62 protein-coding genes, 3 pseudogenes and 1 riboswitch (2 of these 66 running past the window's edge) are annotated in these 56029 nt (G+C 45.2%); of the genes and pseudogenes, 35 read left to right on the top strand and 30 right to left on the bottom strand.

Going from position 1 to position 56029, the window contains the following annotated elements; genetic code table 11:
* Positions 1 to 1881, top strand: partial view of an exonuclease subunit SbcC gene (gene sbcC, locus BTW01_RS05450; protein ID WP_162102012.1) — the 3' portion only. Its footprint begins 1512 nt before the window's first position; only the last 1881 of its 3393 coding nucleotides appear in the window; its start codon lies beyond the left edge, outside the window; its stop codon occupies positions 1879 to 1881.
* Between the two features lie 13 nt (positions 1882 to 1894).
* Positions 1895 to 2197, top strand: coding sequence for an HNH nuclease-like protein HlpB (gene hlpB / locus BTW01_RS05445; protein WP_162102011.1), 303 nt, complete (start codon positions 1895 to 1897; stop codon positions 2195 to 2197).
* 36 nt (positions 2198 to 2233) lie between these two features.
* Here hlpB and BTW01_RS05440 read toward each other — a convergent pair whose 3' ends face one another.
* The 8 genes from BTW01_RS05440 to BTW01_RS05405 all read right to left on the bottom strand — a co-directional run bounded on the left by BTW01_RS05440 (position 2234) and on the right by BTW01_RS05405 (position 5749).
* The gene (locus BTW01_RS05440) at positions 2234 to 2452 is read right to left on the bottom strand and encodes a spore germination protein (RefSeq protein ID WP_010333667.1); all 219 of its coding nucleotides are present in this window, start codon (positions 2450 to 2452) and stop codon (positions 2234 to 2236) included.
* Positions 2453 to 2483: 31 nt separating this feature from the next.
* Positions 2484 to 2888 (bottom strand): spore germination protein GerPE, encoded by a 405-nt coding sequence (locus BTW01_RS05435; protein ID WP_162102010.1) that lies wholly within the window; start codon positions 2886 to 2888, stop codon positions 2484 to 2486.
* Positions 2888 to 3064 (bottom strand): spore gernimation protein GerPD, encoded by a 177-nt coding sequence (locus BTW01_RS05430; protein ID WP_162102009.1) that lies wholly within the window; start codon positions 3062 to 3064, stop codon positions 2888 to 2890. The genes BTW01_RS05435 and BTW01_RS05430 overlap by 1 nt, the downstream gene beginning before the upstream one ends.
* Positions 3061 to 3678: a spore germination protein GerPC gene (locus BTW01_RS05425; protein ID WP_162102008.1), complete on the bottom strand. Its 618-nt coding sequence runs from the start codon at positions 3676 to 3678 to the stop codon at positions 3061 to 3063. Before BTW01_RS05425 ends, BTW01_RS05430 begins: the two co-directional genes overlap by 4 nt.
* A gap of 22 nt (positions 3679 to 3700) precedes the next feature.
* Complete coding sequence (locus tag BTW01_RS05420; protein ID WP_162102007.1) at positions 3701 to 3934, bottom strand: spore germination protein GerPB; 234 nt, start codon at positions 3932 to 3934, stop codon at positions 3701 to 3703.
* Between the two features lie 15 nt (positions 3935 to 3949).
* Entirely contained in the window at positions 3950 to 4171 is a 222-nt protein-coding gene (locus tag BTW01_RS05415; protein ID WP_162102006.1) for a spore germination protein, read from the bottom strand.
* Positions 4172 to 4511: 340 nt separating this feature from the next.
* The gene (locus BTW01_RS05410; RefSeq protein WP_162102005.1) at positions 4512 to 4682 is read right to left on the bottom strand and encodes an aspartyl-phosphate phosphatase Spo0E family protein; all 171 of its coding nucleotides are present in this window, start codon (positions 4680 to 4682) and stop codon (positions 4512 to 4514) included.
* A gap of 143 nt (positions 4683 to 4825) precedes the next feature.
* The gene (locus BTW01_RS05405) at positions 4826 to 5749 is read right to left on the bottom strand and encodes a CotH kinase family protein (protein WP_162102004.1); all 924 of its coding nucleotides are present in this window, start codon (positions 5747 to 5749) and stop codon (positions 4826 to 4828) included.
* A 152-nt stretch (positions 5750 to 5901) separates the two neighbouring features.
* Here BTW01_RS05405 and BTW01_RS05400 point away from each other — a divergent pair, with 152 nt between their 5' ends.
* The 3 genes from BTW01_RS05400 (at position 5902) to BTW01_RS05390 (ending at position 10137) form a co-directional block, all read left to right on the top strand.
* Positions 5902 to 6807 (top strand): fumarylacetoacetate hydrolase family protein, encoded by a 906-nt coding sequence (locus BTW01_RS05400; protein ID WP_162102003.1) that lies wholly within the window; start codon positions 5902 to 5904, stop codon positions 6805 to 6807.
* A gap of 115 nt (positions 6808 to 6922) precedes the next feature.
* Complete coding sequence (locus BTW01_RS05395; protein ID WP_162102002.1) at positions 6923 to 7279, top strand: YisL family protein; 357 nt, start codon at positions 6923 to 6925, stop codon at positions 7277 to 7279.
* Between the two features lie 173 nt (positions 7280 to 7452).
* Positions 7453 to 10137, top strand: a complete 2685-nt coding sequence (locus tag BTW01_RS05390) for a S8 family peptidase (protein ID WP_162102001.1) — start codon at positions 7453 to 7455, stop codon at positions 10135 to 10137.
* Positions 10138 to 10168: 31 nt separating this feature from the next.
* Here the strand turns inward: BTW01_RS05390 and BTW01_RS05385 are convergent, their stop codons facing one another.
* Entirely contained in the window at positions 10169 to 10750 is a 582-nt protein-coding gene (locus BTW01_RS05385; RefSeq protein WP_162102182.1) for a DUF2777 domain-containing protein, read from the bottom strand.
* 145 nt (positions 10751 to 10895) lie between these two features.
* Here BTW01_RS05385 and asnB point away from each other — a divergent pair, with 145 nt between their 5' ends.
* Entirely contained in the window at positions 10896 to 12740 is a 1845-nt protein-coding gene (gene asnB / locus BTW01_RS05380) for an asparagine synthase (glutamine-hydrolyzing) (protein ID WP_162102000.1), read from the top strand.
* 136 nt (positions 12741 to 12876) lie between these two features.
* Here the strand turns inward: asnB and BTW01_RS05375 are convergent, their stop codons facing one another.
* Positions 12877 to 13335: a DinB family protein gene (locus tag BTW01_RS05375; protein WP_162101999.1), complete on the bottom strand. Its 459-nt coding sequence runs from the start codon at positions 13333 to 13335 to the stop codon at positions 12877 to 12879.
* A gap of 258 nt (positions 13336 to 13593) precedes the next feature.
* On the opposite strand from BTW01_RS05375, the pseudogene BTW01_RS05370 reads away from it, so the two are divergent.
* Positions 13594 to 14420: pseudogene (locus tag BTW01_RS05370) on the top strand (phytoene/squalene synthase family protein).
* Between the two features lie 26 nt (positions 14421 to 14446).
* Here BTW01_RS05370 and BTW01_RS05365 read toward each other — a convergent pair.
* Positions 14447 to 15814, bottom strand: a complete 1368-nt coding sequence (locus tag BTW01_RS05365) for an MATE family efflux transporter (protein WP_162101997.1) — start codon at positions 15812 to 15814, stop codon at positions 14447 to 14449.
* Between the two features lie 123 nt (positions 15815 to 15937).
* Here BTW01_RS05365 and BTW01_RS05360 point away from each other — a divergent pair, with 123 nt between their 5' ends.
* Positions 15938 to 16801: an AraC family transcriptional regulator gene (locus BTW01_RS05360; protein WP_162101996.1), complete on the top strand. Its 864-nt coding sequence runs from the start codon at positions 15938 to 15940 to the stop codon at positions 16799 to 16801.
* A 241-nt stretch (positions 16802 to 17042) separates the two neighbouring features.
* Entirely contained in the window at positions 17043 to 17588 is a 546-nt protein-coding gene (locus BTW01_RS05355) for a GNAT family N-acetyltransferase (protein WP_162101995.1), read from the top strand.
* A gap of 99 nt (positions 17589 to 17687) precedes the next feature.
* On the opposite strand, the gene BTW01_RS05350 is transcribed toward BTW01_RS05355, so the two are convergent.
* Positions 17688 to 18197 (bottom strand): DinB family protein, encoded by a 510-nt coding sequence (locus BTW01_RS05350; protein ID WP_162101994.1) that lies wholly within the window; start codon positions 18195 to 18197, stop codon positions 17688 to 17690.
* Positions 18198 to 18246: 49 nt separating this feature from the next.
* Positions 18247 to 18896 (bottom strand): annotated as a pseudogene (locus BTW01_RS05345) (LysE family transporter).
* Positions 18897 to 18975: 79 nt separating this feature from the next.
* Here BTW01_RS05345 and BTW01_RS05340 point away from each other — a divergent pair.
* Positions 18976 to 20427 (top strand): PLP-dependent aminotransferase family protein, encoded by a 1452-nt coding sequence (locus tag BTW01_RS05340; protein WP_162101992.1) that lies wholly within the window; start codon positions 18976 to 18978, stop codon positions 20425 to 20427.
* 7 nt (positions 20428 to 20434) lie between these two features.
* Here the strand turns inward: BTW01_RS05340 and BTW01_RS05335 are convergent, their stop codons facing one another.
* Positions 20435 to 21073 (bottom strand): pentapeptide repeat-containing protein, encoded by a 639-nt coding sequence (locus BTW01_RS05335; RefSeq protein WP_162101991.1) that lies wholly within the window; start codon positions 21071 to 21073, stop codon positions 20435 to 20437.
* 204 nt (positions 21074 to 21277) lie between these two features.
* Between BTW01_RS05335 and BTW01_RS05330 the strand changes: the two genes are divergently transcribed.
* Positions 21278 to 22084 (top strand): alpha/beta fold hydrolase, encoded by an 807-nt coding sequence (locus tag BTW01_RS05330; protein ID WP_162101990.1) that lies wholly within the window; start codon positions 21278 to 21280, stop codon positions 22082 to 22084.
* A 26-nt stretch (positions 22085 to 22110) separates the two neighbouring features.
* On the opposite strand, the gene cysC is transcribed toward BTW01_RS05330, so the two are convergent.
* The 3 genes from cysC to BTW01_RS05315 all read right to left on the bottom strand — a co-directional run bounded on the left by cysC (position 22111) and on the right by BTW01_RS05315 (position 24655).
* Entirely contained in the window at positions 22111 to 22710 is a 600-nt protein-coding gene (cysC, locus tag BTW01_RS05325) for an adenylyl-sulfate kinase (RefSeq protein WP_162101989.1), read from the bottom strand.
* Positions 22707 to 23876, bottom strand: coding sequence for a sulfate adenylyltransferase (gene sat / locus BTW01_RS05320; protein WP_162101988.1), 1170 nt, complete (start codon positions 23874 to 23876; stop codon positions 22707 to 22709). The genes cysC and sat overlap by 4 nt, the downstream gene beginning before the upstream one ends.
* 65 nt (positions 23877 to 23941) lie before the next feature.
* Positions 23942 to 24655 (bottom strand): phosphoadenylyl-sulfate reductase, encoded by a 714-nt coding sequence (locus BTW01_RS05315; protein ID WP_162101987.1) that lies wholly within the window; start codon positions 24653 to 24655, stop codon positions 23942 to 23944.
* 188 nt (positions 24656 to 24843) lie between these two features.
* Between BTW01_RS05315 and BTW01_RS05310 the strand changes: the two genes are divergently transcribed.
* Together BTW01_RS05310 and BTW01_RS05305 are read left to right on the top strand one after the other, a co-directional pair.
* Positions 24844 to 25530: a 2-phosphosulfolactate phosphatase gene (locus BTW01_RS05310; protein WP_162101986.1), complete on the top strand. Its 687-nt coding sequence runs from the start codon at positions 24844 to 24846 to the stop codon at positions 25528 to 25530.
* Positions 25527 to 26285, top strand: coding sequence for a phosphosulfolactate synthase (locus tag BTW01_RS05305; RefSeq protein WP_162101985.1), 759 nt, complete (start codon positions 25527 to 25529; stop codon positions 26283 to 26285). Before BTW01_RS05310 ends, BTW01_RS05305 begins: the two co-directional genes overlap by 4 nt.
* Before the next feature lie 44 nt (positions 26286 to 26329).
* On the opposite strand, the gene BTW01_RS05300 is transcribed toward BTW01_RS05305, so the two are convergent.
* From BTW01_RS05300 to BTW01_RS05270, 7 genes are all read right to left on the bottom strand, one after another.
* The gene (locus BTW01_RS05300) at positions 26330 to 26959 is read right to left on the bottom strand and encodes a YitT family protein (protein WP_162101984.1); all 630 of its coding nucleotides are present in this window, start codon (positions 26957 to 26959) and stop codon (positions 26330 to 26332) included.
* Positions 26960 to 27054: 95 nt separating this feature from the next.
* Positions 27055 to 28170 carry a mandelate racemase/muconate lactonizing enzyme family protein gene (locus tag BTW01_RS05295; protein ID WP_162101983.1) on the bottom strand — a complete coding sequence of 372 codons (1116 nt, stop codon included), beginning with the start codon at positions 28168 to 28170 and terminating at the stop codon, positions 27055 to 27057.
* A gap of 8 nt (positions 28171 to 28178) precedes the next feature.
* Positions 28179 to 29447 (bottom strand): MFS transporter, encoded by a 1269-nt coding sequence (locus tag BTW01_RS05290; RefSeq protein WP_162101982.1) that lies wholly within the window; start codon positions 29445 to 29447, stop codon positions 28179 to 28181.
* An 89-nt stretch (positions 29448 to 29536) separates the two neighbouring features.
* Positions 29537 to 30388: a GNAT family N-acetyltransferase gene (locus BTW01_RS05285; protein WP_162101981.1), complete on the bottom strand. Its 852-nt coding sequence runs from the start codon at positions 30386 to 30388 to the stop codon at positions 29537 to 29539.
* Positions 30389 to 30393: 5 nt separating this feature from the next.
* A complete protein-coding gene (locus tag BTW01_RS05280) occupies positions 30394 to 30843 on the bottom strand; it encodes a GNAT family N-acetyltransferase (protein WP_162101980.1) in 450 nt (149 codons plus the stop codon).
* A 90-nt stretch (positions 30844 to 30933) separates the two neighbouring features.
* Positions 30934 to 32772, bottom strand: coding sequence for a bifunctional homocysteine S-methyltransferase/methylenetetrahydrofolate reductase (locus BTW01_RS05275; RefSeq protein WP_162101979.1), 1839 nt, complete (start codon positions 32770 to 32772; stop codon positions 30934 to 30936).
* 90 nt (positions 32773 to 32862) lie between these two features.
* Positions 32863 to 32981, bottom strand: a riboswitch (SAM riboswitch).
* A gap of 98 nt (positions 32982 to 33079) precedes the next feature.
* A complete protein-coding gene (locus BTW01_RS05270; RefSeq protein ID WP_162101978.1) occupies positions 33080 to 33571 on the bottom strand; it encodes a YajQ family cyclic di-GMP-binding protein in 492 nt (163 codons plus the stop codon).
* Positions 33572 to 33718: 147 nt separating this feature from the next.
* On the opposite strand from BTW01_RS05270, the gene BTW01_RS05265 reads away from it, so the two are divergent.
* Both BTW01_RS05265 and BTW01_RS05260 read left to right on the top strand, forming a co-directional pair.
* Positions 33719 to 34567, top strand: coding sequence for a S1 RNA-binding domain-containing protein (locus tag BTW01_RS05265; RefSeq protein WP_162101977.1), 849 nt, complete (start codon positions 33719 to 33721; stop codon positions 34565 to 34567).
* 112 nt (positions 34568 to 34679) lie between these two features.
* On the top strand, positions 34680 to 34970 hold the full coding sequence (locus BTW01_RS05260; protein WP_162101976.1) for a DUF3784 domain-containing protein: 291 nt from the start codon (positions 34680 to 34682) through the stop codon (positions 34968 to 34970).
* A gap of 40 nt (positions 34971 to 35010) precedes the next feature.
* On the opposite strand, the gene BTW01_RS05255 is transcribed toward BTW01_RS05260, so the two are convergent.
* Positions 35011 to 35862 (bottom strand): DegV family protein, encoded by an 852-nt coding sequence (locus BTW01_RS05255; protein WP_162101975.1) that lies wholly within the window; start codon positions 35860 to 35862, stop codon positions 35011 to 35013.
* Positions 35863 to 35998: 136 nt separating this feature from the next.
* Here BTW01_RS05255 and BTW01_RS05250 point away from each other — a divergent pair, with 136 nt between their 5' ends.
* Both BTW01_RS05250 and BTW01_RS05245 read left to right on the top strand, forming a co-directional pair.
* The gene (locus BTW01_RS05250) at positions 35999 to 36841 is read left to right on the top strand and encodes a YitT family protein (RefSeq protein WP_162101974.1); all 843 of its coding nucleotides are present in this window, start codon (positions 35999 to 36001) and stop codon (positions 36839 to 36841) included.
* An 18-nt stretch (positions 36842 to 36859) separates the two neighbouring features.
* Positions 36860 to 37315, top strand: coding sequence for a BsuPI-related putative proteinase inhibitor (locus BTW01_RS05245; protein WP_419724061.1), 456 nt, complete (start codon positions 36860 to 36862; stop codon positions 37313 to 37315).
* Positions 37316 to 37346: 31 nt separating this feature from the next.
* Here BTW01_RS05245 and BTW01_RS05240 read toward each other — a convergent pair whose 3' ends face one another.
* The 3 genes from BTW01_RS05240 to yitU form a co-directional block, all read right to left on the bottom strand.
* Positions 37347 to 37544 (bottom strand): DUF3813 domain-containing protein, encoded by a 198-nt coding sequence (locus BTW01_RS05240; RefSeq protein WP_162101973.1) that lies wholly within the window; start codon positions 37542 to 37544, stop codon positions 37347 to 37349.
* Complete coding sequence (locus tag BTW01_RS18260) at positions 37544 to 37696, bottom strand: hypothetical protein (protein WP_202923590.1); 153 nt, start codon at positions 37694 to 37696, stop codon at positions 37544 to 37546. The genes BTW01_RS05240 and BTW01_RS18260 overlap by 1 nt, the downstream gene beginning before the upstream one ends.
* Positions 37697 to 37800: 104 nt before the next feature.
* On the bottom strand, positions 37801 to 38613 hold the full coding sequence (yitU, locus tag BTW01_RS05235; protein ID WP_162101972.1) for a 5-amino-6-(5-phospho-D-ribitylamino)uracil phosphatase YitU: 813 nt from the start codon (positions 38611 to 38613) through the stop codon (positions 37801 to 37803).
* A 120-nt stretch (positions 38614 to 38733) separates the two neighbouring features.
* Between yitU and BTW01_RS05230 the strand changes: the two genes are divergently transcribed.
* The 13 genes and pseudogenes from BTW01_RS05230 to BTW01_RS05170 all read left to right on the top strand — a co-directional run bounded on the left by BTW01_RS05230 (position 38734) and on the right by BTW01_RS05170 (position 51984).
* On the top strand, positions 38734 to 39501 hold the full coding sequence (locus tag BTW01_RS05230; protein WP_162101971.1) for a prolyl oligopeptidase family serine peptidase: 768 nt from the start codon (positions 38734 to 38736) through the stop codon (positions 39499 to 39501).
* A gap of 63 nt (positions 39502 to 39564) precedes the next feature.
* A complete protein-coding gene (locus BTW01_RS05225; RefSeq protein ID WP_003224525.1) occupies positions 39565 to 39873 on the top strand; it encodes a metal-sulfur cluster assembly factor in 309 nt (102 codons plus the stop codon).
* 65 nt (positions 39874 to 39938) lie between these two features.
* Entirely contained in the window at positions 39939 to 40109 is a 171-nt protein-coding gene (locus BTW01_RS05220; protein ID WP_162101970.1) for a YqaE/Pmp3 family membrane protein, read from the top strand.
* A gap of 48 nt (positions 40110 to 40157) precedes the next feature.
* A complete protein-coding gene (locus tag BTW01_RS05215) occupies positions 40158 to 41591 on the top strand; it encodes an FAD-binding oxidoreductase (RefSeq protein ID WP_162101969.1) in 1434 nt (477 codons plus the stop codon).
* A gap of 44 nt (positions 41592 to 41635) precedes the next feature.
* Positions 41636 to 42131 (top strand): annotated as a pseudogene (locus tag BTW01_RS05210) (MFS transporter).
* A 202-nt stretch (positions 42132 to 42333) separates the two neighbouring features.
* The gene (gene argC / locus BTW01_RS05205; RefSeq protein WP_162101968.1) at positions 42334 to 43371 is read left to right on the top strand and encodes an N-acetyl-gamma-glutamyl-phosphate reductase; all 1038 of its coding nucleotides are present in this window, start codon (positions 42334 to 42336) and stop codon (positions 43369 to 43371) included.
* Between the two features lie 19 nt (positions 43372 to 43390).
* Entirely contained in the window at positions 43391 to 44611 is a 1221-nt protein-coding gene (argJ, locus tag BTW01_RS05200) for a bifunctional ornithine acetyltransferase/N-acetylglutamate synthase (protein WP_162101967.1), read from the top strand.
* Between the two features lie 14 nt (positions 44612 to 44625).
* Positions 44626 to 45402, top strand: a complete 777-nt coding sequence (argB, locus tag BTW01_RS05195; protein ID WP_162101966.1) for an acetylglutamate kinase — start codon at positions 44626 to 44628, stop codon at positions 45400 to 45402.
* On the top strand, positions 45399 to 46556 hold the full coding sequence (locus BTW01_RS05190; protein WP_162101965.1) for an acetylornithine transaminase: 1158 nt from the start codon (positions 45399 to 45401) through the stop codon (positions 46554 to 46556). Before argB ends, BTW01_RS05190 begins: the two co-directional genes overlap by 4 nt.
* 70 nt (positions 46557 to 46626) lie before the next feature.
* On the top strand, positions 46627 to 47688 hold the full coding sequence (locus BTW01_RS05185) for a carbamoyl phosphate synthase small subunit (RefSeq protein ID WP_162101964.1): 1062 nt from the start codon (positions 46627 to 46629) through the stop codon (positions 47686 to 47688).
* A complete protein-coding gene (locus BTW01_RS05180) occupies positions 47681 to 50773 on the top strand; it encodes a carbamoyl phosphate synthase large subunit (protein WP_162101963.1) in 3093 nt (1030 codons plus the stop codon). Before BTW01_RS05185 ends, BTW01_RS05180 begins: the two co-directional genes overlap by 8 nt.
* On the top strand, positions 50761 to 51705 hold the full coding sequence (gene argF, locus BTW01_RS05175) for an ornithine carbamoyltransferase (RefSeq protein ID WP_162101962.1): 945 nt from the start codon (positions 50761 to 50763) through the stop codon (positions 51703 to 51705). Before BTW01_RS05180 ends, argF begins: the two co-directional genes overlap by 13 nt.
* 99 nt (positions 51706 to 51804) lie before the next feature.
* The gene (locus tag BTW01_RS05170) at positions 51805 to 51984 is read left to right on the top strand and encodes a YjzC family protein (RefSeq protein ID WP_162101961.1); all 180 of its coding nucleotides are present in this window, start codon (positions 51805 to 51807) and stop codon (positions 51982 to 51984) included.
* 45 nt (positions 51985 to 52029) lie between these two features.
* On the opposite strand, the gene BTW01_RS05165 is transcribed toward BTW01_RS05170, so the two are convergent.
* Positions 52030 to 52215, bottom strand: a complete 186-nt coding sequence (locus tag BTW01_RS05165; protein WP_162101960.1) for a YjzD family protein — start codon at positions 52213 to 52215, stop codon at positions 52030 to 52032.
* Positions 52216 to 52462: 247 nt separating this feature from the next.
* Here BTW01_RS05165 and BTW01_RS05160 point away from each other — a divergent pair, with 247 nt between their 5' ends.
* The 4 genes from BTW01_RS05160 (at position 52463) to comZ (ending at position 55089) form a co-directional block, all read left to right on the top strand.
* A complete protein-coding gene (locus tag BTW01_RS05160; protein WP_162101959.1) occupies positions 52463 to 53197 on the top strand; it encodes a hypothetical protein in 735 nt (244 codons plus the stop codon).
* Between the two features lie 84 nt (positions 53198 to 53281).
* Positions 53282 to 53839, top strand: a complete 558-nt coding sequence (locus BTW01_RS05155; protein ID WP_162102180.1) for a hypothetical protein — start codon at positions 53282 to 53284, stop codon at positions 53837 to 53839.
* 90 nt (positions 53840 to 53929) lie between these two features.
* Positions 53930 to 54883 (top strand): transcriptional regulator Med, encoded by a 954-nt coding sequence (med, locus tag BTW01_RS05150; protein WP_162101958.1) that lies wholly within the window; start codon positions 53930 to 53932, stop codon positions 54881 to 54883.
* A 14-nt stretch (positions 54884 to 54897) separates the two neighbouring features.
* Positions 54898 to 55089 carry a ComG operon transcriptional repressor ComZ gene (gene comZ / locus BTW01_RS05145; RefSeq protein WP_162101957.1) on the top strand — a complete coding sequence of 64 codons (192 nt, stop codon included), beginning with the start codon at positions 54898 to 54900 and terminating at the stop codon, positions 55087 to 55089.
* A 30-nt stretch (positions 55090 to 55119) separates the two neighbouring features.
* Here the strand turns inward: comZ and BTW01_RS05140 are convergent, their stop codons facing one another.
* Positions 55120 to 55323 (bottom strand): hypothetical protein, encoded by a 204-nt coding sequence (locus BTW01_RS05140; RefSeq protein ID WP_162102179.1) that lies wholly within the window; start codon positions 55321 to 55323, stop codon positions 55120 to 55122.
* Positions 55324 to 55519: 196 nt separating this feature from the next.
* Here BTW01_RS05140 and fabH point away from each other — a divergent pair, with 196 nt between their 5' ends.
* Positions 55520 to 56029: the 5' portion of a beta-ketoacyl-ACP synthase III gene (gene fabH / locus BTW01_RS05135; RefSeq protein ID WP_162101956.1), read on the top strand. The gene runs 429 nt beyond the window's last position; 510 of the gene's 939 nt are visible here — the first part of the coding sequence; its start codon is at positions 55520 to 55522; its stop codon lies off the right edge, out of view.

The raw sequence follows: 56029 nt of genomic DNA, 5'->3' as shown, positions 1-56029 counted from the left end.
AAAAAGAGACAGCAAACTCTTCACGCGCAGCGTGAAAAAGCAAGGGTGGCACTGCTGACAAAAGAATTAGCTGAAAAGCTGACTGCCGGAAAGCCTTGTCCGGTCTGCGGTTCAACCCATCATGATTCATCTGCCTCTGTACATGAAACATATGAGCTCGACAGCAACCTTGAAGAAAACATCAAACAGACAGATGTGTTATTGACGGAAGCGGCAGCTCTCGGCCAAGAGATTCTGTCAGCCAAAATCACGCTTGAAGAACAGTCCGCACGCTGTATTGAACAGTGTCCGTTTTTACAAACGATTCAAGCACCGAACCTTGAAGCGGCAGCTTCTTACGAGAATCAGCCGGTCAATGAAGCGTTTGATGCAGCTGTATTAGAATGGAAACGAGTCAAACAGGATATTCTTTCTGTGAAAACACGAATGACACAAATGATCAGTGCTTACCAGGAGTCTGTAAAAAAGGTCGATCAGTATAATGAAAAAATCGGTTTTGAAAAACGAGAGGCTGATCGGATTGAAGGCATTATCGCCGAACTTCAGTCCTCGATGGACAGCCATCTGAACATGTTTAAAGAAGCATTTCAGGATCAGTCTGTGGATGAAGCGGAAAAATGGCAGCAAGCCATTGAAGAAAAGGACCGGGCTGCGGAAGAATGTGAAAAACGGATTGAAAAAAGCATCGCGTTTCTTGCTGAGCATGAAGCACAAAAGGAAAAGCTGCGGGAATCGGGACACCAGCTGGAACGGGAAAAGCTGGAGCTTCATTATGCGGCTGAACGAATCAAAAGCGTAATAGCTGATTATGAGCGCGAACTCGGTGGTTACGCAAAAGGTGATTCGATCAAACTCAAACTCAGCACTGTCCAGCAGGATCTAAAGGTGTTAAAGGAAAAAGAGCAATCTCTATATGAAGATCTGCAAAGCGCCCAAACGACGCTTAATCAGGCGAACAGCCGTGCTTCAGCAAGCGAGATCGCCCTTCGAGAGGCAAAGGACAGATTGGAGAAAGCAGAAGCTGCTTGGCTTGAGCATGCAAAAAGCACCCCCTTTACCCGGACTGAAGAGGTGGAGCAAAGTCTTATTCCGTCAGATGAGCTTGATAAGATGAAAATTGGAATCGACCAGTTTATGGATAAAGCGAAGCAAAATACCGCAAACTTAAAGCGTGTGGCGGAGAGACTTGCCGGACGATCCTTATTAGAGAGCGAATGGAACGAAACCGTTACGGCATTACAAGAAGCTGAGGACGCACATGGCGCAGCTATAGAGGAAAAAGGCGCGGCGGCGAAAGCGCTGGCCGTCATTCGCGACCATCATAAACGGTTTAATGAAATTGAAGCGGAACTAAAAAAATGGCAGACGCATATCGACAGGCTGGACAAGCTGCAAGCTGTGTTTAAAGGGAATACCTTCGTCGAATTTTTAGCTGAGGAGCAGCTTGAAAGCGTTGCGCGGGACGCGTCAGCAAGACTTGGCATGCTGACGAGACAGCGTTATGCCATCGAAGTAGATTCAGAAGGCGGGTTCGTGATGCGTGATGACGCGAATGGAGGCGTCAAACGCCCGGTATCCAGCTTGTCTGGAGGAGAGACCTTCCTCACCTCGCTTTCTCTCGCTCTTGCGTTATCTGCACAGATCCAGCTGCGCGGCGAATACCCGCTTCAGTTCTTTTTCTTAGATGAAGGATTTGGCACTCTGGATCAGGATCTTCTTGATACGGTTGTGACCGCTTTGGAAAAACTGCAGTCAGACAATCTGTCTGTCGGTGTCATCAGCCATGTGCAGGAACTGCGGGCGCGGCTTCCGAAAAAGCTGATCGTCCATCCGGCGGAACCAAGCGGCCGCGGAACACGGGTATCACTTGAGTTGATGTAAGGGAGGAGCGGATATGGCAAAGCAGACTGCTGGAATATGTGAGCTGTGCGGCCGGAGAGATGTCCAGCTGACAGAGCATCATCTCACACCGAAAGAGGAAGGCGGCACATTTCTGCCGACAGCGATGCTCTGTATTCCTTGCCATAAACAGATTCATGCTTTATATACCAATCAAGAGCTCGCGGTTCGTTTAAACGGAATAGCTGAACTTCGAAGTGATCCGCAACTGGCCCGGTTTGTCAAATGGATCAGAAAGCAGCCGCCTGAGAAGCTGATCAAAACAAAGAAATCAAATGAACGAAAAAAGAAAAAATGACTAAAAGCAGCCCTCTCTTTGTAAGAGCGGCTGCTTTTATCCGTTTCCAACCATATCCTGATCGCTGACATCGGGGTCTATATAGTTTGTCGCGTTGACTGCGTTGTTTAATAGAAGGAAATCTCCTGTGTTTCCTGCTCCCGAACCGAGCGCAGATTTTGAAGAACTTTTCGGAGAAAGGTAAAAGGAATCACCGAAGTTTACGACTCCGCCCGATATGGAATTGATAGCTATAGGCCCGACAATTGCTGGCATAAACGACACCCTTTATCGAAGTCTCTGTTTATTATATGCTTTGGTCGGGCGATTGTGAGCGCGGAGGAGACTGAATCTGCCTAATATGTTTGATTCTCGCATCGCCGCGAATAAGAGAAACCGACCCCGCATGAAAAACAGAAGAGGATGACACCCCTTGAATTTTAATGTTGTGGACCTGGATAATTGGCACCTCATGGTAAAATGCGCTTTGTACACCTGTTTCAGGAATCGGGAGAGGTGCGTGCTGCTGAAAGATTTGATACTCTTTCCTGTTAAATGAGCCTTCATTACTGTAAAACGTAGACTGTGAGCGCTGAACAGCCAATACTTTTAGTTTCATATCGATTTCGTTTGTGTCGCCGGCTTGAAACACACTTGCTATTCCAAGAGAGTTAAATTTAATCATCCTGATGCGGGGTATGCGCTTCAGCATTATTCTGACGGCAGCTGAGCAAGCGGCCCGATAATAAGAGATTCAGGCGGTGTATCGAAAATAGATGACAGATAGATGGATTCAGTGTCTCCAATATGAAAAACAGAAGAGCTGGATACACCATTCATCCGGATATTCCCGACTTCCAGGTTGCGGTTGATGACTGTAAAAATCATGTTTGCTCATCTCCTTTCATTTCGGGTGGGATATGCTCCAGAAAATGCTCTACAGCACGAATTACGTCCTTCTTCACATGCTCAGCGATATGTTCCGCATATTGTGCAGGCGGTGTATGTTCTTCTTTTTTGATATGGGACATGTAATAGTGAATCCTGCTGTCCATTTGTTTTCTAATGTCTTCAATGACATGATGTCTGTTTGTATCGTCAAGCCTGCTGTCATATTGGTTTTCAAGCTGCTCCAAAACACTTGGGATTTCCTCGGTTAAGTACATATCGACATTCTGGCGGATCTGCTGCATGAGTTGGGCACTCTCTTCCTGCTGCATCATTCCGATTTCAGGTGCAGTTTGGCTGACTTCAAAATTCTGGACGCTGTTCGGATCTGTCGGATTTAAGCCAATATTTAAAGTCCCTTCAAGCCTTTCAATTTTCAGCTGATCAAATTTATACTCAACACGCTCAATCGTAGTAGCCGGCCTCTGTTTCACCGTATTCATTTCAGATTGAATCTCTTTCAGCTGGCGTTCGAGCTGCTGAATATGAAGCGCCTGCTGCTGAACAAAGGAATTCAAGTTTTGCAAGTAAGAGGAAACAGATTGATCATACATATTCTTCACCTCTTTCATATGATTAACGGCCAGGAGGCTGGAGCGGGACCAATGAACCTGTATCGGGTTCCTGTAATTCGATTGGCTGCCCCAAAGCCGAAACCTCTGGTGCCGGTTCGACATAGCTGCCCGTATTATACAGGTTAGACAGAGATTTGATTGACCCTGCGCTTCCAATTTGCAAAATGGAGGAGTTGCTGATTGATTCAAGCCGGATATAGTTAATTTGGATCGTTTGATTAATGTAGAAATTCATGAAGCCTCGCTCCTTTTACGCATTGCCTGCGATCGGCTGATCTATCACATCGTTGTCATTTACATTCGTCGCGTTTTGGTAATTCATGACCTTGAGGCTGTCGCCGGTATTAAAGCTGCCGGCACCGGCAAACGTTCTGACCTGTGCCTGAGGAGAAATCGTAATGCAGTCTCCGATATGAACGACGGCGCTCGTACCAATCGCATTAATTTTGAACGCTCCGACAATGGCCGGCATACGAGCACATCCTTTGTTGTGAAATTGAATAACGATTGATTTTGTTTTCAATTGGGCGATTCACGATAGCTTATGACAAACGCACATATGTGTGAGAGGAATTTTAAAGGGATTTATCGACTTTGAATATTAAACATAGTCTGAGCGGAAATGAGGCGGCGGATGCCGCTGTCTGCCTGCATGATGTTGTTTTTTTGTAGACATGTTTTTGAGAGTATGTCGTGCTGCGGTATATTACGATTTTCGGGCGGCATATTTTCGCCCTGAGGGATATCCCGGATGTATGCTGAGCAAAAAGCAGAGTTGCCTGCGGTGTGTTCAAATCGCTTTAGAACATGATTTATATCCGAGAGTTTTCATGAAATCCCCCAAGCATCATTTCTTCTTTAATGCTGGTATTCAGCAGACTATCCAGCTTTTGGCTGCATTGAATCGTTTCCTTTGCGTTCATGCCGTACTTTTGTGCTGTTTTGATTAGTGTGGCTCTCATTTCTTCAATCTTCCTGTTCATTACACGATCTCCAATTCTAGAATTTATTTTGATCAACAGAGGATATCGTTAGTATAACTTATTTTGACTGAAAAGGTTGCCTTTCGTCAATTTGACTAAAAATGCGACAATTTTTTCTGAGGCCTTTTTAATAGAAATGGGGACTATAGCCTTGCTAAGTGCGCTTGCAAAAAGTCCTGCCGTTCCTCAATTTCTCTAAGTATGTTTGTCTGCTCCTTTTCGAATGAGAGAGAGCCTTTTTTTATGAAAGGATCATCATTGGATTTTTGACAAATGTCAAGTCGCCATTCGCTGACGATGGGAGATAATCCTTCAATGGTGAACGACCGGTTCAGCACGTTTTTCATTAACGTGTGATATTGAGACCGGAAGGCGGGGATGGAAAGAAGCCGTGACGAAAGGCTCCGTCCTTTTGTCAGCAGCGGGTCGTCGTCAGATTTTCTATGGGCGGCAAGCGATCTGGTCTCAATCGGGGAAACATGCAACCGGCCGTATTCGTTTAAACAAAATGTGTAATAAAATCCTTGATTGGTACAGGCACTGCCGATCAGCCACAAAAAAAACAGTTTGACATCCAAATACATTTTAACGCGTTCAGCTAATTCATCATCTCGAGCTGTGTGGATCAGCTTCAAAAACTCGGGTGAGAACGCAGCAGATCCATCTTTCAAAACGGACAGCGGAACCCTCGGATCGGCTGTCTTTACACGGCAACTTGTTCTATCAGATAGCTGATCGTTTTTGATCTCTAAATAAATGCCTTCCGGCTGGCCGTTGATATTCAGAAAGCTATACGAGGCAGCGGGAGCGGGAACGCCAATCTGGTTAAAAAAACAATAAGCGAGCCTGCGCCTCATCAGGGACGGGTCATTCTGTTCTGCATTCAAAAAAAGTGTGCTTTGACCTAGCGGAGACTGTTCCCATTTGATTTCATAGGATGCTTTTTCTGCCTTATCACGCTGTGTGAGAAGAATGGGAGATACTGATTGATCCATTATCAGAAGCCCTTTGGCAGTACCTTCATGATTCAGCTGCTGCCGATGAAAAAATAAATGTATGATCTTCATATTTATTCCTCCTCCTCAAAACGACATTGTATGATATGTGCAGCAAGCCAGTCCTGAAACGAAATGAAACGGATATGAGAAAAAGGGATTTCAGCATTCGACAGAGAATACATGAAGGAGCATTCTGATTTAAAAGATGATGGAGGAATAACATGAAATTTGCGACAGGGGAACTTTACAACCGTATATTTGTCGGCCTGATCATTGATGATGAGAACATTATGGATTTACAAAAGGCTGAAAAAAAACTGTTTGAACTTGAAACGATTCCGGGATCGCTGATTGAATGTATCGCAGAAGGGGATAAGTTTGTTGCGCATGCAAGACAGCTGGCCGAGTGGGCAAAGAAACCGAATGATGAGCTGGGATCCTTTGTTTATTCGTTATCTGAGGTAAAGCTCCATGCACCCATTCCGAAGCCGTCAAAAAATATCATCTGCATTGGCAAAAACTATAGGGATCACGCAATTGAAATGGGAAGCGAAGCTGATATTCCGGAGCACCCGATGGTATTCACAAAATCGCCGGTAACGGTTACAGGGCATCATGATATTGTAAACAGCCATGAAGACGTCACTTCTCAGCTTGACTATGAAGGAGAGCTTGCTGTCGTCATCGGAAAAAGCGGCACCCGCATATCGAAAGAAGACGCCTATGACCATATCTTCGGATATACGATTGTAAATGATATCACGGCGCGTGATCTGCAAAAAAGACATAAGCAGTTTTTTATCGGAAAAAGCCTTGATACGACATGTCCGATGGGACCTGTGCTTGTCCATAAATCATCGCTTCAAGAGCCGGAGCGCCTCAAGATTGAAACAAGAGTCAACGGCGAGATGCGCCAATCCGGTTCGGCGAGCGATATGATTTTTTCTATTCCAGAATTGATAGAAACCCTCTCAAAAGGGATGACGCTTGAAGCGGGAGACATCATTGCCACCGGTACGCCGTCTGGTGTCGGAAAAGGATTTACGCCGCCAAAATTCCTGAGGGCAGGTGACAAAATCGACGTTACGATTGACTTGATCGGAACGCTGTCAAACCAAATCGGCTGAAACAACCAAAAGGGCGGACGCGAACCCGGCCGTTTTTTCTGAGATTCATCTTTGTGGCAGAGGACAAGTTCATGGTACTATAAGTGAGGTAATTTATCTGATAGGGGGAACCTGTATGACACACTTACATATTACAACATGGGTGGTAGCGCTGATTCTGCTGTTCGTCAGCTACTCGCTGTATTCGTCAGGAAGTGCGAAGGGAGCAAAAATCACTCATATGATTCTGCGATTATTCTATATCCTTATTATTTGGACAGGCGCTTGGCTGTTTATCCATTTCGCCAACTGGAACGGAGAATACGCCGGGAAAATGATTCTTGGCATCATCACCATCTGCCTGATGGAAATGCTCCTCATCCGCAAGAAAAAAGAAAAGTCAACCGGAGGCCTATGGATCGGTTTTGTCATTGTCCTTATTCTGACAGTGCTGCTCGGTCTGCATCTGCCAATCGGTTTTCAATTGTTTTAATAGAAAAAAGCGCGCAAACCCGGCTCTATGAAAAGAGTCGGGTTGTTTTTGTATATTTATCCCTCAATATTCCTAAATATTTAAAATAATCTTAAAATATCCTGTAAGCGGTATCTTGTTCTATGAAATTATGATACCTTCAAAGAGATTCACTATTTTACAGGAGGGATATCATGAAACGAAGAAAATTCAGCTCGTTTATGGCGGCGGTGCTCATTTTTGCGCTGATCTTCAGCCTTTTTTCTCCGGAAACCAAAGCGGCAGCGGCTGACCCGATCGATCAGGCAACGGCTCTGGAAAATGGCAAAGACCGGACTGGCACCATGAAGGAACCAGAACAGGTGAAATGGTACAAAGTGACCCCGGGAAAAGCTGATATTCAGAAAAACTCACATATGGCATTGAGCGTAAAGAGTGATTCAGTACTGAATGTATCTGTATATCCAAGTAAGGAAAAAGCGCTTAAAGATGAAACGTTTGAGATGTACCATTCTTACACAGCGGAGGATGGAAAAAGCGAAATCGTTTTTCCATACGCGTGGAGCGGCCCTTACTATGTAAAAGTTGAATACCTCGGAGAAGAAGAACAAGAGGACGGCGAATCAGCAGAAGCAGCGGCGGAAGCCAAGTATACGATTGGATATAAAGGTACCAAAAAACAGCCGTCAGATTTAGAAGAGGAAGAAGCTTGTCCGGTGGAAATGAGTGTCGATCAGAAGAAATCCGGAAAAAGCATCCTGGACAAGCTGAGAGCGATTCGTGATGAGCAGTTAAGCCAAACAGCAGAAGGCAAAGAGCTGACAAGCCTTTACTATAAAGCGGCGCCGTTTATCGTTGCGAAACTCGCACTCAATAAAACAGCGAGAAATGAAATCTATCAGGATCTTGTGACATTAAAACCGATGTTTGATGATGTGTCAGAAAACGGTGCGTCATCATCATATAAGGTGACTGAAAAAGACCAAAAAGCAATCAATCGGCTTTATGATACAGCGTTACAATCAGTCCCGTCTTTCCTTAAAGAAGAAATCAAGAAACAAGCAGAGCGATTCAATATCAAACAGCTGCAAGGCAAGACAGCAGGAGCCATTTTAACCGAAAACAATCTTGCGGCAAAAAGTGAAGTTCAGACAACAAAGGTTATTTTCAAAGTGAAAAACAATAAAAGCCTCTCCTCTGTACATAATGAAATGAAGGGCTTTTCTGCAAGTGCGCAATCGAAAAAAGACATTTCCAATGTGAAAACGGCAAAGAAGCTATTTGACAATCTGTATTCATTTGAGCTTCCGAAAGACGAGAAACAAAACGGCGCATATACGGCAAGTGCAAAACGGGTCAAAAGCGCTGCTGCAACATTATCCAAGATGTCTAATGTAGAATTTGCGGAACCTGTGCAGACATACAAAAGCCTGTCAAACGATATTCAGTATCCATACCAATGGCCGCTTAAAAATACCGGTGAAGATGGCGGAGTCAAAAATGCGGATGTGAAATACGAGCCTGCCAGCACATTGCTGTCCAAACGCAAGCTGAACGATACATTAATTGCGGTAGTAGACACAGGTGTGGACAGCACGCTTGCTGATTTAAAAGAAAAAGTAAGAACCGATCTCGGCCGCAATTTTGTCGGACGGAATAACAATGCAATGGATGATCAGGGGCATGGGACACACGTCGCGGGCATTATTGCCGCCGAAAGTGATAATGGCTATTCTATGACTGGGTTGAATGCCAGCGCGAAAATTATCCCGGTCAAAGTGCTCGATTCCACAGGCGCCGGAGATACTGAACAAATTGCTCTTGGCATTAAATATGCTGCTGACAAAGGAGCAAAGGTAATTAATTTAAGTTTAGGAGGAGGTTATAGCCGCGTACTTGAATTTGCTTTGAAATACGCTGCTAACAAAAACGTCTTGGTTGCCGCTGCCAGCGGAAATGACGGAGCCAATTCCTTATCTTATCCTGCTTCTTCTCAATATGTGATGTCAGTCGGAGCGACGAACCGCATGGATATGACCGCTGATTTCTCTAACTATGGAAAAGGTTTGGACATTTCTGCTCCAGGATCTGATGTCCCGAGCTTAGTGCCAAACGGAAATGTCACCTACATGAGCGGAACATCTATGGCGACGCCATATGCTGCTGCTGCCGCGGGATTGTTGTTTGCCCAGAATCCTCAGCTGAAAAGAACAGAAGCAGAGGACATTTTGAAGAAGACGGCAGACGATGTTTCCTTTGAAAGTGTAGATGGTGAAGAAGATGAATTGTATGATGATAACGGCGATCCGATTGATATTCCGAATACGCCTGGAGTAGACTGGCACTCAGGCTACGGACGGCTGAACGTCATGAAGGCTGTCAGCGCAAATGATGTAAAGCTCAAAGTCAACAAGCTTGAAAGCACACAAACAGCTGTCACAGGAAGCGCAAAAGAAGGCACACTTATCGAGGTCATGAACGGCAAGAAAAAACTCGGCAGCGCCAAAGCCGGAAAAGACGGTGCGTTCAAGGTCAAAATCCCGACTCAAAAACAGGATCAAGTCCTATATGTGAAAGCGACAAAAGGTGATGCAAACACATCATACAAAGTGATCGTCGTCAAAGGAAAACCTTCCGGCGCACCGAAAGTAAACGCGGTAAAAACAAAGGATACGGCAGTGAAAGGGAAGGCAAACAGCAAGGCAATGATTAAAGTGAAAAGCAAAGACAAGAAAGTCATTGCTTCTGCCCAAGCTGACGCAAAAGGAACGTTTACGGTGAACATCAAAAAACAAACAGCCGGAACTGTGCTGTATGTCACGGCTACTGATACAAATAAAAAAGAAAGCAAGGATGTAAAAGTGGTTGTTGAAAAATAATCAAAAAGCGGTGCTCGCTGCACCGCTTTTTTTATTTGCGCCCCCGCTGGACTGCTGAATACATAATGGAACGTTTTCCGTTTGAAGCTGTCCATTCAAACCGATCGCCTGTCGTGTCGTGGCTGTAGTGGTGCTGCATCGCGCATTGGGCGGTGTCGTTTGAGAAGTGATAAAAAGATACACCCTGCTCGGCAGGTGTATTCGAAAAGACCCCCTTATTATAGGAAAATACGCAATCGAATACGGATAAGCCAAAGCTGTGCAAATGCTGTAAAAACACCAAAAAGGTTTCGTCATCCAGCGAATCCAAAAGTGTCATGAGCGGCAACTTGACTGATTTTTCATAGCGGATGTGTTCTCCGCCTGAAAGGGAGATGTGTTCCTCGCCGCATGCCAGAATCAATTGATCATGAAAGCCGGCCTGCTTCCATTTTCCTTTATGCTGGATCCAAATTGGGCTGTGATGGAGACTGTCCGCCAGCAGGATATCGCCTTCCCCGTTTTCAATTAAACAGATGCCATCTTCGATGAGAATGGTGCCGTATTCCCATTTTCGTTCCTCTTTATATAACAATTGTTTCCGTTTCATCCATGCTGTCTCCTTTTTCTTCATTCCTCTTCTTTCTTTCCAATTCAAGCCTGTCCCATACAACTCTTTGATGGACAAATCATCTATCTGCCTATAGATGCATAAACTTACTAAGGCGCTGAAAGAAACGAAATTGTTTCGATAGAAATGGGATTGGAGCTGATATCACATGTGTGGAATTACGGGTTGGGTCGATTTTAAAAAGCAGCTCGTCCAGGAAAAACAAACGATTAACAGAATGACAGACACTCTTACCCAACGGGGACCTGATGATTCGAACGTTTGGGGAGAGCATCATGTTTTATTTGGACATAAAAGGCTTGCGGTTGTCGATATAGAAGGCGGACGCCAGCCGATGGCATGCACCTATAAAGGGGATACGTACACCATTATTTACAATGGGGAGCTGTATAACACGGAAGATCTGCGCAGAGAATTGCGGGCGCGGGGCCATCAGTTCGAGCGCACGTCAGATACTGAAGTGCTCCTGCACAGCTACATTGAATGGAAGGAAGACTGCGTAGACCATCTCAATGGCATATTCGCTTTTGCTGTGTGGGATGAAAAGCGTGATCTGCTGTTTGCCGCGAGAGACCGTCTTGGTGTAAAGCCGTTTTTTTACACGAAGCAAGATTCTTCTTTTCTGTTTGGATCAGAAATCAAAGCGATCCTCGCACACCCTGATGTAAAAGCGTGTGTCGATAGAACAGGACTTTCTGAAATCTTTGGGCTTGGGCCGTCCAGAACTCCGGGTACTGGCGTATTTAAAGGCATTAAAGAAGTCCGCCCGGCACACGCGCTGACATTTTCTAAAGATGGGCTGAATATTTGGCGGTATTGGAATGTAGAAAGCGAAACACATACGGATAGCTTTAATGACACGGTTGCCAATGTCAGATCATTGTTTCAGGATGCGGTGACACGGCAGCTTGTGTCAGATGTGCCGGTTTGTACGTTTCTATCAGGCGGATTGGACTCAAGCGCCATTACAGCGATTGCGGCAGGCCATTTTGAAAAGGAAGGAAAAGCACCGCTTCATACTTATTCGATTGATTACGAAGAGAACGATAAATTTTTTCAAGCAAGCGCTTTTCAGCCAAATGACGATGGGCCATGGATAGAAAAAATGACAGAGGCCTTCGGCACGACGCATCACAGGTGCATCATCAGCCAACATGATCTTGTCGATCATTTGGAGGAAGCTGTGCTCGTCAAGGATTTGCCGGGAATGGCTGATGTGGACTCATCCCTACTGTGGTTTTGCCGGGAAATGAAAAAGGACTTTGTCGTCAGCTTGTCGGGCGAATGCGCGGATGAGATTTTCGGCGGGTACCCTTGGTTTCATATGGCAGACGTTGAGGCCGGCTTTCCATGGATGCGGTCGACAGAAGAGCGGATTAAGCTGCTTTCTGATTCGTGGCAGAACAAATTGAATCTCAAAGAATACGTGAATGCCAAATATGAAGAAACCTTGGTGGAAACACCATTATTAGATGGGGAAACGGGTGCGGACAAAGCAAGAAGACAGCTCTTCTATTTAAATATGCTGTGGTTTATGACGAACCTTTTGGATCGAAAGGACCGCATGAGCATGGGAGCAAGCCTTGAAGTGCGGGTGCCATTTGCTGATCACCGGCTCGTGGAATATGTATGGAATATTCCGTGGGAAATGAAAATGCATGACAGCCGGGAAAAAGGCATTTTACGAAAAGCACTCGAAGGCATTTTGCCTGATGACATTCTGTATCGCAAAAAAAGCCCGTATCCGAAAACACATCATCCCGAATATACAAAAGGAGTCAGCGAGTGGCTGAAAGCCATCAGAAGCCAAAAGGACTCTGTGCTCCATACTCTGTTGGACAGAAAACAATTGGATCAGCTCTTAGAAACGGAAGGCTCCTCCTTCAAGGTTCCGTGGTTTGGGCAGCTCATGAAAGGGCCTCAGCTGATCGCCCACCTTGCTCAAATTCATACATGGTTTGAAGCGTATCGCATTGATATTGACGAGAGATAGGTTGTTCTATGCAAATGTTATGAAACGGCGTGGGATATAATTAAAATAAAAAAGGATGGGTGAGCAGAAATATGCTCCGCCTATCCTTTTTTGTACAACAGCGATATCGACTTGTTGCAGCGCCTTCAATAAGAATTTATGTTCTGCCGATAAAATGAGCTGATACGGGGCTTAACTTTAATTCCCTAGCCCATACAGAAAGTTGGCCAATATGGTGAATTTCGTGAGCGATAATATGGTGTAATATTTCATCTCGCGTATATAAAACATCTTTCTCCCAAGGAACGCTTACAAGTTCATCTTTTATTTGGTCTGAATGTGTTTCTAAAACATCAATAATTTCAGCTCGGAATGTATTTGAAAGGGATCTTACTTTATTGAGTGTCTGATAATCAGCGAATTGAACAACGATGTCTTCTTTACCTTGGATTGCACGAATCCAACTATATTCCACGTCAATAATATGAAAAAGAGTATATAAAATATTCCCTACCCCGCCAAGATGGTTTTTAAGTAACTCTTCTGTGGTTAACTGATGACACCACGTAAACCATTGATCCCTAACCTGCCAGTTATATTCAAAAAATGTTTTCACTGAACTCACTCCAATACTATGATGTATCAACTAACAATTAGCTCTTTTTCTCGTGATTCCTTCTTTTATTGAAGCGGTGATTGAGAAGTATTTAGTTTATCTGTTGCAGGGCATTAAAAGATGCTCCTGTTCAGACCAGGTATCCGAGGTTTATATGATGGCGGCAATCACATTTTTCATCTTGTTTCTTTTACAAAATAAGAATCGGCATTTTCTTCATATACAATTAGGGAAAAACATACTAGACTTGAAGAAGCAGTGATACATAGGAGTGAAAAGAAATGAAAGAGATAAAAGAAGCCTACCAGCAGTGCGGACAGATTGTTGGCGAATATGCGCCAGCTTGTTTTAAAGCATTATTATGTCTCCCGCTGAAGCAAAGACAAGCCGCTTGGGCAGTGTTGTCGTTTTGCCACACAGCGGCCAGTGCGGATGAACAGGTATTGGCTGCATTTGAAGCTGAGGCGGATCATGTTTACCAAAGGACAAGTAACGGGAAACACCATTTATGGAAGGCTTTCGATCATGCATATCAGACTTTCACATTGGACAGCGAGCCTTTTCGGGAGTTTATTGCCGCACAAAGAGAGAACGCCAAACCGTATGATTCCCTTGATGAATTGCTCATGTATGCATATCAGACGGGCGGTACGGCGGGATTGATGCTGCTGCCGATCCTGACACGCCGAAAACAAGATGAGCTGAAACAAGCAGCCGTCTCTCTCGGCTTAGCCATACAGCTGGTTCGCATCTTAAGCGATCTTGGCACAGAACAGCAAAAAAACCGCATTCCCCGTCAGGTGATGCAGCAATTCGGCTATACAGAGGCCGAGCTTCAAAAAGGCACCGTAAATAAAGCGTTCACGATGACATGGGAGTATATCGCCTTTGAGGCAGAAGCCTATCTTGAAGAGTGTCTGGATGCTCTGCCGCTTTTCCCTAAGTATTCGCAAAAGGCGGTGGAAGCAGCGGCGCACCTGCACCGAGCAGTTTTAGAAAAAATCAGGACTGAGCAGTACAATGTTTTTGAACAAGAGCATGTCTTAACTGACAGCGAAGCAAAGCTGATTCTGTCTGCACAATAAAATAACACCCGGCCTTGAGCCGGGTGTTACGCCATCCCTTTTTGAATCCAAATCCGTGAGCGCCATCTTCTGTACATGAGGATTCCCCGGACCCATTCATCCGCGATAAAAGAAATCCATACACCGGCAAGCCCGAAGCCGAGATGAATACCAAATAGATAAGCAAGCGGAAGGCCGATGCCCCACATTGAAATCATTGCCATGTAGACAGGGAACTTCGCATCGCCAGCCGCACGCAAGGAGTTGATAATGACGACGTTAAATGACCGGCCTGGTTCAAGAATAATCGTCATCGCAATCAATAAGCTTGCAGTAGCGATAATATCAGGGCTTTGCGTAAAGATGCCGATGAGATCCTTTGAAAAGATCGTCATTAAAACAGACGTTGCAGCAGCAATACCGATCGCCCAATATAAACTCTTCATACAGCGTTCATACGCGGCATCAAACTGTTTGCCTCCAATAAAGCGGCCGATTAAAATTTGTGTGCCTTGGCTGATTGCAGTGCCGAACAGCAAGATAAACATCGTAATATTCTGCGTGTACACCTTTGTTGTCAAAGCTTGTGCGCCCATGATTGCGATAAAATAGGTGACAATCATTTGTGAAAGATTGTATGAAAGCTGTTCTCCCGCAGAAGGGATGCCGATTTTCAGCAGCTTGCGCAAATGATCTTTATGCATATGAAAGATTTTTTTCAGCGACATCTTCAGCCCGATGCGTTTGTTGACAATAACAATCATAGCGATTAATCCAATCACGCGAGCGATAGATGTTGACATCGCAACACCGGCAACGCCGAGAACAGGAAAGCCGAACAAACCGAAAATAACAATAAAGTTTCCGGCAATGTTTAAAATATTCATGCCGATTGTGACAAACATTGTATCTTTAGTATAGCCATAGCTTTTTAAGATCGCACTGAATGTCATGATTAAAGCTTGAATAAAGGAAAGACCTCCGACAACTTGCAAAAAGACTTTGGCATCAGGCATCAGTTCGTTTGATAATCCCATCATATGAAGCAGAGGAACAGCCGAGAAAAAGACGACAGCACTAATAGCAAGGCTGATAAAGAAGTTGGCGGCGATTGATACATAAGCGACTTCTGTGGCTTCTTTCTTTTGTTGCGACCCTAAAAATTGTGAAATGATGACAGTTGTTCCTGTTGCGATAAAGCTGAACATCACGATAATTAAATTCAAAATCTGGTTGCTGACGCCGACTGCTGCCACACTGTTATCTGAGTATTGGCTAAGCATCAGTGTATCGGCATTACCCATAAACATATATAAAGAGACCTCGATAAAGATCGGCCAAGTAAGCGAAAATAATGAGAACGTTTTGTCAGCGGGTTTTTTCAAAGCGGTAGTTTTGAAGACAGCTTGTTTCATAGTGTCTAACCCCTTTCGTAAATAAAATCAACGTTTTAAAGTGTACCTCCATTTCCTTATAATAAAAAGGGAGAGAAACGATACTTCTTGCAAAAATCCGACTTAAAAAGGAGGGTGATTCAAATGCCTCGAATCCTATTTACAGTCCCGCCTTTTCCGGTATTTATCGCAGCTGGAGAAGGGATTTTTAAAAGAGGAGAAACTCATGCGAAGCGTGTATTCTCCGTATTTGATCTGATATACGTCAAGCGGGGAACGCTTTATATAACAGAAAATGATAAATCGTTCTCTGTTGAAGGCGGTGAGTACATCTTGCTTTCTCCCGGTCTTGAACACTATGGGACAAAGGGCAGTGATGAAGCAACCTCTTATTATTGGCTTCACTTCGATGAACATCAATATGAATTTACGGAAAAGAGAGGCAGTAATTGGTCTGAGCTACAGAAGGAAAAAGGGGGTCTTGAGGAGCCGGCCCGCTACGAACTGGCTTTGCCGCGAAAAGGCAAGGTGCAGCGTCCGCAGTTTATGGCACAGCAGTTTGAAAGGCTGATCGATTACTCTGCTGAAAATTCCGATTTGCCGCTTAGAAAACAAATCTTATTTGAGGAACTGATGCTTCACCTTCAAAAAGAGGCGTTTCAAATACCGTCTGCGAAAGAACGGGTCGCATGGAAGGCAGCCCGGTACTTACAGGAGCATTATAAAGAAAAAACAACAATCAAAGACTTATCGCTCGCTCTTCATTATCATCAGGATTATGTGAGCCGCTGCATGCAGCAGGTGCTTGGCGTTACACCGGCACAATACACGAATCGGGTGAGAATGAGGGAAGCAAAGCGTCTTTTATCCTCTACAAATGATAAAATGGGCGTCATTGCGGAAACGGTCGGAATGGAAGACCCGACATACTTTTCAAAACTCTTTAAGCAAATAGAAGGCATTTCACCAATTGAATACCGGAAAAGTGTCAGCCGGAAAGTTCAATAACCAGACGAGGAGCGGACATGAAAACAACAATTTAGGGTGGCGGGCGTTTTATGGGCCGAAGTGTGAGCGAACTGCTAACAGGAAAGATGAAATAAAAAACCTCGTCCTGCCGCTCAACCCATGAGCCTGCTAATGAGCGGGCTCTTTTTATTTTTGTTTTCTTATAGACCATTAACAGGATATGGTACAATCTGTTCATAGAAATCAGCTGTTACATGACATGTACATGAGGAGTGTCCATATGCAAAACATTGAAACCGATCGATTACTATTAAGAAATTTTGCCGCAGCAGATTCTCAAGGTTTGTTAGCATATTCGGCTCATCCGAGAGTGAATTGCTTTCTAGATGACAAAATGTCTACGTTAGAAGAAGCTGCCTTGAGAGTTCAAGAAAGAAGCAATGATGACTCTTATATTGCCGTTTGCTTAAAAGACAGCAATGCTCTAATCGGAGAACTATATTATGTAAAAGATGAACCAGATACCTATGCGGTTTGCTGGAACTTCAATGCTCAGTTTGAAGGGAAGGGATATGCAAGTGAAAGTGTGAAGGCTTTTTTCAAGTATCTCTTTATACAAAAAGGAGCAAGAAGGCTTTATGCATATGTTGAGGATGACAACTACAGGTCACAAAAATTATGTGAGAGAGCGGGTATGCGCAAAGAAGGTTATTTTCTTGAATTTATTTCATTTACGAAATACGAGGATGGAACACCTAAATATGAAAACACTTTCCAATACGCACTGCTAAAGAAGGAATGGGTAAAACAACAACACAGTGAATAGAATGGACGAGTGCCTTTGATTGTTTATCGGAGCGGTCAGCATAATCAATACGCCTTCTGCACTCCCGCAAACATGCTAATCAATGAAAGCAAGGGCAGGTTAGCCTTTGCTTTCACTCTTTTCATATAAATAAAATACATAATCAGTAGGTACGCCTGAATGGCCAAGCTGCCTCAGCATGGCGGTCACATTCCCTCTGTGATAAGTGCCGTGATTGACGACATGCTGGATGGTGTCTACATAGGTTGATTCAAGTGTCCCGAGTTTCGGATGCTGCATGGAGAAGGTCTGTTCTAAGTCCATCTGGCGGCTGAAGAAATCATGATACTGTTGCTCCAACTCAGCGGCGTGCTGTTTAATCGCTGCCATATTACCTTTCTCGGACTCAAATTTGCCTGTGCTGTCTATAATCTCTTGGTAGGCTAGTCCGGAAAGAATGTTCAGCCAAAAGTAGTCAGCCCTGCACATATGAAGCAGCACATCGCTGACAGAAGAAAATATGCTCTTAACTTCTTGATAAGCTGTTTCCTCCGGCAGGTTTTCGATATGGTTAAAGATTCGCTTGTTTGCCCAAGAATGGTAGTCATATAACTGTTTTGCATCAGTCATCAGCATTGCCCCCTTTTCTAAGACATTCGCTGTTTCAATTGTTATTCCTTTAATTGCTGAAAAGAGATACCCCGAAATACCCTGCTGCAGCCCATATCACCACCGCAGAGCATTTGTTTACGATCGGCATAAGCCTGCCGCTCGTATCTATTGTCTGAAACAGCCGGCCCGCTATCGCAAGACTGATAAACCAAATCCAAGAGACAGCGATGCAGGCAGCCATAAAGAGCCATTTCTCAAGCCCGGAATAATGGAGCGAGCTCGTGCCGATGATGCCGATCGTGTCCAGAATAGCGTGCGGGTTTAAAAGAGAAACGGCGGCCGCAAACGCAGCTTGCTTTTTAGCTGTGAACGTATTTTTCTCATTTTGATTTGCTTTCGGATGGCTGTTCCAAGTTATCCAGCCCATATAAAGCAAAAACAAAAATCCCCCGGCCATCATTATCGTTTCAAAAATAGGCGTCTGCTGCACAATGACTGATACACTCGCAACGGCTAAAACGATTAACAGAGTATCACAGACAGAAGCGCTGATCACGGCGGGGAGTGCCAGCCAAATATGTCTTTGCCTCGCGCCTTGCTGAAAAATAAATACATTCTGCACCCCCAGCGGCAAAATTAAGCCAAACGCAAGCACAGCTCCATGAATGATTGCATTCATGCTGAAAAAACTCCCTTCACATCTGTTTTTTCAATCATAAGGGAGATTATTTCCTAAGTCTCCAGCCATTTGGTTGGGGTTAGACCCAGCCAAATGTATAATGGGAAAAAAGGGGGCATGACAATGTCGCAATGGCAGCCAAGCCGAAGGTCGGATGTTCCGCTCCATCGGCAGATTGAACAATACATAAAAGACAAAATCCTTCACGGAGAGTGGGCTGTGGGGACGAAAATCCCTTCACAGAGAACGCTGGCCGATATCTTTCGAGTCAACCGCAGCACAGTGACAGCAGCTATTGATGAACTCACGTCTCAAGGTCTGTTAGAGGGGAGAAGAGGAGGCGGCACGAAGGTTGTAAACAGTACGTGGAGCATGCTGGCAGCTGAGCCTCCCCTCGATTGGAGCGATTACGTCCATTCAGGCATTCATCACCCTAATTCTTCAATCATTCAAGCGATTAATCAAAACGAACCAAGAGCGGATATCATCAGATTAGGCACAGGAGAGCTTTCACCGGATCTGCTGCCTGCTGGAAAAATACGCCGAATGTTTCAGCAGATCAATCTGCCCGACCTGTCTTTAGGATATGAGCAGCCGAAAGGAAATCTTAAGCTGAGGGAGGCGGTGGCGGACCATTTAAAAGGCAAGCAGATCCATGTATCACCGTCATCGATTTTAATTGTGTCCGGTGCACTTCAGGCGCTGCAGCTCATCTCAATCGGACTTTTAAAACGAGGATCTGTCATTTTGACTGAAAAACCTTCTTATCTTCAATCTTTGTATGTGTTTCAATCAGCGGGTATGCGGCTTCGCGGCTTGCCGATGGATGAAGAAGGAATGAAGGCGGGGCTTGTTTCTTCTTACCGAAAACAATACGGAGGACAGCTGCTTTACACGAATCCGTCGTTTCATAATCCGACAGGCACCGTTATGTCAGAGCGGCGAAGGAAAGAGATCATCAGCCTGTCAAAAAAAGAGCAGCTGCCCATCATTGAGGATGATGCGTACGGTGATTTATGGTTTGAAGAAAAACCGCCGCAGCCGTTGAAAGCAATGGATCATGAGGGCAATATTCTGTATCTGGGTACGTTTTCAAAAACGGTCAGCCCAGGCCTGCGAATCGGCTGGCTTGCCGGTCCGGAGCCGGTTATAGAAAGGCTGGCGGATATTAAAATGCAGACAGACTACGGATCAAGCGGCCTGTCCCAGTGGGCGGCTGCTGAGTGGCTGTCACAGGGGTATTATGAAGAGCATCTGACTTGGGTACGCCGGGTGCTCAAACAAAGGAGAGACGCCGCCGTTCATTTTCTCGAGCGGTATGCGGGTGACATCGCCTCGTGGCGGATTCCCGCCGGCGGCTTTTATATTTGGGTGACATTTCATAAAACCTTGCCTGTCAGCCGTTTCTTTTATGAATTGCTGAAACGGCAGGTGCTTGTGAATCCCGGTTCCATTTATGACAGTGAAGACCGAAACAGCATTAGGCTCTCATATTCCTATGCATCTCTTGGCGATTTGGAAACTGGCATTAAAGCGGCAGCCGAGACAGCACGCCGCTTGATGTCCTAAGCATTTGTTATACAATGACGGCTCCCAGCGCTCTGGCGAAAGCAATTGTATGCTCCGGCGCGATTTTGCAGCCTTTCAATTTGTCGAGGGAGACATGAAGCTGTTCAAAGCGGCACGTGCTGATGTCCATATTTTGAAGGGACGTACCGGCAAAGCTTGCGCCTTCCAGTTCGCACCCGTCAAAGTGTGTGTGCTGGAGCGCCATATTGCTGCACTCGCTTTGCATAAGGGCACAATGATCAAATCGAACTTGTCTCATATTTGCGTATGAAAATGAACTGAAATGTCCGTGGCACTCTTCGAATGAAACATTCCGGAGCGTTGATTCTGCCACATTTATTCCAACCATTTTTGATTGCTTCAGTGAAGTTCTGTGAATGACAGCCCCGCTGAAATCTGCGTTTGACAAATCACATTTTTCAAAGAGCACATCAGTCAGTTCAATATGCCGAAAAGACACATCGATAAACACGACATTTCTGAATACCGTTTTTTCTACACAAAGTCTTTCGATATTTTCGCCGCAAATTGTACAATCTTCAAACAAATGCATGCTGACCACATCATTCTGCGCCGCGGTTTCATGAAAATCAGCGGTTTGCAGGTTTTCCGGTATGTGCGGTTTTTGAATCACTATTTTTTTCATGAATGACATCCTTTGCCGCCCGAACACGAGAAGCCTTCGGGATCAATTTAATAGATCGTTATGGAAATTGATACATATAGTAAATCGTGAAGAGCTTTTTCATGCGGCAGAAGCCCGCTCGTTTTGTAAGCATAAATGGAAAGATTCCTATACGTCAAGGCGCTGACAACCCGGGAATGAAAAGGGAACAGGAGGAATGAGGGAATGGGGCATTACGTCAAAACCGAGGAGCATGTGAAACTGTTTGTAGAGGATATTGGACATGGCAGGCCGATTATCTTTTTGCACGGGTGGCCGTTGAATCATAAGATGTTTGAATATCAAATGAATGAGCTTCCGAAAAGAGGCTTCCGTTTTATCGGCATTGATTTACGAGGGTATGGGCAATCTGACCGCCCGTGGGAAGGCTATGATTACGATACGATGGCCGACGATGTGAAAGCAGTCATTTATACACTCCAGCTTGAAAATGCGGTACTTGCAGGATTTTCGATGGGCGGCGCCATTGCCATCCGTTATATGACAAGGCATGAGGCGGCTGATATTCATAAGCTGATTTTACTGTCTGCCGCAGCGCCCGCATTTACCAAACGCCCCGGTTATCCGTACGGCATGAGGAAGCAGGATATTGACGATATGATCGAACAATTCAAAACAGATCGGCCAAAAACACTGGCTGATTTAGGCACGCAGTTTTTTGAGAAAAAAGTATCACCTGAGCTCAGGCTGTGGTTTTTCACTTTGATGCTGGAAGCTTCCTCCTACGGGACGATTCACTCCGGCATTGCATTAAGAGACGAGGATCTTAGAAAAGATCTTGTCTCAATCAAGGTGCCGACACTGATTTTGCACGGAAGAAAGGATAAAATAGCGCCATTTGATTTTGCGAAAGAATTAAGGCGCGGCATCAAGCACTCAGAATTGGTTCCGTTTATAGGCAGCGGGCACGGAGCTTTTTATGAAGAAAAGGAGAAGATCAACCATTTGATAGCGCAGTTTGCAGGATCATAAGAAAAAACCCGACATTGATCGGGTTTTTATATAATTCCTTTGTTCCGCAGTTCTGTAATAATCAAATCAGCGCCCTCGGAAATAGAGGTTCGATCTGTTTCAATGATGAACTCGGGAGAAAGCGGCGCTTCATATGGAGAATCAATCCCGGTGAAATGTTTGATCTCTCCGTTCCGCGCTTTTTGGTAAAGTCCTTTCGGATCGCGCTGTTCACACACATGCAGCGGGCACTTCACATAAATTTCGAAGAATTCCTCTTCAGAAAAGAGCGCTCTGACCATGTCTCGATCCTCTCTGAATGGTGAGATAAAAGCTGTTAAAATCATTTGTCCGCTGTCAACAAACAGCTTTGCTGCTTCTCCGATCCGGCGGATGTTTTCAACCCTGTCTTCAGTCTGAAAACCAAGATCTTTGTTTAAGCCGTGGCGGATATTGTCACCGTCGAGCACATAGCTCTGAACGCCCATGCGGTACAGCTTTTCATCAACAGCATTGGCCAGCACGGATTTTCCTGAGCCGGACAATCCGGTAAACCAGAGAGCGCAGCTTTTGTGCCCGTTTAAGGATTGTCTGTCAGACTTCGAGATGGCAGCGGGATGCCAAATAATATTTGGATTGTGTGTCATTGCCATCCCCCGCTGTTTTGCCGAATGGCAACGGGCTGCTGTTGAAGGCCCTTGATCAGTACGTTTGCGACCTCAGGCCGGCTGAATTCTTTAGGCGGTTTTTTGCCGTGGCGGAGGAGCTCTCTTACTTTTGTGCCTGATAAGTGGATGTGGTCTCTTTGGCTATGCGGACATGTTTTCGAGGTGGCCATGTTTCCGCATTTCCGGCAGTAAAAGCTATGCTCGAAAAACAGCGGCTTTATGCCGAGCTCCTCATCTGTAAATGATTGAAAAATATGCTGTGCATCATACGTTCCGTAATAACTGCCGACACCCGCGTGATCACGACCTACAATAAAATGGGTGCAGCCGTAATTTTTGCGGACGAGCGCATGGAAAATCGCTTCCCTCGGCCCTGCATACCGCATGGCGGCAGGGAAGACCGACAGCATGACACGTTTCTTTGGATAATAGTGATCAAGCAAAACCTGATAGCTCTCCATTCTGATATCACTTGGGATATCGTCTGACTTCGTTTCTCCGACAAGCGGGTGAAGCAGCAGACCGTCGACCGTTTCTAACGCTGTTTTTTGAATATATTCATGTGCTCTGTGAACAGGGTTTCTAGTTTGAAAACCGACAATCGTTTGCCAGCCGAGCTCTTTAAAGGCCGCTCGTGTTTGTGCGGGTGCTGCGTAAAACTGTTCGAAGGGTTTGTCAGGCAGGCGGCTGACCGTGATAGGCCCTCCGATATAATAATCCGGGCGCGCCAAAAGTTTTTTTACGCCTGGGTGGGCAGGATCGCTAGTTTTAAAGACGGACAGTGCTTCATGTGCTTTATTGGGCCGGTATATATCAGTGACAGTGATCATGCCATAGGTGGCGCCATCTTTCACAAGCTTGACGCGGTCACCGGCAGACAGCTGTTTTGCTGTTTCTTCCGCGACAGGCAATGTAATCGGCAGGCTCCACGGCAAGCCGTTTGCCAGCCTCATTTCTTTCACAACAGAATGATAATCTTTTTCTCCCAAAAAACCAGTTAATGGGCTGTAGCCGCCGATCGCGATCAGCTCCAGGTCGCTCAGTGCAAGCTGATCCAACTCCGCTTCGCACATACACCCTTCAAAATGGCACGCGGGATCATAGCGGTTGATTAACACACCTCCATGGGGTTCGTTTCCATTCAACGCGTTCAACCTCCATTTTTGCTTTTTCTTGTCTGTGCTTCGCTGAAATCTTTAAAACAACGACATTATTCTTGATGCAGGCCGCATTCTGTTTTCTCTCGTCCGGCCCATCTCCCCGCCCTCTCATCGTTCGGGTCCGAGGAAGGCAGTGTACACATTTCACAGCCTATGCTCGGGTAATATTGATCGTGCAGTTTGTTATAAGGCAAATTGTGAAGGCGGATGTAGGTCCAAACGTCTTTCCAAGTCCAGTGGATAAGCGGACAAATCTTAATGAGCTTAAATTTCTGATCCAAATTCACGTATTGAATATGCTTTCTTGTAGGCGATTGCTCGCGGCGCAGCCCTGAAATCCAAGCTGTCATGCCGGACAGGTGTTTTTTGAGCGGCACGATTTTTCGCAATTGGCAGCATAGATTCGGGTTATGCTTCCACAGCTCTCTGCCGTATTGCGTCTCCTGTTCTTTTAAGCTTAGCTCAGGTTCAAGCAGCTGGATTGTCAAGCTCGGGTATCGCTCTTTGACGGTCTCGATGAGCTCATACGTTTCCTGAAAATGCAGCCCTGTATCCAAAAAGATGATGTGCGCGTTTTTGTTGATTTTGGATATAAGGTCGAGAAGCACCATTCCTTCTGCGCCAAAGCTGCACGCGTACACAATCGTTTCCCCGTACGTTCGGTAAGCCCATTTCAACACATCAAGCTCATCGATCAATTGATCTGCTATCTGTCTAGACAGTGTATCGTTCCATGTGCCATAGGTGATGATTTGTTCGTTCAACCTTTTCCCTCCGTTTGCATCTGTCTGTTTTTTTATCTATTGATCGAGTTATAGGCAGACTATTCACTTTTTACATAAAGGTTCACGGTTTTTGGGTGCGGCGCCCGTCTAACATGAGGGCGGAACCATTAAGAAACTAGATGAATATGCTTTTAAGCAAAATGGTTTTATGCCCAAGGAGAGATCGTATGCCGATTACCATTTATCAGGGGCATCATCATTTGCTTGCCCCGGCGGATATTAATATCGTCATTGATGTCATCAGAGCCTTTACGGTCGCCCACTATGCGTTTATCGGCGGGGCAAAAGAGATTTTGTTAGCCGGAACAAGAGAGGAAGCCTTTGCGCTGAAAGAAACATATCGGGATTACGTGTTGACGGGAGAAGAGAAGGGGGTCGGTATCAGCGGATTTGATGTAGATAATTCTCCAAAACGCATGGCAGTGCAAGACATGGCGGGTAAGCGCCTGATTCAGAAAACAACAAACGGTGTTACAGCAGCGTTAGGGGCCCTGAATGCTAAGCATTTGTTCGTAACTGGATTTTCCAACGCCAAAACAACGGCAGAGCATGTGAAAACACTTGCAGCAGCGGATTGTGTCATAAACATTGTTGCTTCCCATCCGTCAGGCGATGATGACGCTGCGTGCGCGGAGTATATGAAAGCCATTATTGAAGGGACGAATGAGGTAACGGCCGCGGAGGCGATTGAAAGAATTAAACGCTCTTCTGTTGCGGAGAAATTTTTTGATCGCAGCCAGCCATTATTTGATCCGGAAGACATATCATACTGTACAAAAGAATTGCCGGGCGATTTTGTGATGAAAGTGAAACAAGACAGAGAAGTTCCAACGATTGAGAGGGTCAGAATATGAATGATTTTTCACTAGAATTGCCAGTGAGAACAAGCAAACCGAGAGAAGCCGGTCAAACCATTTTAATTGATAACGGCTACCCCTTGCAATTTTTCAAGGATGTGATAGCTGGAGCATCCGACTATATTGATTTTGTGAAATTTGGCTGGGGCACATCATTACTTACGAAAGAACTTGAAACAAAAATCAGCGCGCTGAAAGAGCATGACATTAAATATTTCTTTGGAGGCACATTGTTTGAGAAGTATGTAAGCCAGAAAAAAGTGAATGAATTTCATCGGTACTGCACCTATTTCGGCTGTGAATATATTGAGATTTCAAATGGTACGCTTCCGATGACAAATAAAGAGAAAGCGGCTTACATTGCCGATTTTTCCGATGAATTTCTTGTGCTCAGCGAGGTGGGCAGCAAGGATGCGGAATTATCAAGCCGGCAAAGCTCTGAGGAATGGCTTGAGTATATCGTTGAGGATATGGAAGCGGGCGCGGAAAAAGTGATGACGGAGGCAAGGGAAAGCGGGACAGGAGGGATCTGTTCCAGCAACGGCGATGTCCGGTTTCAAATTGTCGATGACATCATTTCCTCAGATATTGATATCACCAGGCTGATATTTGAAGCGCCGAATAAAACGCTCCAGCAAGGATTTATTCAAAGGGTTGGGCCGAATGTGAATCTGGCCAATATCCCATTTCATGATGCGATCGCATTGGAGACGCTGCGTTTAGGGCTGCGATCTGATACTTTTTATTTGTAAAACTGCGGCTGCGGGGCTCTCGCCGTAAAGAGAGCCTCTGCCTATTATTTTTTATGGCGGTACATAGGCGTGAGATAGGGGAGTGAGGTTAGCCGGATGTTATAAATGAAGTCGATGACTCTTGTCGATATGACTTGGCAAATGAGTGCCTGAATCACGATGCCCCAGGCAATAATAGAAGCGGTCACCATAAAAATGATGCAATTCATAATCAGCAGAATTGTTCCGGGATTCCCGCCGCGGTAGATGGAAATCATCAAAGCGAGGGCCCCGAATCCTCCGTTTGAAATTTTGTACTTGTATAAAAGCCCGATGCCGAGCCCCAATAACATAGCGCCGCTGGCCAGATCAAGCCACAGGTTTGACGTGATATCCGGAAAAACCGCATCAAAAATCAATACTGAGACAGAGGTAACGGTAATCGAAGCGAGGGTGCCGGTGAATGTTCTCATCTCCAGCCATTTTAAAGCGGTAAAAAGCATCGACACATTTACTGCCCATACTGAAAAGCCGTGGGGAATGTGAAACAGATAATGCAACAGCACTGCAATGCCTGCCGCCCCGCCTGTCGGAATATCATGGGGAAATAAAAACAAGGACATACCGAGTCCCTGTAACACGCCGCCTATGACAATCATAAACGTAAGTTTTGCTTTCGTCAGCAGTTCAGCCATTACGTCATTTGCTCCTTTATGAAAAGACTTGTCCGCTGTTTCCATTTTATGAGGCTGTCCATTTTTTATGTCTGCAAAATAAGAAATGATCCAGCTTAATAGGCTGAACCATCCCACTTGCAGCGATTGACAATCTCCATATTGATCTCTGTTCCAATGCCTTTTCCTTTTGGGATATGGACGATTCCTTTTGATGGCTGAACGCTGATAAGATCTGTAAAAGGGTTCTCCATGACATCCCACTCGATCGGTTCAATTTGCTCGTTCTCCATTTTAGTCCATGGAGGCAAACAGGCTTGTGCAAATAAAGCATAGAGCCGTGAAAGCGAACCATCATATGCATGGGCGGACGCTCTGATGCCGAAATAACGAGCGAGCTGGAGGCAGTCCCGAAATCCATCAATCCCGTTGACATGCATGACATCGGGCTGAATGATATCCAAGTATCGCTGTGAAAGAAGAGGCACAAACTGCGCCGCGCTTTTTATATTTTCTCCGCCGGCAACAGGAACAGACAAACGGCTACGCAGCAGAGCGTAATCCTGCGGCTGATCAAAAGGCAAAGGCTCCTCAAGCCAGCCGATGTTCATCCATGCTGAAAAATAGCGTTCCCATTTTAAAGCGGTTGCGGCATCATAACTTTGGTTTGCGTCTAAAATCATCGTAATGGAGCTGCCGGCTGTATGCTGCAGCGCCTTGATGTGCCGGAGGTCCTCCTCGAATGACATCCCGCCGATTTTGACTTTCATTTGCTTAAAGCCCTTTTTTAACTGAGCTTCAACATTGGAAACGGAATGGCTGATCCATTGCGTCTGATCTGAATACGATTGAAAGGAGGCGTATACAGGGATTTCTTCTCTGTACTGTCCGCCCCATAGTTCGCAAACCGAATAATCCGCAGCTTTGGCCGCGATTTCTGTCAGCGCCATGCTCACGGCAGAGGCCGCCCGCTGATGCCATTTTTGAATTGTGCGCACTAACAGCAGGCGGCTCCCGGCTTGCTTCCCTAAAAGATAGGGGATGATCCGTTTGGTAAAACCGATATGGAGAGCCGGGAGCCAATCAACGCATTCGCCCCAGCCGTCAATCCCGCTTTCTGTGACAATTCTGATGAGATAGCAAGTTCGATATCGCTTTAACCCATTCGCGTCTCCGTAGGGCTTTTCTAATCGGTGCAAAAGGGGAAAGGTCTCAATCTGTACAATTTTCAAACTGAAAGCTACCTTTCCTCAGCAGGCTGAAGCCGATTTCCCGCCATTTTCGGTTCTTCTTTTTCGTTTGTTTCTTCTTTGTTTTGTTTCACATGGATCAGCAGAATGACGAGAATGCCGACAACAAGCGTCAAACCCGCGATGCTTAAAAACATGCCGGGTCTGGACCATTCCATCAAGCGGCCGAAAATCGGAGGCCCGATTGCCACCCCTAAGAAACGAACCGATCCGTACAGCGACGTCACAAATCCCCGTCTTTCTTTGCCGACAGCCCCGGTAATAAAGCTGTTCACACAAGGAAGAACAAGACCTGAACCAATGCTGCTCAGAACGAGAACACTGATAAAAAGGACAAGATTTTCAATGAATGACAGTGCCGCATAAGACACAGTCATGAACGCCAATCCAAGAACAATCAGTTTTTTCATTAACGATTGCTTCTGCCCGATTTTGCTTCCGGTTGTATAAGACGTCACACACATAACCAAAAGCGGAATCGCCAAAATCAGGCCTTTTTTGACGCCGTCGGTATCGTATGTTTTTTCAAGGATATCCGAAAGAAAAAAGAGAATACCGAATAAAGTAAACAAACAGGTTGCACCGGCTAAATAAGCGGTGAACAGCCATCTGCCTTCATGTTTGAAAACACTTAACAGCCCTTTTGCGTATTTTCCGATCGGAGGGGGTTCTTTTTCCTTTTTCTTTTCTTTAATAAATACCCACGTCAGCACGATCGCAATGATACAAAACACCGGAAAGGCAAAAAACGCGCCATACCAGACAAGCAGGGCGATAAGCGAGCCGATAATCGGAGAAAGCACTTTCCCCATGCCGTTTGAAGCTTCAACGAGGCCGAGCACCTTGCTTTCCTGGGCCCCTTTAAACAGATCTCCCGCCAGCGCCATGGCAATCGGGCCGGTTCCGGCTGCCCCGATTCCCTGAAGCGCCCGTCCAGCCATCACCCAAGGATATGCATTGTCAAAAAAACCTGCCGCAAACCCTGCTAACAAGCCGCCGACACCATATAAAAATAAGCAGGGGATAATGATAACTTTCCTTGAGAATCGGTCAGCAAGATAACCGACAATTGGAATGGCAAATGCCGCAATCAAGGAAAATACTGTGATCACGAGACTGACTTGAAATTGGGATAAATGAAGTTCAGATTTCATTTTTGGCAAAATCGGAATAAGCATCGAGTTTCCAAGCGTTAATATTAAAGGGATTGAACCGATTGCCACAATCGTCATTCCGTTATTTTGTTTTGTTGATTCCATCTCAAAGCACACTCCTTTTCTTCTGATTAGAATGTCCTTGATAACATAAAAAAAACCGAACAGAATCTTCCTGTTCGGGAAATAAAGGGTTAGCCGAGCCCTTGTGAAATCAAGGCGAATAATTGTCCGTTCCTAGCTGGAAATGTTTTATTTGGGTAAAGCATTAGCGGAGGTTCATCGTCTAAATGAAAGCCCATCGCTTTCAGGGGGGCATGCAGCGACACACTGTCACCAGGCACATCGATTCGCATCGGTCCTTGTTTCCCCGCGGCCAGTCTGTTGATTAATTGGGCTGCTGCTTCTGAGGATGGGGCAACGATCGGGCCGAATTTCAGATTGCACGGCGTTTGTGCAGATAAACCGTATCCGATCAACTTGCCTTCTTTATTTCGAATCATCACGCTTTCGTCCGATTGGGAAATAAGCGAGTGAAGAAGAGTTGATCTGTCTCCGCCAAAGGCGGCCTGATCTGCTGCAAGAACTTCCCGAAAATCCAATTCGGTAAAGGCTGTCAACGCAAAGTCATGCTTCTTTGTCATCGGCTTGAAGTGTTGGCAGCTGTATTTACGGACTGAGCCAGCTGTTTGAAAACCGGATTTTTCATAAAGGGGCAAACCTTCCTTCGTTGCACAAAGCATGATGGAGGCGTTCTTATCCGCTTTGCTGATGCACGTGTTCACCATTCGCCGCCCTAAACCCTGCCGTTTGTACTTATTGTCGACGATAACGATTCCGATAGAAGCGAGTCGGCCGTATCTAAACAAACCGATACAGGAGATGATGTCCCCTTGGCTGTTTTGATAGCCGAAAACGCTCTTTTGCTGTACAAGCATCCGAAGCTCCCGTTCGCCGTAGTCAGGCCATCCGGCTTGTCTGCAAAGCCGTAATAAGCCGGGGATATGTTCTTCTTGAAGTTCAATCAGCTCATCTGCTGCGTGCATTTAGATCACCTGCTTATTCCGAGCGTTTTGCACATGACAATATGTGTGCCAATGCCGGGAATCTCAAACGGTTCGCCGCGTTCTTCCCAGCCAAGCTTTTCGTAGTAGCCTTTGACATGGTGTCTTGCATTGCACCAGACCGCCTCTATCCCCATATCTTCCAGTTTTTGCTCTGCGTATTTCATCAGCTTGCTTCCGGCTTTTTGATCACGATATCCTTCAAGTGTTGCCATGCCTCTCAGCTGATATGCGGAGTCGGCCGTTACTAATGGTTGAGGTTGAGGAGAAAAAGAAGCGATGCTGATCAGTGTGCCTGCATAATACGCGCCGAGATGAAAAGCGCCTGGCGCATCATCCTGTTCATATTGGCATTGTTCAATGGTTTGATGGGGACGCAGAACACGGTGCCGGATTTCATAAGTATCTTCTGGGGAAATGGTTTTGACCTCGAGCATAAGGTTCCTCCTTGAAAACTGATTTTTTTATATCGTAACACGAATGAGATAAAAAAAGGCCGCCCAATTGGCTTTGGGCAGTCCTCCGTGTTAGTGCAAGTAAATATTTTTACGCTGTTCATCTTTTTGCTGAATATATGTACTAAGTTCAGCGGTCAAGTCAGATCTGAGAAAGGGTGTAATCAAGTAGATGCCGTTAAACAACTCGCATGCTGTATCCAGCAAGGAGCGTGCGATCGCAAGGCCTTCTGCTTTTTGCTTCTCTTTATCCTCTCCGGCGAGGGCCATTTTTTCGCGAATAGAGTCAGACAGCTTTATCCCGGGAATTTCATGGTGGATGAACTCTGCATTTCTGCTGCTTGTCAGCGGCATAATGCCGATATAGATCGGCGTCTTCAAATGTTTTGTTTCGTTATGAATGTCGACAAGCTGCTGTTCAGAATAGACAGGCTGAGAAACGAAGTAATCCGCGCCGCAGTCTATTTTTTTCTCCAGCCGTTTGACCGCTTTGTCCAGATGGCGAACATTAGGATTAAATGCGGCGGCAACTGAGAAATTCGTTCTCTTGCCAAGCGGTTTTCCAGACAGGGACAGCCCTTCATTGAACTGTTTGATCAGCCTGATTAAATCAAAGGATGTTAAATCATACACAGACGTCGCACCCGGAAAATCCCCGATTTTAGAAGGATCACCCGTGATAGCCAGCACGTCAGTCAGCCCTAATGTATCAAGGCCCATTAAATGTGACTGCAAGCCGATAATGTTCCGGTCACGGCACGTAATATGGACAAGGGAGCGCATATCAAGCTGCTGCTTCACAAGGGAGCCGCAGGCTACATTGCTGATCCGCGGGGTTGCCAAAGAATTATCAGCGAGTGTCAGGGCATCAATTCCCGCTTCTTTTAATTCAGCAGCGGCGGACAGAAATTTGTCAAAGCTCAATTTTTTCGGCGGGTCCAGCTCTACGATGATGGAGCGTTTTTTCGTGGCGATCTCATTCAGGCCAGGTTCTGTCCGCTCCTGCTGAACAGAAATATATTCTTTCGCCGGGGTTTTGACTTCTTTTTCTGTAATTGGAGCAAGATCGCCAACGGCTTCCGCCATCGCCCGGATATGATTCGGTGTGGTGCCGCAGCAGCCGCCGATAATTCGTGCGCCTTGCCTGCGGAATTCTGACGCACTTTGCTGAAAATAGGTGTCGTCTGTTTCATAGACGAGCCGCCCTTCTTCAAGCGAGGGAAGGCTGCTGTTTGGATAAACTGATAAGAAGACATCATCAAAAATCGGCACTTCGCTGAGTGCTTCAATCATGTGGTAAGGGCCGAGCCGGCAATTAATGCCGACGATATCGGCGCCGAGATCTGCAATTGACCGCAATGCTTCAGAAAGCGGCGTTCCGTCCTGCAGTACGCCTTGCTCATGCATGGAGACATTAAGCATAATTGGAAGTCCAGTCTCTTTACGGGCGATTTTCAGCACTTCACGGGCTTCTTCCAAATCGTAATACGTTTCTAACAGCAAGCCGTCCGGCTCTTCATGCAGCAGAAGATACAGCTGCTCGCGAAAGCTGCGTTTGATCTCGTCAAGGCTGTAGGCGTTTTTATTAAATGTGCGGATGCCGCCCATCGTTCCAAGAACGTATGCATCGCCTGCTGAAGCCCGCGCGATTTTTACCGCCTCCTGATTCATTTTTTTGATATCACCCTCAAGCCCGTGCCTGGATAATTTAATATAATTGGCTCCGTACGTATTTGTTTGAATAATGTTGGCACCAGCCTCAACGTACGCTTTATGTATACGCTGGATGTCCTCTGGCTTTGAAATGTTGAGCTCCTCAAAGCACCTGTCAATGCCATAGGAATAGAGAAGCGTTCCCATGGCCCCGTCACCAATTAACACCTGTTTTTGCAAATCTTCTAAAAGTCCCATTGTCAGCCTCCTTTATTCACATTCAGCAAGGAAAAAAGAGAAATAAAAAAAGTCCTCTTAAGAAGAGGACTTTGTCAGTGATATTGTCTCTTCTTATCTTCCAAGCTGTTCGAGCTTGCTGGATTTAGCACCTTGGTTATGGCTGAATTGCCATTACACCGGTTGCTGAAGCTTCGTCGGGCCAGTCCCTCTGCTTCTCTTGATAAGAACGGATATGAAATTTTCGTATTCAGGAAGTGCGCCTGGCATTTTCCCTTTCTCCAAATTTACCGAAAATAAAGACAATAATCAATAGGATTCAGAAAATTTATCTGAAATTTATAAATTGAATGTCAATTGGGAGGTCTGCGGCTCTCACTGCTGTGATAATCTGCTGCAGGTCATCCTTGTTTTTTCCTGTCACGCGCACTTGGTCATCCTGCACTTGAGACTTTACTTTCAGTCCGGTGTTTTTGATGATCGTATTGATTTTTTTGGCATTGTCCTTGTCAATGCCTTGTACCAGCTTTGCACGCTGGCGCACTGTTCCGCCTGACGCGCTTTCTACCTTGCCGTAATCAATGTTTTTTGTCGGCACGTTTCGTTTAATCAATTTACCGACAAGCACATCTTTCAGCTGGCTTAATTTGAATTCGTCATCAGAAATGAGGACAAGCTCTTCTTTCTCTAAAGAAATGTCGCTTTTGCTCCCTTTAAAGTCATAGCGAGTGCTGATTTCTTTCAGTGCGGTTTGAATCGCGTTTTGCACTTCAGGCAATTCTACTTTGGATACAATATCAAATGAACTTTCTTTTGCCATACGAAAACCTCCATAACATTTCACTTATGTGTTGATTATAGTAGAATAAAGAGAAACTTCCAACAGAACATAGAATCAATTTGTGATGCTTGGAAAAAATGTAAACAAAATCCGCGGAAAAATGAGCGGAACAGGAAGGAAGATAGCATGAGACCAGGGCAGCAATTAACCTTGAGTATAGATCACCAAACCGATTTCGGCTACTTTTTAACCGACGGGGAGGATACGATTCTCTTACATAATAGTGAAATAACAGAGGATATCGAGGACAGAGACGAAGTAGAGGTCTTTATATATGTCGACCAGCAGGAAAGGCTTGCGGCCACAATGAAAATTCCGGTCATCAGCGCGGACGAGTACGACTGGGTTGAAGTGGTGGATAAAGTGGAAGATATGGGCGTTTTCGTGGATGTCGGCTTATCCAAGGACGCGCTTGTCGCAACTGAGCATTTGCCTCCATACGAGGATGTCTGGCCACAAAAAGGCGACAAGCTCTACTGTATGCTGAAGGTGACGAACCGGGGGCGGATGTTTGCGAAACCAGCGCCGGAAGATGTCATCAGCGAACTGTTTACCGATGCTCCGGAAAATCTGATGAATAAAGAGCTGACAGGTACGGTGTATAGATTAATCGCCACGGGTTCATTCGTCATTACGGATGAAGGCATCAGAGGTTTTATCCATCCTTCAGAACGAAAAGAGGAGCCGAGACTCGGTTCAAGAATCACGGGACGAGTGATTCAAGTGAAAGAAGACGGTTCAGTCAACATGTCGCTATTGCCGAGAAAACAGGATGCGCTGTCTGTAGATGCAGAGTACATTTTGACGTATATGAGAACAAGAAACGGCGCCATGCCGTATAGTGACAAAAGCCAGCCTGATGATATCAGAGAACAGTTTAACATGAGCAAAGCCGCCTTTAAACGCGCGCTCGGCCATTTGATGAAAAACGGGAAAGTATATCAGGAAAATGGATGGACATACGAGAAAAAATAGAAGGCCCGTGCGCCTTCTATTTTTTTATCAAAGGACTTCATAAATAAAGTGCTGTTACGTATTATTACGGGAGACAGAGTGTTTTGTCAGTGAAAAGACAGGGGGAGAGTTTATGGAAATTCGGATCGATTTTTTATTGATCTTGATTGCGGTGCTTTTCTTTTGGATTGCTTATATGGCAGGAATAAAAAAGCAAACATGGATACTGTCCGGTTTCGGTGAGTCCCGGATACGTGACAAAGACCGTCTGGCTAGAATTGCGGGATACTTTTTTCTGAATTCAGGGATGTTTATTCTGTTAAATGGGTTTATTTCATTTCAAGGACAAGACCAGCTGATTCCGCCTATGATTTTGGCATATGGAGCGGGAGTCATCATGTATGTAAAGAAAACATTGCTATAAAACCTCCAGACCGCATCAAATACTGGAGGTTTTTGTTTGTTCATTTTCCTAAAAAGAATATGGCCAATGTGCCGGGACCTGCGTGCGAGCCGATTACAGAACCGATTGAATGAATGATGATCTCTTTCGGCTTAAATTCATCCGCAATCAAGTGTTTCATGGCAATGGCTTTTTCTTCGTTGACGGCGTAGCTGATTCCTACAGTTTGATTGCTCCAATCAGCACCGCGCTCTTTCATAAGTTCAATAATCCGTTTGAATAGTTTTTTCTGTCCGCGGATTTTTTCCAGAGGCACAAGCTTGCCGTCCTCCATATGAAGCAGCGGTTTAATATTCAGCAGGCCGCCGACAAAAGCGGACGTTTTGGAGATGCGGCCGCCTCTTGCAAGATATGTGAGATCATCAACGGTAAAAATGTGCTCAAGCTGTTCGCAAAAGTTCTTTACAGACGTTTCAATTTCTTGTATTGTAATCCCGTTGATACAGAGATCGGCAGCATGACGGACTGCCAGGCCGTATCCTAATGAAGCGCATTTGGAATCAATGACCCGCAAATCAAAATCGGGGAATTCCTCCTTCACTTCATTCGCCATCATCACAGCTGTCTGATATGTGCCGGAGAGGCCTGAGGAAAAGGCAATGTAAAGAGCGGGATCACCTGTTTCGGCATATTGCAAAAACATATTTTTAATCGTTTGCGGTGAGGCTTGGGACGTCTTAGGCGTTTCGCCATTTTGCATCGCTTCAAATACCTGATCCGCATCTATTGTGACCGCATCTTCGAATTCTTTATCGCCGAGAGAGACTCTGAGCGGAATAAAGCCGATGCTGTTTTCTTCAAAATAAGAACGGGGCAGATCGGCGGCGCTGTCAGCGATGAGATGAACTGTCATATTGCTTCCCTTCTTTCCGTTATCGCTCGTTATAATAAGAGTTAAGCCAACTATATCATATTAATTTGCCAAAATCGTGTTCAAATATTTGTTTTAAGGGAAAACATAATAAAGAAGAAAGAGCGGAGGAACTGCCATGGTACTAGATCAAACAAAAAAATTACTCGTCGTCATCATCGGCGCTTTACTCAATGCGGCCGGGCTAAACCTGTTTTTGATTCCGGCAGATGTATATGCCAGCGGATTTACAGGTGTCGCTCAGCTTTTATCAAGCGTCGTTGTGGAATATGCTCCCTTTTACATATCGACGGGAACGCTCTTGTTCCTCCTAAACATTCCGGTCGGTATTTTAGGATGGCTGAAGGTCGGCAAATCATTTACGGTGTACAGCATTTTAAGTGTCGCACTCACTACTCTGTTTATGGGAATTCTGCCTGAAACAAGCCTGTCACATGACATTTTGCTGAACGCAGTGTTCGGCGGCGTCATTTCCGCGGTCGGCATCGGCTTAACATTAAAATACGGCGCTTCGACAGGCGGACTCGATATCGTCGCCATGGTGCTTGCAAAGTGGAAAGACAAACCCGTCGGCACATATTTCTTTATCCTGAACGGAATTATTATCTTGACGGCAGGATTATTGCAAGGTTGGGAGAAAGCATTATATACCCTTGTTACACTGTATGTGACAACGAGGGTGATTGACGCCATTCATACTCGCCACATGAAGCTTACGGCAATGATCGTGACGAAAAAAGCGGACGAAATCAAAGAAGCCATTTACGGAAAAATGGTGCGCGGCATCACAACTGTGCCGGCTAAGGGCGCATTTACAAACGAACAGAAAGAAATGATGATTATCGTCATCACAAGGTATGAACTATACGATTTAGAGAAGATCGTCAAAGAGGTTGATCCGAAAGCATTTACGAACATCGTGCAAACGACAGGGATTTTTGGTTTCTTTAGAAAAGACTGACGAAAGCAGGTGGAAGTCGTGAAACGGCTGCTTGTGATGCTTCTGCCCGTGCTGCTTTTGATAAGCTGCGGGAAAGAGGACCAGACAGAACCCGATAAGGAGGTATCAGGCGGATTGGAGAATCAAGAGATTGTTTTATCTGTTGACGCCATTCAGGAGCCTGAACAAATCAAGTTTAACATGTCGCTGAAGAACCAAAGCGAACGTGCTGTTGAGTTTCAATTCAGCACAGGGCAAAAATTTGAACTCGTCGTGTATGATTCTAAGCGTAAAGAAAGATACCGATATTCGAAAGGCAAAATGTTTACGCAGGCTTTTCAAAATCTGACACTTGAACCTGGAGAAACATATGATTTTTCTGATATGTGGAAGGAAGTCCCTGAACCCGGAACCTATGAGGTGAAAGTGACATTTAAGGGCAAAGCGGAGAATCTCAAGCAAGTTCAGGCTGTTCAGCAGTTTGAAGTCAAATAAGAGGCTATGGCGAAAGCGCCATAGCCTTTTTTTATTGCAGTTTATCCAGCTGATCTTGAAATTGATGCAGCTGGTGACGCTCCGCATCTGTCGAATTGGCATACGCAGAAGATACAGCATTTTTAGCTCTCAGAATCGCTTGCTCCTGATCGCCTTCTTCAAAGCCGTTTGTCACCATGACAGCCTGTTGAACAAATGATTTTGCCTGCTGAAACAGTTCATTTCTCATTAATATTCATACTGCCTTTCAGCCGAGTCTCGTGCCGCGGCATGCTGGTGAGCTTCTTCTAATGTAGACCGATATGGAAATCTTGCGGCGTGTTGCCCGATGGAGTCTTTACCCTGGTGAATAAACCTTTTGGATTTGCTTCGTTTACCCATTTTGAGATTGCCCCCTTCCATACTTTGACGAGATGAGTCGTCTTCAATAGTATGGTGGGACAAAGTACGGATTATGAGTGGGAAAAATTAATACGAGCCGTTCTTTAAAGCGAGAAATATTCTTTTAAAAACCTTGCGACGCCATCCTCTTCATTTGTAACCGTTGTTCGGTTGGCAATCTGCTTGACCTCGTCAATTCCATTTCCCATTGCAACACCGCAGCCTGCGAATGCAAGCATCTCCAGATCGTTATCCTCATCTCCAAAAGCGATGATCCGCTCTCTCGGCACACCATAACCATCGCTGATTTTCTGGAGACCGACTGCTTTATTCATGCCGCTTTTAATAATTTCTATGACATGCCACGGCGCAGCCCATCTTCTATGGTCAATCACCTCGGCATGCACATCCGATAAATAGGAGCGTATGGCTGTCACATCTTCTTCTTTGGCGTGAATCAGCACAGATGTCACATCTTCACCGAGGTTTTCCCGCAAGTCTCCGACCGTCACATGTGTTGTGTTCATGTTAAAGGCATCAATCAGATGCTCGTCATGATAATGAAAATACACGTCGTCAATCACTTCAGCAAGCACATTATGTACATTGTAACTCTCGCTGATATTCACTAATTGTTTGACAACTTCAAGCGGCAGTGATGTATGATACCTTCCCCAGCTGTCGTCCTGCGGATGATGGACAAACGCTCCGTTGAAATTGACAATCGGTGTTGTCAGCCCCATCTGCTGATAGTACATGGAGCTTGAACGGTACGGACGCCCTGTCGCGATGCAGACATAATGCCCGTCATCTTTTAGACGCTGTATCGTCCGAAGGGTGTTTTCTGATATGGTTTTATCATCCTTTAATAATGTTCCATCTAAGTCTAATGCGATTAAATAGGGTTTTGTCTCCATGAAAAGCTCCTTTAGCCATAGTCTTTACTTGTTTTGCCTTACTTCCAGTGTAGCTTTTTACCATCTTTATTGTCTACATGTTACACTTATGATTATGGTTATCCTAAGGAGGGGCACATTGTGATTCAAATTGAAAATCAAACCGTTTCCGGTATTCCGATTTTACATATTGTAAAGGAAGAGAACAGGCATCGCGCTGTTCCTCTCGTGATCTTTATACATGGTTTTACAAGCGCGAAGGAACACAACCTTCATATTGCTTATCTGCTTGCGGAGAAAGGCTTTAGAGCCGTTTTGCCAGAGGCTCTGCACCATGGCCAGCGGGGTGAGCAAATGACTGTTCAAGAACTGGCCGGATACTTTTGGGACATCGTGCTCAATGAGATTGAAGAGGTTGGCGCACTCAAAACCCATTTTGAAAAAGAGGGCCTGATAGACGGCGGCCGCATCGGTCTGGCAGGCACATCAATGGGCGGCATCACGACGCTTGGCGCATTGACTGCTTATGATTGGATAAAAGCCGGCGTCAGTCTGATGGGAAGCCCGAACTATGTGGAGCTGTTTCAGCAGCAAATTGATCATATCAAATCTCAAGGCATTGATATCGCCATGCCGGAAGAAAAGGTAGAAGAGCTGATGAAGCGTCTCGAATTACGTGATCTCAGCCTACAGCCGGAGAAACTGCGACAGCGTCCGTTATTATTTTGGCACGGCGAAAAAGACAAAGTCGTGCCTTATGCACCGACCCGGAAATTTTATGAGACGATCAAATCCCATTACAGCGAGCAGCCGGAACGTCTTCAATTTATCGGTGATGAACATGCTGACCATAAAGTCCCGCGGACGGCTGTGTTAAAAACGATTGAATGGTTTGACACGCACTTATAAAGCACAAAGGTATGAACAAGGGCTGGGTTTACGTTATACTGTAGAAAAAAGGAGTGAGGGTACGTGGAAGAAGCATTAAAAGAAAACATCATGGGCGCCTTGGAACAGGTAGTCGATCCTGAGCTTGGCGTTGACATCGTAAACCTTGGTTTGGTATACGATGTTGATATGGATGAAGACGGCTTAACGCACGTTACAATGACATTGACATCAATGGGCTGCCCGCTAGCGCCGATTATCGTTGATGAAGTAAAAAAAGCATTAGCGGATATTCCGGAAGTAAAAGAGACAGAGGTTCACATTGTGTGGAATCCGCCGTGGACACGAGACAAAATGTCCAGATACGCGAAAATCGCGCTAGGCATTCAATAAAACAAAAAAGGACGGCCTGATATGGGAGGCTGTCCTTTTTTACAGCTGGAAGGAGTGAACTTAACATGATGTATCTGCTAGCTGTCCTTTGCCCGCCGCTAGCTGTTTTGTTTTCGGGCAAGCCGTTTCAGGCATTGCTGAATCTCATATTGACCTGTATTTTTTGGCTGCCGGGAGCGATTCATGCCTGCTTTATCGTTGCCGACCGCCGCGCTGAAAAACGGACAAGAAGATAACCTGGAAACATATAATAAGGGATATAAAAAAATAGCAGGGAGAGCGCCATGAAAAAGAAATTGCTCGCATTCGCGCTCTGTACAGGCGCGTATGCGGCCCTGTTTGCGTACTCTGTGCACATAACAGATCAAAAAGCAGACACAAACGAAATGACGGATGTCAGCCGCCTGATGCCAGTGAAAATTAAGCAGGCAGTAAAAGGGCAGGAAGAGGAAACGCTCATTGACACGGTCAAAGAGGCAAACCGAAAAAACATAAAGATTTCAATCGCCGGGACGCAGCATTCCATGGGCGGCCATACATATTACGAGGACGGCATTGTTCTAGACATGACGGGCTACAACAAAATCCTGTCCCTCAATCAAGAGAAAAAAACGATCAGAGTGCAAAGCGGCGCGACGTGGAATGACATCCAGAAATACGTGAATCCATACGGGCTTGCGGTAAAAGTCATGCAGTCGCAAAACATTTTTACAATTGGAGGATCACTCAGCGCCAATGCGCACGGACGTGATATCCGCTATGGCTCGCTGATTGATACAGTCAAATCATTTCGGCTTTTAAAAGCGGACGGAACGATTGTCACTGTTACTCCAAAAGATGATTTATTTACAGCTGTCATCGGAGGGTACGGTCTTTTTGGCGTGATTCTTGATGTAACGCTTGAGCTGACGAATGATGAGCTGTATGTCATGCAGACTGAAACAATGAATTACAGTGAATACGCCGACTATTTTACAAAGCACGTAAAAGAAAATCCTGATGTCCGAATGCATCTGGCGCGAATTTCAACAGCGAAAAAAGGGTTTCTGAAAGATATGTATGTCACGAATTATGAATTGGCTGATCATCAGAATCAGCTGTCATCATACAGCAATCTTAAAGAAGACGAGTATACGGGGGCCACAAAGTTTGCGCTCGGCTTGTCAAGACGATATGAGTGGGGAAGAAATTGGCTGTGGAATACGCAGCAATCCTACTTTGTAAACCAAAACGGAACAAAAATTTCACGCAATAACGTCATGCGGTCCGAATCAGCATTTCTCGAATATGAAAACAACGACAACACAGATGTCCTGCAAGAATATTTTGTGCCGGTAAAGGAGTATGCGTCCTATATTGACGACCTGAGACAAACGCTGTCGCCGGAAAACTTGAACCTTTTAAACATTACGATCCGCTATGTGCAAAAAAATGAAAAGGCCGATCTTTCCTATGCGAAAGATGATATGTTTTCACTTGTGCTTTTGATAAATGAAGGCTTTTCGAAAGAAGACCAGAATGACACTGCCCGGATCATCAGGCGCATGACAGACGTTGCCATCAAACATGGAGGCAGCTATTATTTGCCGTATATGACTTACCAGACAAAAGCGCAAATGAGACAGGCATATCAGAAAAGCGAAGCGTTTTTTCAGAAAAAAAGAACGTATGATCCGGATGAACGCTTTATGAATTACTTTTATCAGAGGTATAAATAATGGGGAAAAATAAATTAAAATGGCTGACATTATCACAAAGCAGCGTGTTTTTCGCAAGCAGCTTAATCTTTCCATTTTATATATTGTTTGTGAAAAATATCGGATCGAGCTACACGCAGTTCGGTTTTTCCTACGGATTGTTCGGGCTGAGCGGAGCGCTCATTTATCCGCTTCTCGGACGGCTGTCTGAAAGGTTTGACAGCCGTTATTTTCTGCTTGCAAACTCTTGGGGCATGGCTGTTTTGCTTCTGTATGTCCCGCAGATTGGCAGTGTCGTTCAAGTGTACATCGTCCAAGTGCTGTTAGGGCTCTTTGGCGCGATGCAAAAGCACGGAGAAAAAGTGCTGATCGCCAATTTTACAGATGGCGGCGAGCGGGGAAAGAAGATTGGGAATTATCATTTTTGGACAGCTGTCTTTTCAGCAGTCGCCATTATGCTCGGCGGCTTTCTCGCCGACTTTTTTACAGTGCAAATGATTTTTTTATGCAAGCTCTATTCTTTATTTTTTGAGCGGATTGATGATGATGAAAACAGGCTGACATGTTCAGTCTGTTTTTTATATTGCTAAAAAAGGCGTCAGATCAACATTTTCTAATGAAATCATGTTAGGTTTTTTGAGCTGGATTTTCATAGAACAGAAAATATATAAATGAATAAAAATATTAAATATACGATTGAATTAATTTTTATTCATGTTATAATGTTAAATAATTTCACAAAGACCAAGAAGGTGAATTTGATTTGAAAATAGGAATTGTAGGGGCTACAGGATACGGAGGCACCGAACTTGTCAGGATTCTCTCGCATCACCCTCATGCAGAAGAATGTATACTTTATTCATCCAGCGGAGAAGGGAATGTCTATAGCGAGATGTATCCCCATCTTACCGGCTTAGAGAATCAAAAGCTGAAGCCGATTGATATGAATACGATCAAACGCGAAATAGATGTCATGTTTCTTGCTGCGCCGCCCGGGGTATCAAGTGAATTGACTCCGCAGCTGGCAGGCGCGGGAATTTCGGTTATTGATCTGTCAGGTGATCTGAGGATACAAGCGCCGGCTGAATATGAAAAGTGGTATAAACGGGCGGCGGCACCGAAGGATGTGATTCATGAGGCAGTATACGGGCTGGCAGAATTGAATCATAAGCAAATTCAACAGGCGAAACTCATTGCCAATCCGGGCTGTTTTCCAACAGCTGTTTTGCTTGGCCTCGCGCCATTGGCTCAAAAGAAGCTGATCAATGAATCTTTCGTTATCGTTGATGCGAAGACCGGTATTTCCGGAGCGGGAAGAAAAGCATCTATGGGAACTCATTATTCTGAGCTGAACGACAATTTTAAAATTTATAAAGTGAATGAACATCAGCATACGCCTGAAATTGAACAGGCGCTGCAAGAATGGCAGCCGGGACTTGGTCCTATTACGTTTTCAGCCCACTTGGTTCCGATGACAAGAGGTATCATGGCGACGATGTACACGCAAGTATCCTCTAATCTATCAGCAGGTGATCTGCATAATCTATATTCGGAATTTTACCAAGATTCATATTTTGTGAGAGTAAGGCCAAAAGGACAGTATCCGCAAACGAAGGAAGTGTACGGCAGCAATTTCTGTGATATCGCTGTGACCCTTGATGAGAGAACGAACAGGGTCACGATCGTTTCGGTAATCGATAATTTAATGAAGGGTGCCGCCGGTCAGGCTGTGCAAAACTTTAATTTGATGAATGGCTGGAATGAAGAGACTGGACTCACCATGACGCCAATATATCCATAGAACGGGAGAGACTCGAATCATGATTCAGTTAAGTGAAGATCAAATTGTAAAAGTAACAGGTGATATATCCTCGCCAAAAGGGTTTCAGGCAAAGGGCGTACATTGCGGGCTGCGCTACTCAAAAAAAGACATCGGCGTCATTATCAGCGATACACCGGCCGTAAGCGCAGCGGTGTATACGCAAAGCCATTTTCAGGCAGCTCCCATCAAAGTGACACAAGCCAGCTTAAAGCATGGGGCAGCATTAAAAGCCGTTATCGTCAACAGCGCTATTGCCAATGCCTGCACGGGGGAACAGGGCATAAGGGACGCATACACAATGCGGGAGAGCCTCGCTTCACAGCTTGGCATTGAGCCCGAGCTTGTCGCTGTTTCATCAACAGGCGTTATCGGCGAACATTTAGATATGGAAAAAATTCAGTCGGGGATCGAGCTGCTGACACATACTTCTGCTGGATCAGGCGATTTTGAAGAAGCGATTTTAACAACAGATACTGTGATCAAGCAGACGTGCTATAAGCTGACAATTGGCGGCAAAACAGTCACGATCGGCGGAGCGGCTAAAGGCTCGGGAATGATTCATCCAAACATGGCTACGATGCTCGGGTTTGTGACAACGGATGCAGCAATCGAAGAAAAAACACTGCAAAAGGCGCTGCGTGATATCACTGACGTTTCATTTAACCAAATCACAGTTGATGGTGAAACATCCACGAACGACATGGTCTTGGTCATGGCGAACGGCTGTGCAGAAAACGAGTGCCTGACAGAAGATCACCCAGATTGGCCGGTCTTTAAAAAAGCGCTCTTGCTTACTTGCGAGGATTTGGCGAAAGAGATTGCCAGAGACGGAGAAGGCGCGACAAAACTAATCGAAGCCCAAGTGCAGGGCGCGAAAAACAATCTTGATGCAAACGTGATTGCAAAAAAAATTGTCGGCTCAAGCCTCGTGAAAACGGCGGTCTACGGAACAGATGCCAACTGGGGGCGCATCATCGGAGCCATTGGACACAGTGCGGCCCGGGTGACGGCAGAAGAAGTAGAGGTTTATCTCGGGGGCCAATGCCTGTTTAAACATAATGAACCTCAGCCATTCTCTGAATCTATCGCCAAGGAATACCTTGAAGGAGATGAAATCACGATTGTCATAAAGATGAATGAAGGTGACGGGAACGGAAGAGCGTGGGGCTGTGACCTGACTTATGACTATATCAAAATTAACGCGAGCTATCGCACGTAATAAAGGGGAGCACAATGAAGAAAACAATCGTTTTTAAATGCGGAGGGAGTGTCATCCGTGAGCTGTCTGAGGAATTTTTTCATAACCTGAAAGAGCTGATGGCTTCAGGATGGCAACTGGCGATCGTTCACGGCGGCGGCCCGGAGATTACAAATATGCTGAAACGGTTAAATATCAAAACAGAGTTTTCGGGAGGTCAGCGGAAAACAACAAAGCCAGTGCTGGAAGTGGCTGAAATGGTTTTATCCGGCTCTGTGAATAAATTTTTTGTTGCCGAGCTTGCCAAACACGGATTGTGTGCTGCAGGAATCTCCGGCAAGGACGGCGGTCTTTTGGAGGCGGATTATCTCGATCGGGAAACATACGGGGAGGTCGGAGAAATCAAAAAAGTCGATGCATCTATGGTGAAGGCTCTGATGGAAAAAGGCATCATTCCTGTTATTGCCCCGCTGTCTATGACAAGTGACTGCAAGACGCTGAATGTGAATGCCGACTTGGCAGCATCAGCAGTAGCCGGAGCGCTTGAAGCTGATAAGCTGATGTTCGTTACAGATGTAGATGGAATCATGAAAGAAAAGCAGCGCGTTGACATGCTCACCTCTGAGGAGATTCAGATGCTGATCAAGCAGAAAGTCATCACAGGGGGAATGATTCCGAAGGTCAATTCAGCCTTATCAGCTTTATCAAATCAGATGTCAGAAGTCATGATCGTAAACGGAAAAGGATCATTCTTGTCAGAACAAGCCTTTCAAGGAACAAAAATCGTCAAAGCAAAGGAGACTGTTTCATGAGCAGCTTATTTCAAACCTACGGCCGCTGGGATATTGACATCAAAAAAGCAGAGGGAACGTACGTTGAGGATCAAAACGGCAAAACCTATCTCGATTTCATTCAGGGAATTGCAGTATCTAACTTAGGTCACTGTCATGAAACGGTTACCGAAGCAGTCAAAAAACAGCTCGACAGCGTATGGCACGTATCCAACCTATTTCAAAACAGTCTTCAAGAGCAAGCGGCACAAAAGCTGGCTGCGCACAGTGCGGGAGATCTCGTCTTTTTCTGCAACAGCGGTGCGGAAGCGAATGAAGGCGCGATCAAGCTCGCCCGAAAAGCAACTGGAAAGACGAAAATCATCACGTTTCTTCAGTCGTTCCATGGCCGCACATATGCAGGAATGGCTGCGACTGGACAGGATAAAATCAAAACAGGCTTTGGCCCGATGCTGGAAGGTTTTCACTATTTGCCGTACAACGACCCTTCCGCTTTTGAGACTCTTAAGAAGGAAGATGGCATTGCGGCGGTGATGCTTGAGACAATACAGGGAGAAGGCGGAGTCAATCCGGCGAGCGCTGAATTTTTAACAGCTGTCCAATCGTTTTGCAAAGAAAAAGAGGCCCTTCTGATTGTTGATGAAATCCAAACCGGCATCGGGCGGACGGGGAAGGTCTTCGCATACGAGCACTTCGGACTCTCACCAGATATCATCACAGTCGCAAAAGGTTTGGGAAACGGTTTTCCAGTCGGTGCTGTCATCGGCAAAAAACAGCTAGGAGAAGCATTTACTCCTGGTTCTCACGGAACAACCTTCGGAGGAAATATGCTGGCGATGGCAGCTGTGAATGCCACATTGCAAATTGTATTCCAGCCTGATTTTCTGCAAGAGGCTGCTGACAAAGGGATATTTTTAAAAGAAGAGCTTGAGGCTCAGCTGACAAACCCGTTTGTCAAACAAATCCGCGGGAAAGGATTAATGCTTGGAATTGAGTGTGATGGACCGGTTGCTGACATTATTACTGAATTGCAGACATTAGGCTTGCTTGTTTTGCCGGCCGGCCCGAACGTCATTCGGCTGCTGCCGCCGCTTACCGTGACACAGGATGAGCTTGCAGAAGCAATCAGCAAACTGAAACAGGCAATCGCTCAGCATTCGGCTGTAAAACAGTAAATTTTTTTCGGTATAAAGGCATAAAAATTCATTTTAATAATTAATTATACATCGGGAGGCGGGCTGTTAGATGGAAGGTTATTTAGTGTTAGAAGATGGAACGGCGTTCAGCGGCGAGCTGGACGGTCATGAAAGCTGCACAGGAGAGGCTGTTTTTTTTACAGGAATGACAGGCTACCAGGAAGTGCTGACAGATCCATCATATAAAGGACAGATTATCGTATTTACCTACCCGCTGATTGGCAACTACGGTATTAATGAAAAGGATTTTGAAAGCAAGAAACCGCAAGTGAAAGCCGCGGTTGTCTATGAGGCGTGTGATCATTTTTCACATCATGAAGCAGTATACAGCCTCAAGGAGTATTTGCAGAAATGGAACATTCCGCTCTTGACCCATGTCGATACGAGGGCAGTTGTGAAAAAAATCCGCGCAAACGGAACGATGGGTGCGACTGTCACAGCCTCTAAAGAAGCAGCTGAGGTCGCTCTCCAGCCAGAGAACGTGGCACAGCAGGCTTCCGCACAGGAAATCAGCACCATAAGTGACGGAAATAAACATATCGCTCTTATCGATTTCGGCTATAAAAAGTCCATCGCGTCAGCACTCGTCAAACGAGGCTGCAAGGTCACTGTGGTGCCGTATCAGCAAATGGAAGCTGTCTGCGATTTAAAGCCGGACGGCATTGTGCTATCGAACGGACCTGGAGACCCGAAAGCCATTCAGCCGTATTTAGGAAAGATTAAAAGCATCATCAGCCAGTTTCCGACTCTCGGCATCTGTCTCGGCCATCAGCTGATCGCGCTCGCGTTCGGAGGGAATACATTTAAGCTGCCATTCGGACACAGGGGCGCAAATCATCCGGTCATCGACCGTGAAACGAAACGCGTTTTTATGACAAGCCAAAATCATAGCTACGTGGTTGATGAAAAGTCTATTAATCAAGAAGAGCTTACGATTAGGTTTCATCATGTCAATGATACGTCAGTTGAAGGGCTTTCCCACAAAAAATGGCCTGTCATAAGTGTTCAATTTCACCCAGAGGCCCATCCAGGCCCTGCGGAAAGCGAATGGATTTTTGACGATTATGTAAACAACGTGATACCAGCAAGGAGAGAAATTGCGCATGCCTAAAGACACCAGTATTTCAAGCATATTAGTAATCGGCTCAGGTCCGATCATCATCGGGCAGGCGGCAGAATTTGATTATTCAGGCACTCAAGGGTGCATCGCGCTGAAAGAGGAAGGCTATCGGGTGATCCTCGTCAACAACAATCCGGCGACCATTATGACCGATGAAGCCTTCGCTGACGACATTTATTTTGAGCCGCTGACAGCAGAAAGCCTGACAGCCATCATTCAGAAAGAACAGCCTGATGGACTTCTTGCCAATTTAGGCGGGCAGACCGCGTTAAATTTAGCGGTGGAGCTTGAAGAAACGGGTGTTTTAAAAGAGCACGGCGTCAAACTGCTCGGGACATCCGTTGAAACGATACAAAAAGGTGAAGACCGGGAAAAATTCCGTGCGCTGATGAATGATTTGAACCAGCCAGTGCCGGAGAGTGAAATTGTTGATAACGAGGCTGACGCTATCCGTTTTGCGGAATCCATCGGTTTTCCTGTCATTATCAGACCAGCTTACACATTAGGCGGAAAGGGCGGGGGTATTGCCCCTGATAAAGAGGCCTTTACAGCTATGATCAAGCAGGCGCTATTAGCAAGCCCGATCAATCAATGCCTTGTGGAAAAAAGCATTGCCGGCTTTAAAGAAATCGAATATGAAGTCATGCGTGACAGCAATAACACATGTATTACCGTGTGCAACATGGAGAACATCGATCCTGTCGGTGTGCATACAGGTGACTCCATCGTTGTGGCGCCGTCACAAACGTTAACGGATGAAGATTATCAAATGCTGCGGACGGCAAGCCTGACGATCATCTCGGCACTTGATGTCGTAGGCGGCTGCAATATTCAATTCGCGCTCGATCCATTCAGCAAGCAATATTACGTCATCGAAGTGAATCCGCGGGTGAGCCGGTCATCTGCTCTCGCATCTAAAGCAACCGGTTATCCGATTGCGAAGATGGCTGCAAAACTGGCAGTCGGTTACACCCTTGATGAGCTGGAAAATCCCCTCACAGGCTCGACTTACGCAAGCTTTGAACCTGCGCTGGACTATGTGATTGTCAAATTTCCGCGCTGGCCGTTTGATAAATTCAAGAACGCAGACCGCAAGCTTGGCACAAAAATGAAAGCCACCGGTGAAGTGATGGCGATTGAACGGAATTTAGAAGCGGCAATACAAAAGGCAGCAGCGTCTCTTGAACTGAAAAATATCGGTACACACTTACCAGAGCTCAGCGGATTATCGATTGATTCACTTTGGGAGCTGGCAGTCACGCCGGACGACCGCAGATTTTTCGTCGTCATGGAGCTGCTGAGCCGTAGCATAACGATTGATGACATCCATGCGAAAACAAAAATTGATCCGTTTTTTCTGCATACCTTTGACAACATCATCAAAATGGAAAACCGTATGATGGAAACAGACGGAGATATCTCTTTTGACTTATTGAAAAAAGCAAAGGAAAAGGGATTTTCTGACGCGACGATTGCCTCGCTTATCGGCAAGACAGAAGGAGAGGTGCGCACACTTCGCAAGGAGCTGGGCATTATGCCTTCCTTCAAAATTGTCGATACATGCGCGGCTGAGTTTGATGCGAAAACAAACTACTTTTACTCCACATATTTCGGAGAGACAGATGGGGACATCAGCCACAAAGAGAAAAAGCGCGCGCTGATTATCGGTTCAGGCCCGATTCGGATCGGCCAAGGCGTTGAATTTGATTACAGTGCTGTGCACGGTGTGCTGACACTGCAAGAGCTTGGATTCGAAACCATCATGATCAACAATAATCCGGAAACGGTCAGCACCGATTATGAAATTGCGGACCGCCTGTATTTTGAACCGATGACAACGGAGCACATTTTAAACGTAGCGGAGCAGGAAAACATTGATTTTGCTATCGTGCAATTTGGCGGCCAAACCGCAATCAATGCCGCGGAAGCGCTAGAAAAAGCCGGCATTACCTTACTCGGCACATCGTTTAAAACGCTCGACGTGTTAGAGGACCGTGACCAATTCTATCAGCTTCTTGATGAGCTCGGATTGAACCACGCAAAAGGCGAAATCGCTTATACAAAAGAAGAGGCCGCTCAAAAAGCTGATGAGCTCGGTTATCCGGTGCTTATCCGTCCATCTTATGTTATTGGCGGAATGGGCATGATCATTGTGGACTCGAAATCCCAGCTTTCTGAGCTGCTGAAGAGTGAAAACAGCCTGCCATACCCAATTTTAATTGATCAGTATGTGCCAGGAAAAGAAGTCGAAATTGATTTGATTTCTGACGGCGAAGATGTCTTTATTCCGACCTATACAGAACATATCGAACGGGCGGGTGTCCATTCGGGAGACAGCTTTGCCATCCTTCCCGGACCGTCCATCACAAGCGGGCTGCAGCAGGGAATTAAAGATGCCGCGCAAAAAATTGCCCGAAAGCTTTCCTTTAAAGGCATCATGAACATTCAATTTGTGATCGACAATGGACACATTCTCGTTCTTGAAGTGAATCCAAGAGCAAGCCGCACGGTTCCTGTCGTCAGCAAAGTAATGGGTGTTCCGATGATTCCGCTCGCCACACGTCTGCTGGCTGGGGCGTCTTTAAAAGAGGTAAACCCGGCAGTTCAAAATCATCATGGAGTTGCCGTGAAGTTCCCTGTGTTTTCGTCTCACGCAATCCAGGATGTGGATGTCAAGCTGGGTCCGGAAATGAAATCAACGGGTGAAGGCATGTGTGTTGCGTATGATGCAGACAGCGCCTTGAAAAAAATCTATACACGAATCTGGAATCAAAAAGGAAGCGTATATTTGCAAAACGAACCGGCAGATATCAAGGAGTTAGCAGAAAAGGCTGGTTTTACCGTTTATGACGGGGCATTTTCCACATGGATGGAACAGAGCGAAAAAGCGCTTCACATCAATCTGAGCGGCTCCGAAGAAGCGCGTAAGGAACGTTTAGAAGCCATGACGCACGGTATCCCTGTCTTTACAGAAGAAGAAACCGTGCGGGCATTTTTACAAAGCGGGTCAGGGAATCCTCTGCCTGTATCACTCAAAGATCTCTATAAAAAGGAAGTGGCATCATGCATACAGTGACGCAAGCCAGTTTATACGGAAAAGATTTATTAACGTTAAAGGATCTCACTGAACAGGATATCAGTTCCTTGCTTGCAGAAGCCGGTGAGTTGAAACAAAACAAAATCCAGCCTATTTTCCAAGGCAAAACCTTAGCGATGATTTTTGAAAAATCATCAACGCGGACTCGTGTTTCATTTGAAGCCGGCATGGCGCAGCTGGGCGGGAGCGCCCTTTTCTTAAGCCGGAACGATATTCAGCTTGGACGCGGTGAAACTGTCGCTGATACGGCAAAAGTGCTGTCAGGCTATGTGGATGCCATCATGATCCGGACCTTTGAGCATGAAAAGGTGGAGGAGCTTGCTAAAGAAGCTGATATTCCAGTCATCAACGGACTTACGGATAAATACCATCCATGCCAGGCGCTGGCCGATCTTTTGACGATTAAGGAAACGAAAGGGAAGCTTAAAGGCGTGAAAGTCGCGTACGTCGGTGACGGAAATAACGTGGCGCACTCATTAATGATCGGCTGCGCGAAAATGGGCTGTGATATCTCGATCGCTTCGCCCAAAGGCTATAAAGTGCTGGATGAGGCTGTAGAAGCGGCAACAGCTGCTGCGTTTCAAACAGGTGCTTCCATCACCCTTACAGATGATCCGATTGAAGCTGTAAAAGACGCGGATGTCATATATTCAGATGTGTTTACAAGCATGGGGCAGGAAGCGGAAGAACAAGAGCGCCTCGCTGTCTTTGCACCGTATCAGGTGAATACGGCGCTTGTCAGCCATGCCAAGCCTGATTATACATTTTTGCACTGCCTCCCTGCGCATCGTGAGGAAGAAGTCACTGCAGAGATTATTGACGGTCCGAATTCAGCGGTATTCCAGCAGGCGGAAAACCGTCTCCATGTACAAAAAGCACTGCTGAAAGCCATTTTATACAAAGAGGAATAATCAAAAAACTGCTGAGTCCGGCTCAGCAGTTTTTTAATGACAACATATTCACAGCCGCTTAGGCGCATACTACAGCAAAAAGGAAAAGGAGGAAAAACAGTGGGACAGCAGCATCAATTCAGGCCCGGACAGAAAGCGCCTAATAACGGGATTTACGTAGAAATCGGCGAGACAGGAAGTATGGTGAAAAATCCTCAAAAAATCAACCTGTCAGCAGGGGATATGTTCCCCGAAACATCAAATCACAATCGGCTGTGGACATATAAAAGAAAGCCGTGACCAAGAAAAAACCCAAAACAATAAATGTTTTGGGTTTTTGGCTTTTTAATGCTGGTTTGCATTTTTGTTCATAGGCATGATTTCTGCTAAAACGATGATTAAAACATACAGTACAACAGCAATGATAGATGATGTTTTAATATTGTATTCAGCGTTATTCATGCTGGCAACCAAATAACATGCCATATGTGATAAAAGGAACGTCCAAATAAAGGCAATAATATATCGCACGTTTCCACCTCGTCCTTCTCATTCTATTCTAAAAGCTATCATACCATACAAAAAGCGAAGGGGGAATCCAATTTTAGCAGAAAGTGAAGTGGCAAAAGAGTCTGATTCGTCACAATTTAATGGTAAAACATGAAATCATAATCAATATAATAGCCAAAACTGTAAAGGCTAGGACTTTACCTTATTCGTTTCTTTTCTTTTTACATAAGATAGCGTGAGATGAAGTGTGAAAGGAGGCGGGCAAGCGATGGGAATAACGGAAAGATTCTTTCAATTGGGAACGGAGCATAATGTCATTCATCTGCCCTATCGCCCGAACGGCTTTGGCATTTTTATCTTTGGGGACAGAACTCACTTTGTGGCGAATGATTCAAGCTTTTGGCTTCAGCATTACGGAAGAAATCAGCTGCTGAACATGCTGAGGAATGAAGGATATACCCTTTTTAACAGCAATTTGTTCGGAAGACATTGGGGTGCGGAAAAAGCGGTCACATATGCCAAGCAGCTGACACATTTCGTGCTGAAGCAGGGAATCCTCAATCCGAAGATTCATATTTTAGCAGAGGGAATGGGTGCTCTAGTGGCCGATGAACTGCTTCGTTTTTCCCCGGATCTTATCCGTTCAGCCACAATGCTGAATCCCTGTCTCGATCTTCAGGCACATTATGAATCAGAAAAAGAAAATAAATTTTTCTATAAGCAATTTTTAAAAGAAGTATCGGAAAGCTATGGCATTTCAGTAAAAGAAGCAGAAGTGCTCCGCTACAAAACAATTGAAGGCTATCCAAGCAATGTGCCTGTTCATATATGGCAGCGTATGACCGGAGCTCCTTATCCGTACAGCGTACATGCCGAAGCATATAAGAAAAAACAGCAAAAGCAAGGTTCACCGGTCGATATGACATTTCACCTATCTGAGCATCCAAATAGAATTTATGCGTCAATATGCAAATTTTTTCACAGTCATGAAAAAGAGTTGTAAAGAATACAATAACAGCAGCCTTCTCTTTTGCGGAGGCTGTTTTTTGTATTGGGAAAAGAAAAACCGGAAGGGCGGCAGATACAAATGGAATCAACACTGATTATAGGTGCGGACGAATTTTTCGGCCTTTCATTATGCGAGAGGATGTTAAATGAAGGCATACATGTTGATGCCATTCTGACGGGAACAGAAGATGAAATGAGACAAATGTACTTAGAAGAAAGACTCATGTGGCTTGGGAGAAATGAACTCTTTCGCCAACTTAAGCACATTGAAGATCAAAAATATGATACAATTTGTATCCAGTTCGGAGACTGGTTGCCTTTAGACCAATTTGACTCTCCCTATATATTAGTATATGAACAAGATCGAAAAGAGTGGGAAAAACATGAAAAGAAGGGGACGGGAGAAACGGTGATCCTGCCGAAAATGTATGGTCCCTGGCAAGAAAAAATCGATGAAGACGGCTGTTACACGGACGATGTGGCTGACGAACTGCTGAGATTCCTGCTTAAACCAAGCCGTGATAGCAAAAATCAGTTTTTTGAGCTGCAAGTCACAGAAAAAACGTCAAAAGAAGAAGCGAAAGCAAAAATTTCCGACTGGAAAAGACAATTTTCATCAATTTTCGACAAATATTAAGAAATACCTTCCATGTTTCTGGTTTTCTAGATACAATAGGCGTAGAAAAATGATAGATGTTATAGCTTGTCAAAAGGGGTTGAACACGACTTGGTCACAAGGATTGTCATGATCTTTTCTGTCCTCCTTTTATTAAGCGGATGTGGACAAACTCCGTTTAAAGGAAAAATTGAGAAGGTCGGCATGCTCTTTCCTGATACGATTAATGACCTCGTATGGGGCACAAAAGGGTATAAAGGATTACTGAATATACAATCAAAATACAATGTGGACGTCTACTATAAAGAAGGCGTTAAAACAGATGAAGATATTATAAATGCGATTGAGGATTTCCATAAACGGGGTGTTAATCTACTCTATGGCCATGGGAATGAATATGCAGAGGTGTTTAACATGGTCAGTGAAGATTATCCAGATATGGAATTCGTGATTTCTAATGCGAAAGCGGAAGCGGATAATGTAACGAGTGTCCATTTCAGCGGCGAAGCAATGGGCTTTTTTGGAGGAATGACAGCTGCTTATATGTCGAACACGAATCAGGTCGGCGTGATTGCTTCCTTTATGTGGCAGCCAGAGGTTGACGGTTTTATCAAAGGAGCTAAATATGAAAATCCCGATATTGAAGTAAATACAAAATATACAGATCATTGGGATGATGATTCTATAGCAGTAAAGCTCTATCAGAAAATGAAAAACGAAGGTGTGGATGTTGTGTATCCCGCCGGAGACGGGTATAATGTTCCTGTCATTCAGCAAATCAAAAAAGACGGCTTTTATGCTATCGGTTACGTCACAGATCAATCTGATCTGGGCGAAAATACGGTATTAACCAGTACGGTGCAAAATGTGGACAAGGCCTATGAAATTATCGCTGAGCAATTCAACAAAGGCACCCTTAAAGGCGGCGATCATTACTACGACCTGAAAACGGGGGTTGTTGAAATGGGAACATTCAGCCCGCTTATTGATAAAGACTTTCAGCAAAGAATCGCTAAGCTGATCAAAACGTACAACAAAACAGGCGAACTGCCAAAAAACGAGTAATGGAGTGACGTCACATGCAACACGAAAAATCACTTGAGTTCCTGCAAATTGCTATGAAGTATTTGCCTGAAGCGAAAGAACAGATTGAAAAATCAGGAATTGAGCTGTCAATGGAAGCTTTACAGCCGTTTATGAATCTATTTACAACGGTAATGGCGGAAGCTTATGAGCTGGGCAAGTCTGACGCGAAATCCGAAACCGAATAAAAAGAAAGCCACTTTTTCGAAAGTGGCTTTTCACATGATTTTCTTTTTAATAGCCGAAAACATCGGCGCAAGCTCTTTTAAAGCAGGCTTGATTTGATCAAGAGAGTTCATAATTGAACCGATTTGATCCATGATTTGCATGTGATAAGTCGTCTCTTCTTCGTTTGTCTGGGATACCTCTTCTTGCTGTTCTTCCTTCTCAGCTGTTTGTTTTGCGGAATCGCCGAACATCATCCTTGAAAACACATCCAACTGCGTACGCCCCCTTTCTACATACCATACTCTATACTCTATGAGTGAGATGAACTGATAGTTTAGACGAATATATTGCCTTGTGAAAAAAAATAGGATAGAATTAGTACCTGATACTAATAATTGATCATAACCTGATTGATCTTTCTAAATTTACAATATAAAGGAGTCTTCCCTTATGAAAGCTGGATTACTTGGTGTTGGACGTTACATTCCTGAGAAGGTTTTAACAAATCATGATCTTGAAAAAATGGTTGAAACTTCTGACGAATGGATTCGTACGAGAACAGGAATCGAAGAAAGAAGAATTGCTGCGGATGATGTATATTCATCACATATGGCTGTTGCAGCGGCGAAAAAAGCGATGGAACAAGCTGGAGTCGCAGCTGAGGACCTAGACATGATTCTGGTTGCCACTGTTACACCAGATCAGTCATTTCCAACTGTATCTTGTATGATTCAAGAACAGCTCGGCGCAAAGAAAGCGTGTGCTATGGATATTAGCGCGGCTTGTGCGGGTTTCATGTACGGAGTGATAACAGGTAAACAATTTATCGAATCCGGAACCTACAAGCATGTTCTTGTTGTCGGTGTAGAAAAACTCTCAAGCATTACAGATTGGGAAGACCGCAATACAGCCGTTCTGTTTGGAGACGGAGCAGGCGCTGCGGTCGTCGGGCCAGTCAGC

It is taken from the genome of Bacillus sp. SKDU12, from assembly GCF_010093085.1.
Lineage (GTDB): Bacteria > Bacillota > Bacilli > Bacillales > Bacillaceae > Bacillus > Bacillus mexicanus.
Note: the sequence above shows the minus strand (reverse complement) of the source record. Positions and strands in the feature narration are given on the sequence as shown.

Excerpts from the sequence above, each read along its gene's own strand:
- hlpB (WP_162102011.1), top strand. The coding sequence starts at position 1,895 with ATGGCAAAGCAGACTGCTGGAATATGTGAGCTGTGCGGCCGGAGAGAT.
- BTW01_RS05440 (WP_010333667.1), bottom strand. The coding sequence starts at position 2,452 with ATGCCAGCAATTGTCGGGCCTATAGCTATCAATTCCATATCGGGCGGA.
- BTW01_RS05435 (WP_162102010.1), bottom strand. The coding sequence starts at position 2,888 with ATGCTGAAGCGCATACCCCGCATCAGGATGATTAAATTTAACTCTCTT.
- BTW01_RS05430 (WP_162102009.1), bottom strand. The coding sequence starts at position 3,064 with ATGATTTTTACAGTCATCAACCGCAACCTGGAAGTCGGGAATATCCGG.
- BTW01_RS05425 (WP_162102008.1), bottom strand. The coding sequence starts at position 3,678 with ATGTATGATCAATCTGTTTCCTCTTACTTGCAAAACTTGAATTCCTTT.
- BTW01_RS05420 (WP_162102007.1), bottom strand. The coding sequence starts at position 3,934 with ATGAATTTCTACATTAATCAAACGATCCAAATTAACTATATCCGGCTT.
- BTW01_RS05415 (WP_162102006.1), bottom strand. The coding sequence starts at position 4,171 with ATGCCGGCCATTGTCGGAGCGTTCAAAATTAATGCGATTGGTACGAGC.
- BTW01_RS05410 (WP_162102005.1), bottom strand. The coding sequence starts at position 4,682 with ATGAACAGGAAGATTGAAGAAATGAGAGCCACACTAATCAAAACAGCA.
- BTW01_RS05405 (WP_162102004.1), bottom strand. The coding sequence starts at position 5,749 with ATGAAGATCATACATTTATTTTTTCATCGGCAGCAGCTGAATCATGAA.
- BTW01_RS05400 (WP_162102003.1), top strand. The coding sequence starts at position 5,902 with ATGAAATTTGCGACAGGGGAACTTTACAACCGTATATTTGTCGGCCTG.
- BTW01_RS05395 (WP_162102002.1), top strand. The coding sequence starts at position 6,923 with ATGACACACTTACATATTACAACATGGGTGGTAGCGCTGATTCTGCTG.
- BTW01_RS05390 (WP_162102001.1), top strand. The coding sequence starts at position 7,453 with ATGAAACGAAGAAAATTCAGCTCGTTTATGGCGGCGGTGCTCATTTTT.
- BTW01_RS05385 (WP_162102182.1), bottom strand. The coding sequence starts at position 10,750 with ATGAAGAAAAAGGAGACAGCATGGATGAAACGGAAACAATTGTTATAT.
- asnB (WP_162102000.1), top strand. The coding sequence starts at position 10,896 with ATGTGTGGAATTACGGGTTGGGTCGATTTTAAAAAGCAGCTCGTCCAG.
- BTW01_RS05365 (WP_162101997.1), bottom strand. The coding sequence starts at position 15,814 with ATGAAACAAGCTGTCTTCAAAACTACCGCTTTGAAAAAACCCGCTGAC.
- BTW01_RS05360 (WP_162101996.1), top strand. The coding sequence starts at position 15,938 with ATGCCTCGAATCCTATTTACAGTCCCGCCTTTTCCGGTATTTATCGCA.
- BTW01_RS05355 (WP_162101995.1), top strand. The coding sequence starts at position 17,043 with ATGCAAAACATTGAAACCGATCGATTACTATTAAGAAATTTTGCCGCA.
- BTW01_RS05350 (WP_162101994.1), bottom strand. The coding sequence starts at position 18,197 with ATGACTGATGCAAAACAGTTATATGACTACCATTCTTGGGCAAACAAG.
- BTW01_RS05340 (WP_162101992.1), top strand. The coding sequence starts at position 18,976 with ATGACAATGTCGCAATGGCAGCCAAGCCGAAGGTCGGATGTTCCGCTC.
- BTW01_RS05335 (WP_162101991.1), bottom strand. The coding sequence starts at position 21,073 with ATGAAAAAAATAGTGATTCAAAAACCGCACATACCGGAAAACCTGCAA.
- BTW01_RS05330 (WP_162101990.1), top strand. The coding sequence starts at position 21,278 with ATGGGGCATTACGTCAAAACCGAGGAGCATGTGAAACTGTTTGTAGAG.
- cysC (WP_162101989.1), bottom strand. The coding sequence starts at position 22,710 with ATGACACACAATCCAAATATTATTTGGCATCCCGCTGCCATCTCGAAG.
- BTW01_RS05310 (WP_162101986.1), top strand. The coding sequence starts at position 24,844 with ATGCCGATTACCATTTATCAGGGGCATCATCATTTGCTTGCCCCGGCG.
- BTW01_RS05305 (WP_162101985.1), top strand. The coding sequence starts at position 25,527 with ATGAATGATTTTTCACTAGAATTGCCAGTGAGAACAAGCAAACCGAGA.
- BTW01_RS05300 (WP_162101984.1), bottom strand. The coding sequence starts at position 26,959 with ATGGCTGAACTGCTGACGAAAGCAAAACTTACGTTTATGATTGTCATA.
- BTW01_RS05290 (WP_162101982.1), bottom strand. The coding sequence starts at position 29,447 with ATGGAATCAACAAAACAAAATAACGGAATGACGATTGTGGCAATCGGT.
- BTW01_RS05285 (WP_162101981.1), bottom strand. The coding sequence starts at position 30,388 with ATGCACGCAGCAGATGAGCTGATTGAACTTCAAGAAGAACATATCCCC.
- BTW01_RS05280 (WP_162101980.1), bottom strand. The coding sequence starts at position 30,843 with ATGCTCGAGGTCAAAACCATTTCCCCAGAAGATACTTATGAAATCCGG.
- BTW01_RS05275 (WP_162101979.1), bottom strand. The coding sequence starts at position 32,772 with ATGGGACTTTTAGAAGATTTGCAAAAACAGGTGTTAATTGGTGACGGG.
- BTW01_RS05270 (WP_162101978.1), bottom strand. The coding sequence starts at position 33,571 with ATGGCAAAAGAAAGTTCATTTGATATTGTATCCAAAGTAGAATTGCCT.
- BTW01_RS05265 (WP_162101977.1), top strand. The coding sequence starts at position 33,719 with ATGAGACCAGGGCAGCAATTAACCTTGAGTATAGATCACCAAACCGAT.
- BTW01_RS05260 (WP_162101976.1), top strand. The coding sequence starts at position 34,680 with ATGGAAATTCGGATCGATTTTTTATTGATCTTGATTGCGGTGCTTTTC.
- BTW01_RS05255 (WP_162101975.1), bottom strand. The coding sequence starts at position 35,862 with ATGACAGTTCATCTCATCGCTGACAGCGCCGCCGATCTGCCCCGTTCT.
- BTW01_RS05250 (WP_162101974.1), top strand. The coding sequence starts at position 35,999 with ATGGTACTAGATCAAACAAAAAAATTACTCGTCGTCATCATCGGCGCT.
- BTW01_RS05240 (WP_162101973.1), bottom strand. The coding sequence starts at position 37,544 with ATGAGAAATGAACTGTTTCAGCAGGCAAAATCATTTGTTCAACAGGCT.
- BTW01_RS18260 (WP_202923590.1), bottom strand. The coding sequence starts at position 37,696 with ATGGGTAAACGAAGCAAATCCAAAAGGTTTATTCACCAGGGTAAAGAC.
- yitU (WP_162101972.1), bottom strand. The coding sequence starts at position 38,613 with ATGGAGACAAAACCCTATTTAATCGCATTAGACTTAGATGGAACATTA.
- BTW01_RS05220 (WP_162101970.1), top strand. The coding sequence starts at position 39,939 with ATGATGTATCTGCTAGCTGTCCTTTGCCCGCCGCTAGCTGTTTTGTTT.
- BTW01_RS05215 (WP_162101969.1), top strand. The coding sequence starts at position 40,158 with ATGAAAAAGAAATTGCTCGCATTCGCGCTCTGTACAGGCGCGTATGCG.
- argJ (WP_162101967.1), top strand. The coding sequence starts at position 43,391 with ATGATTCAGTTAAGTGAAGATCAAATTGTAAAAGTAACAGGTGATATA.
- argB (WP_162101966.1), top strand. The coding sequence starts at position 44,626 with ATGAAGAAAACAATCGTTTTTAAATGCGGAGGGAGTGTCATCCGTGAG.
- BTW01_RS05190 (WP_162101965.1), top strand. The coding sequence starts at position 45,399 with ATGAGCAGCTTATTTCAAACCTACGGCCGCTGGGATATTGACATCAAA.
- BTW01_RS05185 (WP_162101964.1), top strand. The coding sequence starts at position 46,627 with ATGGAAGGTTATTTAGTGTTAGAAGATGGAACGGCGTTCAGCGGCGAG.
- BTW01_RS05180 (WP_162101963.1), top strand. The coding sequence starts at position 47,681 with ATGCCTAAAGACACCAGTATTTCAAGCATATTAGTAATCGGCTCAGGT.
- argF (WP_162101962.1), top strand. The coding sequence starts at position 50,761 with ATGCATACAGTGACGCAAGCCAGTTTATACGGAAAAGATTTATTAACG.
- BTW01_RS05160 (WP_162101959.1), top strand. The coding sequence starts at position 52,463 with ATGGGAATAACGGAAAGATTCTTTCAATTGGGAACGGAGCATAATGTC.
- BTW01_RS05155 (WP_162102180.1), top strand. The coding sequence starts at position 53,282 with ATGGAATCAACACTGATTATAGGTGCGGACGAATTTTTCGGCCTTTCA.
- comZ (WP_162101957.1), top strand. The coding sequence starts at position 54,898 with ATGCAACACGAAAAATCACTTGAGTTCCTGCAAATTGCTATGAAGTAT.
- BTW01_RS05140 (WP_162102179.1), bottom strand. The coding sequence starts at position 55,323 with ATGATGTTCGGCGATTCCGCAAAACAAACAGCTGAGAAGGAAGAACAG.